59 protein-coding genes and 2 pseudogenes (1 of these 61 only partly in view) are annotated in these 55,291 nt (G+C 56.4%); 24 read left to right on the top strand and 37 right to left on the bottom strand.

Features of this window, described 5'->3' with window-relative positions; all coding sequences use genetic code 11:
• Window positions 1-12 precede the first annotated feature (12 nt).
• The 3 genes and pseudogenes from ACR3FB_RS23880 to ACR3FB_RS23870 form a co-directional block, all read right to left on the bottom strand.
• Window positions 13-306, bottom strand: a complete 294-nt coding sequence (locus tag ACR3FB_RS23880; RefSeq protein WP_480566960.1) for a c-type cytochrome — start codon at window positions 304-306, stop codon at window positions 13-15.
• Between the two features lie 234 nt (window positions 307-540).
• Entirely contained in the window at window positions 541-1,008 is a 468-nt protein-coding gene (locus ACR3FB_RS23875) for a DUF411 domain-containing protein (protein WP_170417767.1), read from the bottom strand.
• A gap of 74 nt (window positions 1,009-1,082) precedes the next feature.
• A pseudogene (locus ACR3FB_RS23870) lies at window positions 1,083-1,710 on the bottom strand (cation efflux transmembrane domain-containing protein).
• A 141-nt stretch (window positions 1,711-1,851) separates the two neighbouring features.
• Here ACR3FB_RS23870 and ACR3FB_RS23865 point away from each other — a divergent pair.
• Window positions 1,852-2,121 (top strand): MerR family DNA-binding protein, encoded by a 270-nt coding sequence (locus ACR3FB_RS23865; RefSeq protein ID WP_480566958.1) that lies wholly within the window; start codon window positions 1,852-1,854, stop codon window positions 2,119-2,121.
• Window positions 2,122-2,406: 285 nt separating this feature from the next.
• Here the strand turns inward: ACR3FB_RS23865 and ACR3FB_RS23860 are convergent, their stop codons facing one another.
• From ACR3FB_RS23860 to ACR3FB_RS23810, 11 genes are all read right to left on the bottom strand, one after another.
• Window positions 2,407-2,712, bottom strand: a complete 306-nt coding sequence (locus ACR3FB_RS23860) for a hypothetical protein (RefSeq protein WP_480566956.1) — start codon at window positions 2,710-2,712, stop codon at window positions 2,407-2,409.
• Window positions 2,705-3,442 carry a hypothetical protein gene (locus ACR3FB_RS23855; protein ID WP_480566954.1) on the bottom strand — a complete coding sequence of 246 codons (738 nt, stop codon included), beginning with the start codon at window positions 3,440-3,442 and terminating at the stop codon, window positions 2,705-2,707. Before ACR3FB_RS23855 ends, ACR3FB_RS23860 begins: the two co-directional genes overlap by 8 nt.
• 65 nt (window positions 3,443-3,507) lie before the next feature.
• Complete coding sequence (locus ACR3FB_RS23850) at window positions 3,508-5,364, bottom strand: relaxase/mobilization nuclease domain-containing protein (protein WP_480566952.1); 1,857 nt, start codon at window positions 5,362-5,364, stop codon at window positions 3,508-3,510.
• Window positions 5,361-5,780 (bottom strand): hypothetical protein, encoded by a 420-nt coding sequence (locus tag ACR3FB_RS23845; protein WP_170417782.1) that lies wholly within the window; start codon window positions 5,778-5,780, stop codon window positions 5,361-5,363. Before ACR3FB_RS23845 ends, ACR3FB_RS23850 begins: the two co-directional genes overlap by 4 nt.
• Before the next feature lie 471 nt (window positions 5,781-6,251).
• Window positions 6,252-6,452 (bottom strand): hypothetical protein, encoded by a 201-nt coding sequence (locus ACR3FB_RS23840; protein ID WP_170417785.1) that lies wholly within the window; start codon window positions 6,450-6,452, stop codon window positions 6,252-6,254.
• 683 nt (window positions 6,453-7,135) lie between these two features.
• Window positions 7,136-7,678: a hypothetical protein gene (locus ACR3FB_RS23835; protein WP_170417788.1), complete on the bottom strand. Its 543-nt coding sequence runs from the start codon at window positions 7,676-7,678 to the stop codon at window positions 7,136-7,138.
• A 22-nt stretch (window positions 7,679-7,700) separates the two neighbouring features.
• Complete coding sequence (locus tag ACR3FB_RS23830; protein ID WP_152460667.1) at window positions 7,701-7,991, bottom strand: addiction module antidote protein; 291 nt, start codon at window positions 7,989-7,991, stop codon at window positions 7,701-7,703.
• An 88-nt stretch (window positions 7,992-8,079) separates the two neighbouring features.
• Window positions 8,080-8,289 carry a type II toxin-antitoxin system RelE/ParE family toxin gene (locus tag ACR3FB_RS23825; RefSeq protein ID WP_480566950.1) on the bottom strand — a complete coding sequence of 70 codons (210 nt, stop codon included), beginning with the start codon at window positions 8,287-8,289 and terminating at the stop codon, window positions 8,080-8,082.
• Window positions 8,290-8,404: 115 nt separating this feature from the next.
• On the bottom strand, window positions 8,405-10,270 hold the full coding sequence (locus tag ACR3FB_RS23820; RefSeq protein WP_170417794.1) for a ParB/RepB/Spo0J family partition protein: 1,866 nt from the start codon (window positions 10,268-10,270) through the stop codon (window positions 8,405-8,407).
• A 218-nt stretch (window positions 10,271-10,488) separates the two neighbouring features.
• The gene (locus ACR3FB_RS23815; RefSeq protein ID WP_152460664.1) at window positions 10,489-10,893 is read right to left on the bottom strand and encodes a DUF3768 domain-containing protein; all 405 of its coding nucleotides are present in this window, start codon (window positions 10,891-10,893) and stop codon (window positions 10,489-10,491) included.
• Between the two features lie 527 nt (window positions 10,894-11,420).
• The gene (locus tag ACR3FB_RS23810; protein WP_237215935.1) at window positions 11,421-11,708 is read right to left on the bottom strand and encodes a WGR domain-containing protein; all 288 of its coding nucleotides are present in this window, start codon (window positions 11,706-11,708) and stop codon (window positions 11,421-11,423) included.
• 215 nt (window positions 11,709-11,923) lie between these two features.
• On the opposite strand from ACR3FB_RS23810, the gene ACR3FB_RS23805 reads away from it, so the two are divergent.
• The 4 genes and pseudogenes from ACR3FB_RS23805 to ACR3FB_RS23790 all read left to right on the top strand — a co-directional run bounded on the left by ACR3FB_RS23805 (window position 11,924) and on the right by ACR3FB_RS23790 (window position 14,539).
• Window positions 11,924-12,316 (top strand): GFA family protein, encoded by a 393-nt coding sequence (locus ACR3FB_RS23805; protein WP_152460663.1) that lies wholly within the window; start codon window positions 11,924-11,926, stop codon window positions 12,314-12,316.
• A gap of 102 nt (window positions 12,317-12,418) precedes the next feature.
• A complete protein-coding gene (locus ACR3FB_RS23800) occupies window positions 12,419-12,721 on the top strand; it encodes an SH3 domain-containing protein (protein ID WP_152460662.1) in 303 nt (100 codons plus the stop codon).
• Window positions 12,722-12,876: 155 nt separating this feature from the next.
• A pseudogene (locus ACR3FB_RS23795) lies at window positions 12,877-13,017 on the top strand (DUF6429 family protein); the annotation flags it as partial.
• A gap of 115 nt (window positions 13,018-13,132) precedes the next feature.
• Window positions 13,133-14,539, top strand: a complete 1,407-nt coding sequence (locus ACR3FB_RS23790) for a DUF7986 domain-containing protein (protein ID WP_174819503.1) — start codon at window positions 13,133-13,135, stop codon at window positions 14,537-14,539.
• Between the two features lie 482 nt (window positions 14,540-15,021).
• Here the strand turns inward: ACR3FB_RS23790 and ACR3FB_RS23785 are convergent, their stop codons facing one another.
• A complete protein-coding gene (locus ACR3FB_RS23785) occupies window positions 15,022-15,321 on the bottom strand; it encodes an MBL fold metallo-hydrolase (RefSeq protein ID WP_170417797.1) in 300 nt (99 codons plus the stop codon).
• A gap of 84 nt (window positions 15,322-15,405) precedes the next feature.
• Here ACR3FB_RS23785 and ACR3FB_RS23780 point away from each other — a divergent pair, with 84 nt between their 5' ends.
• Entirely contained in the window at window positions 15,406-16,317 is a 912-nt protein-coding gene (locus ACR3FB_RS23780; protein ID WP_170417800.1) for a homocysteine S-methyltransferase family protein, read from the top strand.
• A gap of 464 nt (window positions 16,318-16,781) precedes the next feature.
• Here ACR3FB_RS23780 and ACR3FB_RS23775 read toward each other — a convergent pair whose 3' ends face one another.
• The 8 genes from ACR3FB_RS23775 to ACR3FB_RS23740 are packed head-to-tail and all read right to left on the bottom strand — an operon-like array spanning window position 16,782 to window position 24,162.
• Window positions 16,782-17,609, bottom strand: coding sequence for a citryl-CoA lyase (locus ACR3FB_RS23775; RefSeq protein ID WP_170417803.1), 828 nt, complete (start codon window positions 17,607-17,609; stop codon window positions 16,782-16,784).
• The gene (locus ACR3FB_RS23770; RefSeq protein ID WP_170417806.1) at window positions 17,606-18,802 is read right to left on the bottom strand and encodes a CaiB/BaiF CoA transferase family protein; all 1,197 of its coding nucleotides are present in this window, start codon (window positions 18,800-18,802) and stop codon (window positions 17,606-17,608) included. Before ACR3FB_RS23770 ends, ACR3FB_RS23775 begins: the two co-directional genes overlap by 4 nt.
• On the bottom strand, window positions 18,802-20,247 hold the full coding sequence (locus ACR3FB_RS23765) for an aldehyde dehydrogenase family protein (protein ID WP_170417809.1): 1,446 nt from the start codon (window positions 20,245-20,247) through the stop codon (window positions 18,802-18,804). Before ACR3FB_RS23765 ends, ACR3FB_RS23770 begins: the two co-directional genes overlap by 1 nt.
• Window positions 20,244-20,939: a hypothetical protein gene (locus ACR3FB_RS23760; protein ID WP_170417812.1), complete on the bottom strand. Its 696-nt coding sequence runs from the start codon at window positions 20,937-20,939 to the stop codon at window positions 20,244-20,246. Before ACR3FB_RS23760 ends, ACR3FB_RS23765 begins: the two co-directional genes overlap by 4 nt.
• On the bottom strand, window positions 20,936-21,946 hold the full coding sequence (locus ACR3FB_RS23755) for an agmatinase family protein (RefSeq protein WP_170417815.1): 1,011 nt from the start codon (window positions 21,944-21,946) through the stop codon (window positions 20,936-20,938). Before ACR3FB_RS23755 ends, ACR3FB_RS23760 begins: the two co-directional genes overlap by 4 nt.
• Complete coding sequence (locus tag ACR3FB_RS23750; protein ID WP_170417818.1) at window positions 21,943-22,818, bottom strand: arginase family protein; 876 nt, start codon at window positions 22,816-22,818, stop codon at window positions 21,943-21,945. The genes ACR3FB_RS23755 and ACR3FB_RS23750 overlap by 4 nt, the downstream gene beginning before the upstream one ends.
• The gene (locus ACR3FB_RS23745) at window positions 22,818-23,492 is read right to left on the bottom strand and encodes a hypothetical protein (protein WP_170417821.1); all 675 of its coding nucleotides are present in this window, start codon (window positions 23,490-23,492) and stop codon (window positions 22,818-22,820) included. The genes ACR3FB_RS23750 and ACR3FB_RS23745 overlap by 1 nt, the downstream gene beginning before the upstream one ends.
• Entirely contained in the window at window positions 23,485-24,162 is a 678-nt protein-coding gene (locus ACR3FB_RS23740) for an arginase family protein (protein WP_170474326.1), read from the bottom strand. The genes ACR3FB_RS23745 and ACR3FB_RS23740 overlap by 8 nt, the downstream gene beginning before the upstream one ends.
• A gap of 178 nt (window positions 24,163-24,340) precedes the next feature.
• Here ACR3FB_RS23740 and ACR3FB_RS23735 point away from each other — a divergent pair, with 178 nt between their 5' ends.
• Window positions 24,341-25,048 (top strand): IclR family transcriptional regulator, encoded by a 708-nt coding sequence (locus tag ACR3FB_RS23735; protein WP_170417827.1) that lies wholly within the window; start codon window positions 24,341-24,343, stop codon window positions 25,046-25,048.
• An 8-nt stretch (window positions 25,049-25,056) separates the two neighbouring features.
• On the opposite strand, the gene ACR3FB_RS23730 is transcribed toward ACR3FB_RS23735, so the two are convergent.
• From ACR3FB_RS23730 to ACR3FB_RS23715, 4 genes are read right to left on the bottom strand one after another with little or no spacing between them, the layout of a single operon-like run.
• On the bottom strand, window positions 25,057-25,860 hold the full coding sequence (locus ACR3FB_RS23730; protein ID WP_170417829.1) for an ABC transporter permease: 804 nt from the start codon (window positions 25,858-25,860) through the stop codon (window positions 25,057-25,059).
• 10 nt (window positions 25,861-25,870) lie between these two features.
• Entirely contained in the window at window positions 25,871-26,773 is a 903-nt protein-coding gene (locus ACR3FB_RS23725) for an ABC transporter permease (RefSeq protein WP_170417832.1), read from the bottom strand.
• The gene (locus tag ACR3FB_RS23720) at window positions 26,770-27,858 is read right to left on the bottom strand and encodes an ABC transporter ATP-binding protein (RefSeq protein WP_170417835.1); all 1,089 of its coding nucleotides are present in this window, start codon (window positions 27,856-27,858) and stop codon (window positions 26,770-26,772) included. The genes ACR3FB_RS23725 and ACR3FB_RS23720 overlap by 4 nt, the downstream gene beginning before the upstream one ends.
• A gap of 60 nt (window positions 27,859-27,918) precedes the next feature.
• The gene (locus ACR3FB_RS23715) at window positions 27,919-28,977 is read right to left on the bottom strand and encodes an ABC transporter substrate-binding protein (RefSeq protein WP_170417838.1); all 1,059 of its coding nucleotides are present in this window, start codon (window positions 28,975-28,977) and stop codon (window positions 27,919-27,921) included.
• A gap of 520 nt (window positions 28,978-29,497) precedes the next feature.
• Between ACR3FB_RS23715 and ACR3FB_RS23710 the strand changes: the two genes are divergently transcribed.
• The gene (locus ACR3FB_RS23710) at window positions 29,498-30,130 is read left to right on the top strand and encodes a tyrosine-type recombinase/integrase (RefSeq protein WP_093037018.1); all 633 of its coding nucleotides are present in this window, start codon (window positions 29,498-29,500) and stop codon (window positions 30,128-30,130) included.
• A gap of 122 nt (window positions 30,131-30,252) precedes the next feature.
• Here ACR3FB_RS23710 and ACR3FB_RS23705 read toward each other — a convergent pair whose 3' ends face one another.
• From ACR3FB_RS23705 to repA, 5 genes are all read right to left on the bottom strand, one after another.
• Window positions 30,253-31,914 carry a caspase family protein gene (locus ACR3FB_RS23705; protein WP_170417841.1) on the bottom strand — a complete coding sequence of 554 codons (1,662 nt, stop codon included), beginning with the start codon at window positions 31,912-31,914 and terminating at the stop codon, window positions 30,253-30,255.
• 329 nt (window positions 31,915-32,243) lie between these two features.
• The gene (locus tag ACR3FB_RS23700) at window positions 32,244-33,353 is read right to left on the bottom strand and encodes a Fic family protein (protein ID WP_170417844.1); all 1,110 of its coding nucleotides are present in this window, start codon (window positions 33,351-33,353) and stop codon (window positions 32,244-32,246) included.
• A gap of 154 nt (window positions 33,354-33,507) precedes the next feature.
• Window positions 33,508-34,563: a helix-turn-helix domain-containing protein gene (locus tag ACR3FB_RS23695; RefSeq protein WP_170417847.1), complete on the bottom strand. Its 1,056-nt coding sequence runs from the start codon at window positions 34,561-34,563 to the stop codon at window positions 33,508-33,510.
• A 177-nt stretch (window positions 34,564-34,740) separates the two neighbouring features.
• Entirely contained in the window at window positions 34,741-35,709 is a 969-nt protein-coding gene (repB, locus tag ACR3FB_RS23690) for a plasmid partitioning protein RepB (protein WP_170417850.1), read from the bottom strand.
• A complete protein-coding gene (gene repA, locus ACR3FB_RS23685) occupies window positions 35,709-36,893 on the bottom strand; it encodes a plasmid partitioning protein RepA (RefSeq protein ID WP_170417853.1) in 1,185 nt (394 codons plus the stop codon). Before repA ends, repB begins: the two co-directional genes overlap by 1 nt.
• An 836-nt stretch (window positions 36,894-37,729) precedes the next feature.
• On the opposite strand from repA, the gene ACR3FB_RS23680 reads away from it, so the two are divergent.
• Both ACR3FB_RS23680 and ACR3FB_RS23675 read left to right on the top strand, forming a co-directional pair.
• The gene (locus ACR3FB_RS23680) at window positions 37,730-37,987 is read left to right on the top strand and encodes a type II toxin-antitoxin system ParD family antitoxin (protein ID WP_170417856.1); all 258 of its coding nucleotides are present in this window, start codon (window positions 37,730-37,732) and stop codon (window positions 37,985-37,987) included.
• Complete coding sequence (locus ACR3FB_RS23675) at window positions 37,984-38,328, top strand: type II toxin-antitoxin system RelE/ParE family toxin (RefSeq protein WP_170417859.1); 345 nt, start codon at window positions 37,984-37,986, stop codon at window positions 38,326-38,328. Before ACR3FB_RS23680 ends, ACR3FB_RS23675 begins: the two co-directional genes overlap by 4 nt.
• Window positions 38,329-38,382: 54 nt before the next feature.
• Here ACR3FB_RS23675 and ACR3FB_RS23670 read toward each other — a convergent pair whose 3' ends face one another.
• On the bottom strand, window positions 38,383-39,438 hold the full coding sequence (locus ACR3FB_RS23670; protein WP_170417862.1) for a tyrosine-type recombinase/integrase: 1,056 nt from the start codon (window positions 39,436-39,438) through the stop codon (window positions 38,383-38,385).
• A 230-nt stretch (window positions 39,439-39,668) separates the two neighbouring features.
• Between ACR3FB_RS23670 and ACR3FB_RS23665 the strand changes: the two genes are divergently transcribed.
• Window positions 39,669-40,334 (top strand): hypothetical protein, encoded by a 666-nt coding sequence (locus tag ACR3FB_RS23665; protein WP_050605729.1) that lies wholly within the window; start codon window positions 39,669-39,671, stop codon window positions 40,332-40,334.
• Window positions 40,335-40,338: 4 nt separating this feature from the next.
• On the opposite strand, the gene ACR3FB_RS23660 is transcribed toward ACR3FB_RS23665, so the two are convergent.
• Entirely contained in the window at window positions 40,339-41,358 is a 1,020-nt protein-coding gene (locus tag ACR3FB_RS23660) for a transporter (protein WP_170775027.1), read from the bottom strand.
• 326 nt (window positions 41,359-41,684) lie between these two features.
• On the opposite strand from ACR3FB_RS23660, the gene ACR3FB_RS23655 reads away from it, so the two are divergent.
• From ACR3FB_RS23655 to ACR3FB_RS23635, 5 genes are all read left to right on the top strand, one after another.
• Window positions 41,685-43,679, top strand: a complete 1,995-nt coding sequence (locus ACR3FB_RS23655) for a heme lyase CcmF/NrfE family subunit (protein WP_170417870.1) — start codon at window positions 41,685-41,687, stop codon at window positions 43,677-43,679.
• Between the two features lie 4 nt (window positions 43,680-43,683).
• Window positions 43,684-44,253, top strand: a complete 570-nt coding sequence (locus ACR3FB_RS23650) for a DsbE family thiol:disulfide interchange protein (protein WP_170417873.1) — start codon at window positions 43,684-43,686, stop codon at window positions 44,251-44,253.
• A complete protein-coding gene (locus ACR3FB_RS23645; RefSeq protein ID WP_170417876.1) occupies window positions 44,250-44,738 on the top strand; it encodes a cytochrome c-type biogenesis protein in 489 nt (162 codons plus the stop codon). The genes ACR3FB_RS23650 and ACR3FB_RS23645 overlap by 4 nt, the downstream gene beginning before the upstream one ends.
• A complete protein-coding gene (ccmI, locus tag ACR3FB_RS23640) occupies window positions 44,735-45,883 on the top strand; it encodes a c-type cytochrome biogenesis protein CcmI (protein ID WP_170417878.1) in 1,149 nt (382 codons plus the stop codon). Before ACR3FB_RS23645 ends, ccmI begins: the two co-directional genes overlap by 4 nt.
• 114 nt (window positions 45,884-45,997) lie before the next feature.
• Window positions 45,998-46,456, top strand: coding sequence for an ATPase (locus tag ACR3FB_RS23635; RefSeq protein WP_170417881.1), 459 nt, complete (start codon window positions 45,998-46,000; stop codon window positions 46,454-46,456).
• A gap of 9 nt (window positions 46,457-46,465) precedes the next feature.
• On the opposite strand, the gene ACR3FB_RS23630 is transcribed toward ACR3FB_RS23635, so the two are convergent.
• The 3 genes from ACR3FB_RS23630 to ACR3FB_RS23620 all read right to left on the bottom strand — a co-directional run bounded on the left by ACR3FB_RS23630 (window position 46,466) and on the right by ACR3FB_RS23620 (window position 49,204).
• A complete protein-coding gene (locus ACR3FB_RS23630) occupies window positions 46,466-48,562 on the bottom strand; it encodes a protein-disulfide reductase DsbD family protein (protein WP_170418009.1) in 2,097 nt (698 codons plus the stop codon).
• Window positions 48,563-48,679: 117 nt separating this feature from the next.
• Window positions 48,680-48,853, bottom strand: coding sequence for a hypothetical protein (locus ACR3FB_RS23625; protein WP_170417885.1), 174 nt, complete (start codon window positions 48,851-48,853; stop codon window positions 48,680-48,682).
• A gap of 39 nt (window positions 48,854-48,892) precedes the next feature.
• On the bottom strand, window positions 48,893-49,204 hold the full coding sequence (locus tag ACR3FB_RS23620) for a DUF2933 domain-containing protein (RefSeq protein WP_255612174.1): 312 nt from the start codon (window positions 49,202-49,204) through the stop codon (window positions 48,893-48,895).
• A gap of 374 nt (window positions 49,205-49,578) precedes the next feature.
• On the opposite strand from ACR3FB_RS23620, the gene ACR3FB_RS23615 reads away from it, so the two are divergent.
• From ACR3FB_RS23615 to ACR3FB_RS23580, 8 genes are all read left to right on the top strand, one after another.
• Entirely contained in the window at window positions 49,579-50,232 is a 654-nt protein-coding gene (locus ACR3FB_RS23615; RefSeq protein WP_050605720.1) for a L,D-transpeptidase, read from the top strand.
• Between the two features lie 634 nt (window positions 50,233-50,866).
• A complete protein-coding gene (locus ACR3FB_RS23610) occupies window positions 50,867-51,457 on the top strand; it encodes a L,D-transpeptidase (RefSeq protein ID WP_170417888.1) in 591 nt (196 codons plus the stop codon).
• A 67-nt stretch (window positions 51,458-51,524) separates the two neighbouring features.
• Window positions 51,525-51,974: a c-type cytochrome gene (locus tag ACR3FB_RS23605; protein WP_170417891.1), complete on the top strand. Its 450-nt coding sequence runs from the start codon at window positions 51,525-51,527 to the stop codon at window positions 51,972-51,974.
• A 183-nt stretch (window positions 51,975-52,157) separates the two neighbouring features.
• Window positions 52,158-52,310: a hypothetical protein gene (locus tag ACR3FB_RS23600; protein ID WP_170746572.1), complete on the top strand. Its 153-nt coding sequence runs from the start codon at window positions 52,158-52,160 to the stop codon at window positions 52,308-52,310.
• Between the two features lie 60 nt (window positions 52,311-52,370).
• On the top strand, window positions 52,371-52,940 hold the full coding sequence (locus tag ACR3FB_RS23595; protein ID WP_170417895.1) for a c-type cytochrome: 570 nt from the start codon (window positions 52,371-52,373) through the stop codon (window positions 52,938-52,940).
• Between the two features lie 9 nt (window positions 52,941-52,949).
• A complete protein-coding gene (locus tag ACR3FB_RS23590; RefSeq protein ID WP_170417899.1) occupies window positions 52,950-53,849 on the top strand; it encodes a c-type cytochrome in 900 nt (299 codons plus the stop codon).
• A gap of 39 nt (window positions 53,850-53,888) precedes the next feature.
• Window positions 53,889-55,259, top strand: coding sequence for a multicopper oxidase family protein (locus ACR3FB_RS23585; protein ID WP_170417903.1), 1,371 nt, complete (start codon window positions 53,889-53,891; stop codon window positions 55,257-55,259).
• Window positions 55,259-55,291 carry the 5' portion of a c-type cytochrome gene (locus ACR3FB_RS23580; protein WP_170418019.1) on the top strand. The gene runs 441 nt beyond the window's last position, so the window shows 33 of its 474 coding nt (coding positions 1-33); it begins with the start codon at window positions 55,259-55,261; its stop codon lies off the right edge, out of view. Before ACR3FB_RS23585 ends, ACR3FB_RS23580 begins: the two co-directional genes overlap by 1 nt.

Below are 55,291 nucleotides of genomic sequence, written 5' to 3'. Positions count from 1 at the left end.
GGTCTTCTTCGCTCAGCGCTTCCTTGAAGGCTGGCATGTCTGTTCGAAGCGTTCGCCGCCCTCGGAAATTGCCCAAAGAAGGTACTCGTCCCCCGACATCGGCATCTGAACGAACCATCGTAGGAGAGCGGGAGAGGGCGCGAGCGAACGTCCGGCTTCACCATCGCCCAAACCCTCAGCTCCATGACAGCTTGCGCAGTTTTCCGTATATAGCGTCTTGCCCTCCGAAACATTCTCGGGCGTTGCACGAATGGTGCTCCGAGCCCCGCGGTAGCTGCGGGCACGTCCTCGTTCATATACGTCCAATGTCGTTGCATGCGCTGCTGCTGGCCAGGCCCCATATTGCCGTGCCCCCAACCACGCATGTGCTCAGACCTCATGTGGTTAGATCCCATTGGCCCGTGACCCCACCAATCTCCTCGTTGTTGTTGTGCGCAACCCACTGTAGCAATGGTGATAGACAGAACGCTTAAGGTAAGAGTGCGTAATCCAAGCTTCGTCATCTTCTCCTCCTTACTGTTTCGCTCGATGAACGTCGCCTCAGGCCGCTTCGTAACTCTTGAACACCTCGGTGCTACCGTCCTTGAGGATCAAAAACACGTCGTAGGCCTCACGACGATCTTCCGGCCCCATCCCAGGGGAACCGTAGGGCATGCCAGGAACAGCAAGTCCAACAGCACTGGGTTGCTCCTCCAGCAGACGACGAATGTCTGCAACCGGCACATGCCCCTCGATCATATAGCCATCGATCTCGCCTGTGTGGCAGGACATCATTTCTTCGGGAATGCCGTTGTCCAATTTGTGGCGGACAAGCTGTGTTCCAAAGCTGCGCTCCTCGGTAATGCGAAAGCCTTCCTGCCGCAGGATGTCGATCCAAACCTGGCAACAGCCGCAGTTCGGATCCTTGAGAACACGGACGGAAGGCGTGTCTTGCGCAAACGCGGCAAATGGTACTGTGCTGGCAAAGCCAGCGGCGTAAGTCAGTACTTGGCGGCGTTTCAGGTTCATGGCGAGAGTCCCTTGTATTTCCAACTAAATTGAGCCGATTTCGTATCATTCGAGATCAAAGGTCATAATCCACGTCAAACATGCTCATGTTCGCCAACTTCCCGACGCTCGGCGAGCGCTTGGCGCACGATCTGGAAAGCAGAGGAAAGAAACAACGTTGCCATGACCGCCGCAACAATCAGGTCAGGCCAACCGCTAGCTGTGCCCCAGACGCCTAAAGCTGCAAACATAACGGCCACATTGCCAATGGCGTCATTACGCGAACATAGCCAGACAGAGCGCACATTTGCATCGCCGTCCTTGTAACGGACGAGCAAGAGAACACTTGCGAGATTGGTCATAAGAGCGAAAAAGCCAACGATGCCCATGATCTCATTCCGGCACCTGGACATAGAACACCCGGTACACGGTCGATCCAAACACCCAAAGACCCATCAGCAGCAAGCTCACCCCTTTCGCCAGAGCGGCATTGGTGCGTGCACGGATTGAAGCCCCGATCACTGCCAGCGAGATACCGTAGGTCAAAGCATCCCCAAGGAAGTCTAGAGCGTCGGCCTGAAGTGCCTGAGACTTTGCATAGTGACCGGCAGTCATCTCGACGACGAACATCACCGCGTTCAGAGCAATGACAATCCACAGCCTCCTTTTGTAGTCGTCTGATACGCCGTCGAATTTGGCGTTGTGTCCGCAACATGCTGACATTGGGAAGCCCTTTTGTATCTGTCGTGACCATAGTGTAGTGTCTCTAGTTACTAGAGGTTCAAGAGGTATTTTCATGTTTTCTATCGGGGAGCTTTCCAGCGCACGAAGGTCAAAGTTCCGACTATCCGCTACTATGAGGAAATGGGCCTGCTTGCCGCACCAGAACGCACCGAAGGCAACCAACGGCGCTACGATGTGGCAGGGCTAGAGCGTCTCAGTTTCATCAAGCATGCACGCGATCTTGGTTTCTCAATTGAAGCGATCTCCGAATTGATTGTGCTTCAAGGCCACCCGGATCGTTCATGCCAAGCCGCAACGGACATCGCCGTCTCACAACTTTCCGAAGTAAGAGCAAAGATCAAACGACTACGGGCTCTTGAAAAGAGCTGGTTCGGATTTCGAGGGCTGTGATGACGAAGGAGTGTCAGAGAACTGCTATGTGCTCGCGTCTCTTGCCGATCATAAACTCTGTCACCACGATCACTAAACTATGAGCGGACATTGCTTTAGTCCCAGCGAAAGACTGTTTTGTCCGCTTCTTGCCTATTCAAACGTGGTGCAGCGAATGCCCGGAATGTCCAAGGACAAGAGTCCGTCCCAATCGGAACAGACCCCACATTACTCCAACCCGGTGGTCTCGCTGTTCCCGGCAACACATTCACCGGCGCGAACAATCATCTATCATGTCCTCCGTGGTTAAAGACTGTGTCCATCATACTCATGGACGTGGGTAGCCTGTTCGCGGGTATGGGCAATCTCTTGCACCACGGCGGCAATCTTGCTGGATGAAACTTGGTGCAGCTCACCAACAACGGCCTCCGCGCGCTCGTAGCTGTCCGGAACGCCTTGGCTGTTGAAATGGGCGGCAGCGGTGGAAATGTCCGCGTCTTTCCAAGTCGCCGTTGTGCCGATTGAAACGCTGTCATGATCGTTGTAGCGGGCCAGGAACTTGCTTCCGTCGAGACCGAAGCTGTGCGCGGTCGCCACAATGTCATCACGCACAGCCAGCCATTTTTCGGCTTCCGGGGTCCAGGTTGTCCAACTCGGCCGCATTCATGGATGTGGTGTAGCTGTCATCAGCCAAAGTGTATGCCTGCAGGTCGGTGTCATATGGGCGCAGTTCGGCAACATCGCCTTTCAACTCCCCGATCTGAACGTCCATTGCGGCACGCAAGTGTGGATCTTCGACCTCTCGTGCAAGAGCCTCCATGTTCTCGATGGAGTTCACGATGTCCTTGGTCTGCTGCTCGTAGTTCTCAAAGATGGCCTCCCCCAAAGCGGATTGCATATACTGAACATAGCGATCACCGGGCGACTGGTAGTCGTCGGACTCCTGAAAATCCTTGTCACCACTCAGATCCGCAAGGGACGAATAGTAAGGGTGATACAGATCGTATTCCTGAGCATCACTCATGTGCTGAGAAACCAAAGCCTGCATATCGTTCAGATCAACCGGCTCCCCTGACCGCTCCGCAGCTTCAAATTCGATTTTGAATTCTTCGACCAGATCTTGTTGCGCAGTATGTTCGTCAACACGGCGGTTGGCCTGGTCCTCGATGTCGAAGCTGTTTGAGGCGATGGCTGCACGATCAAAGCCCATCGCCTGCTGTTCTTTCCTGATGATGTCGATCTGCTCTGAAACGCGATCTTCACGCGGGGCGGATTGATCAAATCTGGAATAGGGTGCGAAGTGTTCGACTTCGTTCAAAAGATAGTCTGTACGCGAAACCATAGTTTTTCCTTTGCGAGTTGATGGAAAACTCTGTGATGGGTCTGCCTGGGGCGTTGGCGCGCGCATCAGGCAGACCGGTTAAAGTCCTTACAAGCTGTGCCCGTCATCGTCACCGCGCCCCTGCAAGAGCGGGTGCGTTGCGTGGGCGTGAACGTCTGAAAGTTCTTCTGAGATTGCGATGATCCTGGAAGACGCAAGCTGGTGCAGCTCGTCAACAACGGCCTCAGCGCGGTCGTGGCTGTCGGTAATCCTTGCGCCTGGAAGTGGGCCGCGGCGGTCGAAATGTCGTCGCTGCGCCATCCCATTGTTGTACCCAGGGTGACGTTCTGATGATCGCCAAAGCGGGCAACGAACGCCTCGCCATCGAGGCCGTAGCTGCTGGCCGTGTCGGTGACTTCTTTGCGGATCGCTGCCCACTTGCCGGCCTCTGAATAATCCAAGACATCCATTTCGGCAGTGCCCATTCCCATCATCGTTGAATAGCGGCGGTCCTCGATGATGAAGGCTTGAAGGTCCGGATCGTTGGTGCGCAGGTCCGCAACGTCGCCCTTCAACTCGCCAATTTGAATATCCATAGCGACACGCAGATGAGGGTCGTCAACCTCACGGGCCAGCCCTTCCATCTTGTCGATGGATTGCAGCAATTCTTTGGTCTGAGTCTGGAAGTCCTCATAGGCCCCCTTGCCCAAGGTGTCCTGTATATAGACCTCGTACCGGCGTGCTGCCGGGGCATAATCAGCGGACGACTGGAACGCCTTGTCATCGACAATATCAGCAAGGGCAGACAGATACGGATGGCTCTGTTCGTTGTCCCGAACGTCGCTGATATGGGCAACAACCTGAGCCTTCAGCTCGGGTGCGATTGTTTCCTCAGAACCGCCTAATTCGATGTGTCGCCGCAAGTTGCTCATGACTTCGGGCGACACATAAGACGGGTCTCCTGGCTCGCCGTAATCATCAAAATGATGGGCTTGATCCAGCAGATGTTCCATTCTCGATACCATAGGTTCCTCACTTTCAACGAGTTGGATGGCAAACTCTTCGATCCGGTCTTTGACAGCGTTGGCGCGCTCATCAAACAGATCCGACATTCTTGCGATGGAGAGTGTCATCACATCACCGGCCATGTCGCGGGCCGTAACTTCAACCTCCGGAGTGCTTTCAACAACAGACAGTCCGGCCTGAACCTTCCACGTGTCGGTCTCAACTTCCTGCCGCAAACCGCGCTCAAGGCGGGTCGTTGCGGTCAGCTCAATTCCGTATCCTTCGGCAACCTCAACCTGGATAGAGCGCTGAACGTCGATGTTCATGTCGCTGCTCATACCCATAGCCAACCACTGCCCATGTTCCACGCCTCGGTTATTCACAACGATGTGGACATGGGGGTTGTCAGTGTCGTTGTGGAACACGGTCAGATAGTCCCAGGTATCGCCAAAATCACCGCTCCCAAACAGGCGATCCGCGAAGTCCAAACCGGCCTCATGCGCGGCATCCGGATAGGTGCCTTCGGGAAAAGAAACGATCATGTGACGGGTATAACCATAGTTGGTTTTCCCGTTGAAATCCTCGGCCCAGGTCTCGATCAGATCACTCACCTGATCGGCATCGAGCGGGGTCACACCATTGTCGCGGATGTCCAACACGCCCTCTGCCCTGACGGTCAGGTAATTGATCTGGCGGCGCAGCTCATGCGCTTTTTTCACCCCACCTTTGCGGACGTGTTTCACAACCGCCTCGGGCTTTCCAACCACAGCACCAAGCCGCGCCTTGATGGATGAGGCCCGCGAGATCATGAACTTCATGCGCTTGGCGGTTTGCAGCTGCTGGCTGATCTGCTTGGACCGATCGATACCCTTCTGCGCTTCCCGGAAGGCTAGCTCCAGAAAGTCCCCTGCCGTCAAATTGTGAGCCGCGACGTTCATGCTTCAGATGTCCTCTCATCGTCGCGCAAGATTCGGCGAATGGCGGAGTCTGGCTCTCGGTTTCGGCGGGCCGCGGTGATCAGCGCCTTCAGGTCTTGCCGGTGCTGGATGATCGCACGATGGAGGTTTTCGACATCGCGCCGGTCGTCATCGGTCCAGATCACCGAACCGCGTTTGGCCGATTTTGCGAGCTGATTGAGGTTGGTGTATCCACCCTGAACCTGCCGCAAGTGCGTCTGCCAGAGATCGACAACGGCCGGGTCAGGATCGAGATACCCGATCAGACGATAGATCAGTCGTTGGATGATCTGGTTGCGGCTCTTGGCCCCAAGCGACTGCACGGCCTCCTCCAAACGCACCAACGCATCTGACGGCAATCGAACGGAAAAGACAGTGGTGTCGCCGGGCTTGCTCAATGTATACCTCTGGTTGTTTTTATGACTTGTAACACAACTACCTTATCCTGTCATACTCTCCAAGAGGAAACCGGGGTGATTTTAGAAATCCGTATTTTCTCAAATTGCCCCCGGAACAGTTTTGCTCTTGGAGGCAATCTCCACGCCGGGAAAAGGGTCCTGCCCCTTTTCCAGCCAGCAGGCGTGGGTGCCGGTGGACCGGCGCAGGGCAATCACGCAAAGCGGGAGCTGCCCGAACAGCGCCCGTCACATACCGGCACGTTCAAGGTCAGTATGGCATTTTCCGCGCGCCTCAGCGCGCTCAATGTCCCGCCGCTTTCGCGGCGGGTGTGGCAGGGTTGTCTGCTGCCGCATTGGGGCAGGTCGGCACCCCTGCCCGGTCTTAGGACCGCGCGCCACCTGTGGCGCATATGTGGTCCGGCCTGCGGCCGGAGCAGAAGAAAGGGCGGCTTGCGCCGCCCTGCCCTCCCGTCATTCGGTGACGGGATCGTCATCGGTGCGCTTCGGGAAGGCCACCATCTCAACGCCAGGGAACATGCTGTGCTTGACCTGGATCGAGGTGATGGTGCCGGTCTCATCGGTATTGACGAAGAGCACCCCGCATCGATCCCAGAATGTCTTGCCTTCTTTTTCACCGGTCTTGACGCTCAGTTTCAGAGTTTGAGTTGCCATTGTTTGATCCTCGCTATGGCGTGTTTCGATGAACAAGGGAAAAGCGGGCATCAAGGGGATGTCAGCAGGGAATTTGATCCGCGCGGAATGCGCCGCAGGCGCAGGGGACATTCCTTGTTGAAGCGCGGCGCCCGGCCCGGGCGCCGCGCGTCTTCCCCGACTGCCCGCTTATGTTCATCCCTTCAGAAACACCGCAGCCGAGGATCTTCTCCGGCAACGTACTTGAAACTGTCAGACCTGGTGAAAGGCAAGGCTTTCTGGGATCGCTGCGCGCGGAACATCTGAACAAAACGATGTCTTTGATGGCGGCAACATCACCTCGATCCGACACAGGCGCGGCGCTCAGTTCTAAGTTGGGGGTTGCCCTTCTGGGTCGGTATGACCGTCGTCGCAAAGGATGAAGAATGACGGACGGTGCAAACCGCCCTATCCAACTGGCGGAGGCCAAAGACCGGACGGTCCGGCCCTGGTCCGTGCTTGTGCGGATCAGGTAAACAGCCGGACTCAATTTGGATTGGCGGGTTCGGTAGGACGCCCCGGTAATCCGCAAGAACTCTCTCAAGCGCTGTCGCGGGGCGAGACCGGCGCACGGGCAGATACAGTGATGAGTACGCCAAGAAAAAGGCCCACCGAAGCGGGCCACGAGTTTAACCAAAGGAAAATCTGGAGGTATTCTTTACAGGCTAACGCTTGCGCGCGCGATCGACAACACCGTCAGCTGTGATCGTGGCAATGCGATCCTCTGTGCGGCGGGTCATTTCCACCCCGTCACCCGTCATATGCGCCTCGGCAAATTCCGTGAACTTGAAGATGCTGCCATCTGCTTCAACATGGGTTTCGTCCTCTGCCGAGCGCCGCTTCACCGATCCGTCATGGCGGATTTCGATGATCGTGTTGTCGGCCATTCGGACCGTCACGGTATGCTCATCTACAGCGACACCCTGCCACCAGGCATCTGCATCGCGGCGCACAACAATGCGGTTTGGGTGCAGCTTGATCTGCACGTCCTGTACCTCGTCCGGATCAGCGGCTTTGACGACCACGATGGCCTCCTGCGCGCTGGGATCACCATGGATCGACGCGCTCCCGTTTTTTGGCGGCCAGAGCTTCGGCTGTGTGCGCGGCTTGCCCTTCTGGTCTGTATGAAACCCGACGAACATCTGCGCGGATTTCCAGACGCGGCGGGCGGCTTTTTCAACCGTAGACGGAGCTGCATCGGTGGACATGGTGGATAGCCTTTAAAGTGGGTTAATTCACGTGCATTTTCGGGGTGAGCGTCACACCCACAGCGCTCAGCACTTTCAGCACCGTGCCAAACTCGGGATTGCCATTTTCGCTAAGTGCGCGGTAGAGGCTTTCCCGAGACAGACCAGATTTGTCGGCCACACTCGACATACCTTTGGCCTTGGCAACATCGCCAAGTGCCGACGCGATCAGCGCCGTGTCGCTGGTTTCAAAAGCCGCTTCAAGATAGGCTTGAATGGCTTCCGGGCTGTCCAGATAGTCAGCCGCTTCAAACTTCGTTGTTTTGACACCCATGTTTTTCACTCCAACTCTCTTGCCATCGCCTTGGCGGTTTTGATGTCGGCTTGCTGGGATGACTTGTCTCCCCCGCACAGCAAAACGATCAAAACGTCACCGCGCGACACATAGTAAACGCGATACCCCTTCCTTCGGAGATACGCAGTTCACTCACACCTTCACCAACCGGTTTCACATCACCGGGATTGCCCAGGCTCAACCGCGTGATGCGAACCAAGATCCTGGCTCTCGCCCTTTGGTCCTTCAGGCCCTTGAGCCACTTGTCGAACAGGTCCGTCTTACGAATTTCTATCATACCTATATGTAGCCTACAGGCTACAAACTTTCAAGTCAAAACAACCTATACCATTGAACTAAAATCAAAAATCATTGCTGAAAAGCAGGGCGCGTTGCGCCCTGCCCTGCCAGTTTCAGAAGCAATCCGGCACCCATGCATCGATCCGGGCTTTCTGTGCCTCGGTCACGCCCAGTGCCTTTTGATGCTCTGGATCATTGAAGAGCTTGTGCAGCGCCTCGTTCTTGGCACCCTTTTTGGATTTCGCGAAGGCTTTGAACATGTCGGCGTCGATGTGCAGGTCCAGCAGGTCTTTGTAGAGATCATCCAGCTGCCAGCCTTTCAGACGCTTGAAGCAGTTTTCAGCCGAAGGGGTCCAGATCGCGCGCATGTCAGCCTCGATCTCAGCCTCGATCTCCGCCATGAACTCCGGGCGTTGGGTCAGAAACCGCCGGGCCAGAAAACCCGTGATCTCACCATTGCGGGTCTTCTTGCCCAGATCGCGAAACGCTTTGAACGCTTCCACGCTGCCTTGTGCGGCAATCTCGTGGAACTGGTCATAGGCTGCCTGTGCCGCTTCATCCCGTTCTCCGCCAAGACGCGGGTCGAGGATGAACTGGTCATCGATCTCGGGTGTGTTCCGCTCGGCACCACCATAGCCAAACCCAAACAGATTGCTGCTCAGACCGGAGGCCGGGGTGGCAAAGAAAGCAAACAGGCTCAACACATAATCAGGCTTGTCCAGCAGGGCCGTTTGAACCGCTGCCAGCCGGATCGCCACCATGTCGTCGATGAACTTCTGCGAATAAACTGGTTTTGGTTCTTCCTTGATCTCCGGTTCTTTGACCGGGGCCAGAACACCAGCCTCAATGGCAGCCTGAACATGTTCCGCCGCGACATAGGCCGGGGATGTTTTGATCTCGCCATTGTTGGTGACATAGACAAACACGCCGGACAGCTTGCGCTGCGCGTCAGAATAGAACGGCGCCGTATAGTCCTCAAGCGCGGCCAGCTCCTTTTCACCATCCGCGTCCAGAGCCTCACCCTCATAGAGTTCGGCAAGTTCGTCATACCGTTCGGCCTGTCCTTCGGTGAAGTCCCGGCTCACCATGTCCAAACGGTGCATGTCTTTCGTACCCGAGAACCCATAGGGAATGTAGCTTTCCTCATGGGTGTCCACCCAGTCCCAGCCTTCCGCGTCGCGCAGTTTTTCCGCTTCTACCGCCAGTTTCTCGGCAAACAGACGATCCAGTAACGCGCCTTCATTGAATAGGGTTTCATCGGCAAACAGATCAGCGGTGACGGTGCCGCCCGCCTCAACATAAGCCTTCTGCCCGACAAATACGGCCTTGCGGCTAGTGCTGCTAACAGCCTCCGACGTCAGTGCCTGTTTGACATCATGCTCACTGAACCACCGACATTCTTTGGCCCGTTCCAGAACCTCCAGAATTTTCTCTTCTTCGGTGCTGACGGTCATGGCCTTGGCCAGCCCCATGCTGATCTCACCGGCTTTGAGCGCATCCAGAACGGCGGCGGGCAGACTGGCAAGCGCGAGGCGGCGGCGCACATGGGATTCGGTCACGCCAAACGCATTGCTGATCTTGGCAATAGACAGAGATTTCTCGGCCATTTTGCCATAAGCACGGACCTCGTCCACAGGGTCCAGTTCTTCACGGGCGGTGTTCTCCGCATTGGCCCATTGCTCAGCCACGAAGGGATTGTCCGTGACCTTAACGGGAACCTGTGCCAGATCAGCGCGCTCAGTCACGGCGATGTTCAGAGCCCGTAGGCGGCGACCACCGGCAACGATTGCGACTTTGCCATCGGTATCGCGCAACCCGCTGAGGTTCTGGATCAAGCCACACATAACCAAACTGTCGGCCAGAAGTGCAATACCTTCCTCACCAACCTCCTGTCGTGGGTTGATGTCAGACAGGTAGAGATCGGACAGGGATACGGTTTCGATGGTTTCCGGTGCGGTGAATGTTTCGACTTTGCTCATGGGGCAAATCCTTGTTTGAGTGTTTGAGATCGTGTTAAGGGTGCCCTACCCCTTCCGGGGTAGAGCGGAGCCGTTTAGATGGCTGCGTGTTGGATCAGGAAGCGGCGCGCGATGTGGAAATTGTCGCCCTTCCTGATTAGCGCCCACGCTTCTGCGATACGTTGCTGCAAGATTTCATTGCTCATGGTGTTCACCTCCTTTCCGGTTTGGGATTGAGATCAGTATTCGCTGGGGCACATGATGGTCAGAACGCGGCGCGTCACTGACGTGTCAAACGGCCGGTCGGACCCATACGTGTAGTCCGTGTCGTAAAGATCGATCTTCCAGAACAGCTTCTGGTCACGGACTGTCACCGCCCCAAAGGTGTGATCGCCATAGGGGTCATTGCCCTCGTCAAACTGGTCATCCGACGCCACCGCTGCCAAAGCTGCAGTCTGGAACTCCATCCCTTCACCTGACACGCCGGGCGTGACAAATACCTGACCCTGAATTCCCTTAGAATGCATCTCGATTGCCGCAGTCGGATCGATCAGCGCTTTCCGAAATAGGTCATTCTGGGTCGCAATCTCTGCCGCCTGCAGGCTGGTGTCAGTGTCGATGTCTTTTGTCTTTTCAATGTCCAAAACCGTCTCTCCTTTTGTGGTGCGACCTCTGGGGTTGATCCCCTTTGGTGCTGGTTTTGAGCCGAGCCCTGAAAGGGCGTCGTCTCTAAAACCTGCCCCGTGGCGAACGCGGAGAGGGGCGAGACAGGACCAATCGACAAGAGTGGTGCGGCCCGCAGCGCAGGCGCGCGAGGACACGGTATTGTCTATTTGTCTTGTCCGAGGGGGGAGGCCGCGCCTTCCCCCTTACGGAAGGTAGCGTTTGGCTTGTCCAAATCCCGCCTGACCCACAAGGAAAGGACAAAGGATCTCTGATCCTGCGTGAGCGCAAAAGGGACCGTCACCCGAATGGGCAGATCACCACGGCATGGACCGACCATGACCCAAAGCCCCTGCCCCGGCTCGCAAGAGACGGGTCAGGGGCTACTGGGACAGGGAGATCATTCTGGGGTGTTCTGGGTGGAAGCCGATACGTCGGCTGAAACCTAGAGCCTGCTCACGAGCCGAAAGGCTCGGGATTTGCCACAGAAACAGACTGCAGCCCGAAGTCACTCACCGACCGGAACATACCCTCGACGGAGCTTTTGCTTTTCGAGATTGTGGAGCGCTTCACTAGCCAGGGCTTCGTCATCATACGTCACCATCATGGCTTGCCCGTTCGTGCCAATACGCCCCCAGGTACGAAGCACTGAAACCTCCCCAAACAACGTCGGCTGCAACTCGATGCCATAGAACCGCGCCATGTTGATCTCAGGGTCCACATGGATCAGGTGCACAGGTGTGGTGTCTGTCAGCTCCATGACGCGATTGTCGATCAATAAAGCTCGTCTGTCCAATGACTTTGCTGGAACAGTCAATTGGCAAGGATTCAGAACCGTGATGAAAACATTCGACAACTCAATCTGTCTGATGCTTGCCTCGTACCCATCCAGGTACAGGAGCTCATATTGGCACCATTCCACATTCCGCTGCTGGAACCGTTGTGACCACTGGCCAGAGTAGGTACGGTTTTCTCATATCTTGCAAAACGAAATAGAAGGATGAAGGCAACGTGGCTGAAATCTTGGAAGGCGGATGTTTTTGCGGTGAGGTTCGATACCAGGTCACTGGCAGCGCAGTAATGCAACTCATGTGTTTTTGCAGTGATTGCCTATCGATGACCGGAACGGACGGTTATGCCGGGTACATGATAAAGTCGGAAGACCTGCAGCTGCTGAAAGGCAAACCACGGACCTTTGAGAAGACCTCAAAGGAAGGTCGACCTGTCATCAAGCATTTTTGTGGCACCTGCGGATCAGGCCTGTGGGGCGTGACAGCCTTCGGATTGACGAGCATTGCGGCTGGGACATTGGATGAGCCAAACAACTTCAAGCCAACGAGCAAGGTTTTTGTGAAAGATGCCCCCAACTGGGCCAGGGTTCCCCACCATTTGGAAGAAATGTAGCGTTTGAAGCTTTGGTATCACCTACATTTCTGTCTTGGAGTTGTTCCTCTTGGTGACCCGAGTTGCTACGATTGTCGTTGAGGCAATAAGCAGGACATCGCGATGCGCAATGCAATCTTTTTACCCCTAATGGCTTTGTTCCTGGGGGTCGTCATGGACGTTAAACCGGCGGCGGCCGCGTCACTCGGAACATATGAGGTTTTTGGCGTCGAAGACGGTGACATGCTAAAAATGCGCAGTGGGCCTGGAACAGGGTTCAATGTGATCGTTGGTCTTCCAAATGGAACCGCACTACGAGTTCACGGCTGTGAGCAGACCGGTGGCACCCGTTGGTGCCGCGTCTCTTTGGAGCGCGCGCGCAAGCTTAAGGGATACGTCTCTTGGGCATATTTGCGGAAAATCTAATACGACAGCGATCAGCACCACCATCTTTTAGCAATCATAGAATACCGGCGGAAACGCCCTGACGAATCCACTAGTTGGGCTCACACCCGTCGTCGAAGCGGCTCGCAACATCCCCGAATTCGCTGGGTTCAGGACGGCCCTAAGGCTTTGACTGGGGAGCGCTTGATCGCCTGCACCGTAACGGATTGATCCTGGACCCGGTTGGAAAGGCAAAATCGGTGGTACTGACCGATGAAGGCCTGCGCCGCTCCGAAAAGCTTTTCACAGAGCTTTTTGGGCGGGAGCCAAAGACATAGCATTCGCCATGACAAGTCCCTCCATGTAACGCAGGTCTGCATACGCGTGTGGGCTGGCTGGCGGTTGCAATCTGCGCTAAATCGCCCCTGTCCGGCAAACAGGGAGAAGCTGAAGATGACAACGGGGAACGATCTTGGTGGGCTCATCGGGTTTATCACCCGTGACGAGATTTGGCATGAGCGGCTCGCTGATGTGTTGGACGAGCATTTTCTGCCAGCGCTCGAGGCCTTCGATCTTGAGTTCGAGGATCTGGGCGACTTGCTGGGCGAGGATTGGCCGATGGTCCTGTGGGGTGGTGGCCTGGAAGATTTGCTGGGCAGGACATTCGGAGCGGACGCCGAAAACGCTGCGGATGCTTATCTGAAAGGGAGCGGTTCCAAGGAGAGTGCGCAGACCCGCGCCTATATCAAAGGATTGCGGGACGCGTCGGTCAGCCTTTATGAGGTGAGCGAGGTAGACCCCGGCAGATCCATGGTCTTGCGCAACATGCTTTCGGACGCAGAGCCGGTTACCGTCCGGGAACACAGCGCGACGCAGATGCTGCAGCGATGGGATCGCATCGCAGCTCGGGTTGTCGCACAGGGGGATTATAACGTGATCTCGGGGGCGCTGCTCCCATTCGACCCCGACACCGTCGCGTTTTTTGAAGACGGGCTCCGCTCCGTGTTGAAATTGAACCCCGACGTTGAACTGAGGCTGACACAGGATCAGCTACACCGTTCCGCACCCCTCTTCACCAATGCCTGGCTCTTCGCACATCTGCCGAACCTACTGGATCCGGAACCACCACAAATCAGCAACAGCGATGGCGACAACCTGCTCTTTCACGACATGCGCTTCCCCCTCGCCAGCAAAGTGACGCAAAGCCAGGTATCTGAAAAGCTAACACAGTCCGCAGAACTCGTGATCTCAGGCCAGAAGGATTGGACCTGGCTTGACCTCGACACCCCGTCCGGCACCAAGCACGGCACCGGCCTCGTGTTGGACAAATCAATGTCAGGGGCCTCCGTGCTTGGGTCCCTAGATCTGAAAGGTCGGACACTCACACTTTCTGTGAGCTCTACAGCGCGCGCTGAACGCGGCGAAGCCCTGGTCCGGGACCTCCTGGGCGACCTGGTGAAATCTCCGCTGACATCAATCCAGACCGCCGAACAGATGATGGCGGATGACAGCACGAGTAACGGAGTGGCAGAAGAAGAGGACATCCCCCGTGCCCTTGCCCGTCAGATGGCCCACGAATATCTCGAACAGCATTACCGCGATACGCTTGACCAGCCGATTCCTGCCCTGGATGGCAAGACCCCGCGCCAGGCCGTTCGCAGCACGGCGGGCAGGAAGAAAGTCATAGACTGGCTGAAGACAATCGAAAACCGCAGCGCGCGCCAGACCGGCTCTCCGGTGGCTGAGTATGATTTCGGCTGGATGTGGGACGAGCTTGGTCTGTCAGACTACCGAAATTGGACCAGCGATGGTTCTTGCAAAAACCGTTCCAAAGCTTCGCCTCCTGAACCCATCGACTAACCCATGTTTTCCCGGCTGCGTCTTGCAGAGATGTGGCAAGGGTTATGCTGTCGCTGCGCGTCCAGATGGTTTGCCTCGTGACAGCTGGGGCACAACAAAATTTCAGTCTCCGTGGACACACCGGTTTCATAATCGAAACAGTACTCTTGTCCACATATTTCCAGCACCTCTCCACTCTTGGCCAGTTCCGAACTTGTCACCTCGCAGTGATCACAAATTCCGTCCAAGAGAGCTGATTGGAGTTCAGAAAGAACCACTGTTTTCTGAAAATTGCACACTCTGTCACTCATAACTGCTTCAGGCTTTCACAAAATGGTGAAGAGAGAAAGCTTGTGAAACAAGAATTCAAGGGAATGTGACATAGCCCAATGGGTTCGAGATTTAGTTTCGCCGATCATTGCCTGTAAGCTGCGCGGCGCGTCGAACTTTCACGTCAGCCGCCATCCCACAACAGACCCGCGCACATCAAAATACAACCTGGGCTAGTCCTCCCAGCGAAACGCGTCGTTGTCCGCCTTCACCCGACCAATAGACGGCAAAGCGAAGTGGTTTCCCAGCACAATACATCCCGTTTCCGAGGCGCTTTCCAACAGTTTCCGACGGGATGTCACGGCCATCTCAGCATCGGAATCAAACATAAAATGCCACTCGGGATGCCAGCACTGGGCGGTTGTATGGATTGCATCACCTGTAATCAGAGCGCGCCGGTCGCCACTGGTGATTTCGACCGAGACATGACCTGGTGTTTGGCCTGGCGTGGGGATCAGAGTGACGGAATACACCCTGTCGCAGTCCTAAGGTTCACAGGAGGCCCGAGACAAAGTAGGTTTCTTGTGCAGAGGTAACGGCAATAGGCGTGGATCAGAATGGCGCGACAGCTCCCACTCGAAGGTAACAAGCCCTTTCTGGTTTACGCCGGCACTGGCACCGACCTGATTTTCAATCATGGAATTGAGCTTCCCGGTTTCGCGTCGTTTCCATTGCTGGAAGAACCTGGCACCAGGGTGATACTGGCCGGTCAAATGCAGGCTCTTGTCGATCTGGCCCGTGAAATGAATGTCGGATGCATCCTTGATGCGCCCACATGGATGGCGAACGCCGACCGGGCAGCGCCCTTGGGGTACGATGCAGAGCGGCTCGCCGAAGTAAACAAAGATGCGGTCAGTCTAATGGAAGACGTGCGCCAAGCTGCCGCTCGCGATGATGTACTGGTGTCGGCCTGCATCGGCCCGCGCCATGATCCTTACGCCGACATCCCGCCGGTACCCGTCGAAGATGCACGTCAATACCACGCCGCTCAAATGCACAGCCTGAAAGACACAAGCCTCGATCTGGTCACCGCTTATACATTCAACCGCCCAAGCGAGGCAGCGGGATGCATCCTCGCCGCCCGGGACGCTGAACTGCCGATCATCATGTCTCTGGTTGTTGAGACAGACGGGTGCCTGGCAGACGGGACCAAACTTGTGGACGGAATTGACCAGATCGACGCAGCAACCGACTCGGCGGCGCTGTTTTTTATGGTCAACTGCGCTCACCCTACCCATTTCGCCGGAGCGCTTGGCAACCACCCCCGGCTGAGAGGCCTTGTGGCGAACGCTTCGAGTTGCTCGCATGCGGAACTTGACGAAGCAGATGAGCTGGACGAAGGCGATCCAGCTGAACTTGGTAAACAGATTGCCGCGATTGCGAGGCAGAATCCGTCGATCCAAGTATTTGGAGGATGCTGCGGTACCGACATGCGCCATCTGAAATCGATGATCAGCGAACTAGCATAGCCAACTTGGTTCAATCTGAGCGATAACGCTGAGATCTAAGGTGATCCCGTAATTTCTTTCCACAACTTGTTAGGAGATCGGCCCTTTGCTGCCGTTGACCGAGGGCGCGCATCGCTGCGGTGCGGCCCACCAGACCGGACTTTAGCTGCGACTGCGAAATCCAGCGATCGACAAACTCACGCATCGCGGACCAAGTGTGAATTCGCCGCGCTTGTCGCGATGGCAGCTCGGTGCGCTTCGCTGACGTCAGAACAAGCGTGAAAATGTATCGATTCTCGCCTGGATTGAAATACCTTCAAAGACAACACCAAAGAAGTGAATCTTTGTTCAGACTAACATGTTGGGTCTGCTTCTAGGGGGGGATGCCCAATGACCGAGACCGGCAAAACAGTCCACACGCCAGTGGCGCTTCAATGCCAAGTTCGGTGTGAATTTAGGCGTTCGCACCATCAATGGTCATCGGGTTAGCGCTCCGATTTGACACCAATATATTCCGGCAGATAACGCGGCGGCATTGGCCCCTTGTTCCGCCCGCCCTGTTGAATCTGTTCCCAGCCATGAGACAAGACGCCAACCGAGCGGGAAAGACAGAACAATCCCCGGGAAAGCGGTGCCGGGAACCCCAATTCGCAAAAGATAACAGCCGTGGCCCCATCGATATTCATCGCGATATCGGCACCGCGCTTACGTCCGATTTCCGTCTGTATAGCTTCACCGATATCGGCAAATCGCCCTTCTACAGTGCCTGACATCGCGGCCTCGCGTACCAACGCCATCAATCGCGGTGCGCGGGGATCGACGGGCTTGTGGAAACGGTGGCCAAAACCCGAGACGATCTTGCCATTTTCCTCACACCAGGCGGCGATACCGTCGCGGACGGCAACTTCCTGTTCAGCGCCGTCATCCATCCGTTTGGCGACGTCGAAATAAAGCTCGGCGCATTGTTCACCGGCGCCGCCATGCACGTCACCCAACATGTTGACCCCGGTGGCCATGACGTTGTTGAGCCCCAGCCCACAGGTCGCGGCCATACGCGCTGCGGCTATCGATGGCGCCTGCGGACCATGATCCACGCCCGCCACCAGCGCGCATTCAAAAAGCGCCGCCTGTTCTGGCGTGGGCAAATTGCCGCGCACCATGAGCCAGATCATCTGAGCAAAGCTGACGTTTCCGATCAGGTCCTGGATCGGGTGGCCGCGAAAGGCGATCCGCCCCGGAGCCATGTCGATAATTTCGGTGCGCCACCAGTGGCAAATGGCATCGGCGTCATTGCGTCCTGCGGGGTCCGTCATATCGCGCCATCCTTTGCCAGTTTTTCAATGTCTTCCGGTGAAAGACCTAACTCGCTCCAGATTTGAGAGTTGTGCTGCCCCAATGTGGGCGGTGGTGCATCGACGGTGGGCGCGCTGCCGTCCAATTTGATCCCGGTCGTGGCAACCTGAATGTCGCGTCCGACGCCGGGGACGTTTTCAAACTGGTCGAGGAAACCGCGGTCTGCAACCTGCGGCATTTCCAATACTTCCGGCACTGTCAAAACCGCTCCTGATGGCACACCAATGCTATTGAGTTCCTTGGCCCAGTCGCGCGGTGACCGGGTCTTCAACACGGTCTCCAGCTCAGTTTTCAGAGCCAGCCTATTGCGTTTGCGATCCTCGCGCGTGGCATATTCAGGCCGCTCGCGCAGCGCGGCCAATCCCAGGTGGTCCGTCAGTAGCTCCCATTGCTGGTCTTTGTTTGCGGCAATGTTGATCAACCCGCCCTTCGCTTCAAACGCACCGGAAGGCGCCGAAGTGGGGTTTTCATTGCCATTGGCAGTCGGATTGACGCCGGCGATCAGATAGTTCGACACCACCCAGCCCATTGTCGCCAGCACCGATTCCAGCATCGACACATCAATAAAGGTGCCGCGCGGATTGGCGTTCAGAGCAGATGAAATCGCAAAGGCTGCGGTGATGCCCCCCACAGTGTCTGCCACCGGATATCCAACGCGCAGCGGCGCGCTGTCGCTATCCCCGGTGATCGACATCACACCCGAGGTTCCCTGTATGATCTGGTCATAAGCCGGGCGGCGTATCCACGGGCCCTCTTGGCCAAAGCCGGAGATAGCACAATAGATGAGGGTCGGATTGGCCTCTTTCAGGGTCTGGTAGCCCACGCCGAGGCGCGTCATGACGCCGGGCCGGAAGTTTTCAACCACGACATCTGCAGTTTCGACCAGTTTCAGAAAAATCTCTCGACCCCGTGGGTTCTTGAGGTTGACCGTGACCGATTTCTTGCCCGCGTTCTGGGCGAGAAAGGACACGCCCATGTTGACTTTGTTCAGCTCTGGGTCGGCCCCCAGTTGGCGGGCGAGATCGCCCCGACCGACGGCTTCGACCTTGATAACCTCGCCGCCCAGATGCGCCAGATGATGACAACAGAACGGACCGGCAAGGACATTGGTCAGATCAAGAACACGAATGCCCTTCAAAGGTGTCTGCGACATTATCCGCGCCCCGCGTGTACAACCTTGGCCGCCGTGAAAAACTCGCGGCAATAGCTGCCTTTTTCCGGTGCACCATAAGAGGATCCCTTTCGGCCCGTAAAGGGTGCGTGGAAATCCATGCCGGCGGTGGGCAGATTGACTTGTATCATGCCTGCTTCGGCGTTCTGCGAGAAGTGATCGATTTTGGCGGGATCCCGCGTGACAATTCCTGCGGACAATCCAAATTCGCAGTCGTTGGACGTGGCCAGGGCGGCGTCGTAATCCGGCACGCGTAACACGGCGGCGATGGGCCCAAAGATTTCGTCTCGTGCCACGGCTGCGTCGGGTGACACATCCGTAAACAACGCAGGCGCAAAGTAATGGCCGGTTGTTTTGGATTTGACCTCGCCACCACCTGCGGCAAGCGTTGCACCGTCATCCACAGCCTGAGACACGTATCGTTTGTCGATGGCGAGCTGCGCTTCACTGGCGACCGGACCAATCTGGGTTTCCGGAGCGCGCGCATCACCGATCCGAAGGTCTTTCATTGCCGCGCAAAGACGGTCAACAAATGCGTCGTGAATGCCCTCGGTCACAATCAGGCGGGAAGACGCTGTGCAGCGTTGTCCGGTTGAGAAAAAGCTGCCCTGAACGGCGCAGTGCACCGCCAGATCCAGATCGGCGTCATCCAGCACGATCAAGGGGTTCTTCCCCCCCATCTCCAGCTGCATTTTCGCTCCTCGCGCAAACAGCGCCGCCCCCATATGGCGACCGACGGGTGTGGAACCGGTGAATGTGACCCCGGACACCTTGGGGTGCGTAACGATTGCCTCCCCAACCTCACGGCCTTTTCCCATCACAAGGTTGAACACCCCCTCAGGCACGCCCGCACGGGCAATAATATCGGACAACATCCATGCCGATCCGGGCACCAGTTCGGCAGGTTTGAACACAACCGTATTGCCATAGGCCAGAGCGGGTGCGATTTTCCATGCGGGGATCGCCAGTGGGAAATTCCAGGGCGTGATTACGCCCACAACGCCGATTGGCTCGCGTACAACATTTAGCGACACACCTTCGCGCAGAGATTGGTAGGTGTCGCCGGTCGCACGATACGCCTCAGCCGCGAAATATTTGAACAAATGCCCGGCGCGATGCGCTTCGGCCTTGGCTTCGGGCAAGGTTTTGCCCTCTTCGCGGGCCAGCATATCGCCCAGCTCGTCTACACGGGCGAGGATTTCCGACCCGATCCGGTCGAGCGCTTCGAACCGGACCAGAGGCGATGTCTTGCGCCAATTCGGCAGGGCCGCGGCCGCGGCCTCGATTGCGTCAACCGTTTGATCGGCGCTTGCCCGGGCATACTCGCCGATCGTGTCGTTCAGGTCGGACGGGTTGACATTGGGGGCCGCGTCGCTGCTAGCAACCCATGATCCGGCGATAAAGTTGGCAAAGGGGTTTGCAGTCATAGCGCTTCCTCAAGAACTGGTCGCCACCCGATATCTTCATGCCGGTGGTCCACAGTATTCACGTAAAAATAGGTCGGGCCATGATAGCCCCTGCACACCCGCCCATCGGCCCGTCTGGCAACCGGTTCGGCGGTCCAGCTGACCGCGCCGAACCAGTTCCACAAACGGTTATGAGGCGAGGTCAGATGATCCGGGCAAAGCGGTGCTGTACTATTGGCCGGGTCCGGTTGCGGAGCGTTCAACGCCCCGCTGCCCCCCACCAGCGCATCCCATTCATTGGGGCGCGTCGCCCCCTGAAAAGGGTCACTACAGGGCGTATCCCCCCCCGTAAGCAACCGGCAGCGAAACAGGCGTCCATCAATCGACAGCTCTGTGCCATGGACATACCCCGCATCATCCAGATCCTGCCAGCTGACGCGGCTCATAAGCATCCGGTCGGCGACCATCAATCTTCTTCCACCGTCCTCAAATAGATGCCAGTTCAGGCGCAGGTTCGGGTCTTTGGGACTGTCGGTGAGCGCCCAGTTGTCCCAATTCGGGTCGCGTTCAAATTCCGGTAGGTTCCCGGGTTGCAGGCCCTCGTAAGGGCAAAGCGCTGACAGGTCTGTGATCCAGGGCCGTGTCGCGGGCGCAAGTGTTTTTCCTGCATGGGAAAACCCACCCAGCTGCTCTGTTCCTTTGTAGTCCATCATTGCTCTGTCACCGCCCCGGTCACAGGTTGTGTGCGGAAGCGACGCAGGATCCGGAACAACATTTCTGCAGCCAGAAATTCGGTACGCTCCGACGGATCAAGAGGAGGGGACACCTCAACAATATCCAGTCCACCCAACGGGGCCTCGGCCAGCCCATCCAGCAGATCGTAATACTGACGCGGTGTAATACCGCTATGAACGATTGAGCCGGTGCCGGGGAGGTAGCCAGCGTCCATCGCATCGATGTCGATTGACAGATACAGTTCGTCACATCCCTTCATGGCATGCTCCAACGCCTGACGAATTGCCTCTGCCGTCCCCAATTTATGTACGTCGCCAGCCGAAAACACCCGACCGCCCTGCTCTTCGATCAAGGCGAGTTCACCGCTGTCGACCCAACCGGTGATCCCGACCCAAACCATATTGGACACGTCGACATTGGGCAGTTCGGAAATCCGACGGGCATTGGTTGCGTGGTTATGGCTGCCCCACGCGCCAAGCCGGTCAGAGAAATCCAGATGACCGTCGATCTGGATATACCCAAAACGTGCATTTGGTGCGCGTTTGGCCAACCCACGGGAATAGCCAAGGCAGGCCGGGAAGCTATTATAGTGATCACCGCCCAGTGCCAGAGGGATCGCCCCTCCAACGCTCAGCGCCTCGGTCATTGCGGCAATGGCCTCGGTGGTTGCGTCTACATCCTCAGGGGTGATCACTGCATCCCCGCAATCCACGAGCCAGTCGCTGGCCGTTGCGCTTCTTTGGCCCGTATCTGGATCAAAACTGACCCCCTGCGGTCGCATGGATTGCAATACCGTCGTTGCCTTACGCAGCGCCTCGGGACCAAACCTGGTTCCGAGCCGGCTTGAATGTGTCCAATCGCTGGGCATACCCACCACACCGATTTGGCCCGGACGGACGTCGGCGGCATCGAGCAGAGGCCCATCAAACAGCCGATACCCCGGTTGTGCCAGAGGCGGGAGAAATGTCGTTATCGCTGCAGTCATGTCAGTACTTTTTCCTTGGAAGTTTGGCGGCGCGGAAAATCAATCCCAAAGCCGAGGCGCGCATAGATAAACGCCAGAAGAGCCGTGACCATCAGGCGTTGGCCAACCTTCACGACACCCATTCCGGGACGGTTCGGATTCAGACCGGTCAACATAATGGCGCTGACCTCGTGCCGTCCCAAAAGCTCAAGCCATTGCACCACCGTCGCAAGATCGCAGCCCCCCAAACGGGGCCGATCACAAAGCGCACTGAGCGATGTTTCAAACACCGAGAGATCAAACCGAACAAACAACGGCTTTGATGGATCCCGCCACTCTGAAAACGCGGCACGCTGCGCGGCAGTATCTCTATTTACCGGCGTGGTCGTTCCGTTCGGCAAGGGCGCAATATGAAAATCGCGCGCATCGGCTGGTGTACCGCCAAGCTGCACTGTCTGACAATGAGGGAGCGCGCTCCGCGCCGTCTCGGACATGCGATCTGATCCGCCCAAAAAGATTGCACAGGCGCCATTGTCGCTGATCTGACGCATGGCCGCCTTCAAGGCCGCGTGGATCGCATCTTCGGACCCCGGTGCAATATCTCCGAGATCACAAAGCCGCTCGTGCAGGCCATCGGTACTGATATCCTGACGCGCATCGATATCTACGGGGTGACTGAATTGTGGATTTGCGTGCCAACCGAAATAGACCGAGGTTTCGCGTAATGCACGCGGCGCCAGAGATTGCCCTGCATGAGGTGCGTTTGTATCTTCAAACGGGATGCCCAGTACGGCCAGATCTCCAGACCGGACGTCGCCGATTGCTTTGGTCTGAGAGCGCATGAACGACAGATGCCCTGCCATGCGCGGCAACGGGGCCGAACGTAGAGGCATCAGCCTGCTCCTTTCTCAAGACGAGCTGTGACCGCTTGCAGGATCGCCAGTGCAGCGCGGGTTTCAGCCTTGCCACGGTTGTCCAGTTCCGGGGCAAGCCCAAAAACCGCAGCCGCGATGGTATCGCCCGGGGTGGCGTCAATTTGCGCGATCATTTGTGCTGGTGACATTCCCGTCAGGCGATGCGGGTGCGATACCCATTTGCCCGCAAGCTCTTGTAAATCCACAGACAGGATGACCGGTTGGGTGCGGGGCAAATGGCTCACTGCGCCGCCATTGACCCCAATGATGGGAACATCCGCACCTGTGACCTGTCTTGCGGCGACGTCAAGCGCTTCCAAACCGCTGGAATCGCCGCCTACCAACACCATGCGGGCACCGGTTTCAAGAACCGATTCACATTGCGAGGCAACTGCGAGAAAATGCTTGTCAGGTTCTAGCGGAAAGACGTTCACGTCCCCAAGGTCAATTGCATTCGCGGGTGTTACTGTGGGGCAGGACGCATACCGAAGCTGGCGCGCGAGATAGCGTTGCCCTGCCGATGGCCGGGCGAGATTGTCACAAAAATAGCCTGCAATCGCGACCTGACCGGGCACGAGATCTTCCAGATCGCCAATGGATGCGCCCAGAAAACTGGGGATCGCGTCAAACTGTATTTGCGCCGCTTCACTCATTGTGCAACGCCGCGTTCAGGGTTTCGATCGCCGCCAGTTCCGACATTCCCCTGGTGTCGCGCGCAGGCGCAAGGCCGGTGATCACAATCGCCTGCCATTTACAGGACATGGCACCAATGACGGAAACCAGCGTTTCAGGTTTCATCCCGCCGGGATTTAGGCCGACGCTGCCAGCTGCATGCCCCAGATCAATGACCGATATGTCGATCCACAAGACAGCGCGCTCGGGCGTGTCAGAATAGTCGCCGTGCCCTTCATCCAACTGCCGCGCGGTGCGCCAATCCATCTTGCGCTGGCTGATCAGATCCCAGACACCAGCAGGTTGATCGCCGTTCAATCCCACCCAGATCGTGTTGGCTGTTCGCGTCGCGATATCACGCCGGGCCAACGGCATGGCCGCGACAACTGGCAGATCAGGCAAGGCCCCCAGCACACCCGAGGCGACATCAGACGCGCCACCCAAGACAACGGGTACAACACCGTGATCCACCATTTGCGTCACAAGTTGTTCCAACGCGGCAGGCCAATCCCCTGACAGGTCCAGATTGCCAAGATCCCGACCATCTACAGGCAGTCCGATCCCAAGTTGGGCAGTCATTTTGCGCAGCGCATCGGGTGCCAGAGAGGTGCCGGATCGGGGCCCGGTGTTAACTTCGCTCGGAACGCCCATAACCCCAACACAATCAGCCTTACATTGCGAATGAATGCCAAAAGGAAGGTCCGCATAACCAGCTGTTATCATTTGTTTCCGCGCGCTATTCATTGCCAGACGCCTTCGTTATTTGCGATTTCCAATTGCGCTCAAACCGGCTATAAAAAGCGACGGATTTGCGTCGAAAGGTCTGCCTATGCCCGACAAGCCCCGATCCCCTGACGCCAATGGTGGTGTCGAAGCGGTAGAGCGCGCATTGCGTGTGCTGGACATCTTTGAGCCGGGCGATGCAGGCCTCTCTTTGAAGGAGGTTGCGGACCGCAGCGGGGTCAACAAGGCGACAATTCTGCGTCTGAGCGTGTCGCTTGAAAAGTTTGGTCATATTACGCGAGACGCCGAGGGTCTGTTTCACCTCGGGCCGTCTTTGTGGCGTCTTGGATCCGTGTTTCGCCAAAACCTGCGGATGGGGCCAATTGTGCGACCGGTGCTTGCGAATTTGGTGAATGCGACCGGCGAAAGTGCGTCGTTTTATGTGCAACGCGGCAACTCTGGCGTGTGCCTCTACCGGGTCAATTCGCCAAGGCTTGCGCGGGATCACGTTCAGGAGGGCGAGATCATTCCGCTGAGCATGGGCTCTTCGGGTCAGGTGCTGGATGCTTATTCCATCCGGCAGGGAAAACAGGCGGCCAGCATCCGAAAGGCCGGGTATTATCTCAGCCTTGGTGAACGCGATCCTGACGTCGCCGGACTGTCGGTTCCTGTTCTTGGGTTCGAAGATGAATTGCTGGGCGCGATCAGCTTGTCCGGCCTGCGCGTCCGCTTCAATGACACAGCCGTCGAAAAGTATCGCGCGGCGGTCCTTGATGCCGCCCGCCAGATTCGGGTGGAGTTTGGCGAAAAATAAGACCCGCATCATTGTGCCTTGTCTTTCCGACGCCCGATCATCTGCACACCGATAAGCGCCGTGATGGACACGACAATCAGACAGGTCGAGATCGCCGCGATTGTCGGATCAAGCTGATCACGCAGTGAATTGAACATGCGCCGGGTGATTGTGGCGTTTTCCCCGCCCGAGACCAGCATCGAGATCACAACCTCGTCCAGCGACGTGATAAATGCCAGAAAAGCCCCTGTCTGGATCGAGAATTTCACCTGCGGTACGGTGATTGTCCACAATGCGTATGCACGGGACGCCCCTAAGCTGCGCGCTGCAAGCTCCTGATCGAAATCATAATTCTGCAATCCCGACATCACCGTCACGATCACGAATGGCAGCGCCAGCGCAGTATGGGCGATCACGATCCCGGTCAGTGTGTAATTGAGCCCCAGCTTGGCATAGAGGCTGAACACTCCAACAGCGATCAGGATCACTGGCACGACAATCGGCATGATCACAAGGATTTGAGCCGCGCTCCTGATACGAGGCGCAGAGCAATGCAGACCATAGGCACAAAGTGAGCCCAGGGGCGTCGCGATTGCCGTGGTCAGCGCCGCCGCGATCAGCGAGGTCTTTGTTGCGCTCATCCATTCCGGCGACGTGACATAGGCCACGTACCAGCGAAACGAGAGCGATGTCGGCGGGAATTCCAGATAGGATGCCCCCGAAAACGACATCGGGATAACGATCAGCGTGGGCAGGATGAGAAAGAACAGCACAGCAATGCCGACCACTGTCAGCCACAGGCCGTCGATTTTACGTTGTCCGACTTGTTCCATTTTCAGATCCTCAGCGCATAAACAGTTTGTCGAGCCCGAAGACACGGTTCATCAGCCAGATCATCGCCAGCGCCAGCAACAGCAGGACCACGCCCAGGGCTGATGCGGCCCCCCAGTTCGAATAGACTGTGATGGTGCTTTCGATACGCTGCGCCAGCATCTGAACCCGGCCACCGCCCAGCAAAGCCGGTGTGACAAAGAACCCAAGCGACAGGATGAAAACCAGCACGATGCCGGCAAAAAGGCCCGGCAGGGACATTGGGAAAAATACCCGCCAAAAGGCCCCGCGCGGGCTGGAACCAAGGCCCACGGCGGCTCGGACCAGGTCGCCGTCAATATTGCGCATAGTGGCGTAGAGCGGCAGAACCAAAAAAGGCAGCATGATATGCACCATGCCAATGATGGAGCCGGTCAGATTGTGCGCCAGTTGCAGCGGTTCTTCGATAATGCCAAGTGACATCAGCGACGAATTGATGATCCCATTGCGCTGCAAAAGCACCAGCCACGCATAGGTCCGCACCAGAACCGAGGTCCAGAAGGGGACCAGCACAAACACCATCAGAATGGCCGCTGTTTTGTTCGGCATCTTTGTCAGCCAGTAGCACAGCGGGTAGCCGAGAAGGACGCAAATCACCGTCACGGCAATGCTGATCTGAAACGTGACGACAAAGGTTCGCCGATAGAGAGCACTACTAAAGATGCGCGTGTAATTTTCCGTGCTCAGTTCGCCTGCCGCATTGAAAAACGACAGCGAAGACAGCCAGAAAATCGGCAGGAAGACGACGATCAAGATCGTCAAAACCGCAGGCATCGAAAGCCCAAGAAACGTCAGTTTTTCGCGGCGTTCTTCGGATTTGAGCGTGCTGGCATTCTGAAGAGTCCCAGCACCTTCATACGTCTCGGCGATACTCATGCCACATGTTCCGGTACGATGATCGTATCTTCGGGATGCAGGGCAAGGCCGATTTGCTCTCCCTTCGACGGCAACCCGGTTTGGCCCGCGCGATTGGCAGGCACACGCACATTGATCTGACCAGCGCTGTCGTGCTGAACGATCACTAGAACGCTGTCGCCCTGATAAATGATGTCATGCACTTGGCCGGACAGGTCATTGGCGGCGTCTGGCACCGCGCCTGCTGTGACTTCCAGCAACTCGGGCCGGATGATCAGACGATGGCCTCCGCTGCCCAGCGCAATAGGCGTATTGGATTTCAGAACGCGCTCGCCAAGCTGCGCCGTGTCATTCGCTACACTAACCGGCAGGGAAATGGATTCCCCGATAAAATCCGCCACAAAGAAACTATGCGGCTGGCGATAGAGCCGCTCAGGCGTCGCGATCTGTTCGATCCGCCCATGATTGACCACTGCAATCCGGTCCGACATCGTCAGGGCTTCGCGCTGGTCATGGGTCACGTAAACGACAGTTGCATCCAGCTTTTCATGCAGCGCCTTCAATTCGATTTGCATATGTTCGCGCAACTTCTTGTCGAGCGCTGACAACGGCTCATCCATCAGAATGATCTGCGGCTCAAAAACCATGGCGCGGGCAAGGGCCACGCGCTGTCTTTGTCCCCCGGATAATTGCGTGATGCGCCGGTCGCCATAACCGCCCAGCTGCACGGTCTCCAGCGCGCGCTCGGCGCGGGCCTTCTGATCGCTTTTGGACACCCCGCGAATTTTCAACGGATAAGCCACGTTTTCTGCGACCGTCATGAACGGAAACAACGCATAGCTTTGGAACACCATGCCAAGGCCGCGCTTGTGGGGCGGCGTTGCAATCATTTCCTGTTCGCCAAACCGGATCGACCCGCCATCAGGACGCACAAATCCGGCCAGCGCCATCAAAAGCGTCGTCTTGCCGGAGCCTGATGGCCCCAGCAATGTCAGGAACTCGCCCGCGGCGATGTTCAAAGACACGTCATTCAGCGCTTTGACCGATCCGTAGGCCTTGCACAGGTTGGATATATCGATGGGAAGGGAGTGGGCTGCAGGTGACATGGGGGCTCCTAACCTGACAAAAATGGGCGCAGCACAAGATGTGCCGCGCCCAGATATTTTTTACTGTTGGATCAGCGTGTCAAACTCTTCGGTCAACTCGCCCAGCTGGCCGATGTAAAAGTTCGGATCGACCAGAAGCTGCTTGCCATAGTTGTCGGGATGTGTGTTGACCTTCACTGCCATCTCATCCGAGATTATCCCGGTGCCGAAGGCACCCGAATTCACCGGACCCAACGGCATGGTCACCGCCAGCCTCGCCTGTGCTTCGGCGCTCAGCAATTCGTTGATAAGGCGCATCGCGTTGTCTTTATTCGGAGCCCCCTTGGGAACCAACAAGCAGTCCACGTCCATCGTGCCGCCATCAAAGGCATAGGCCACATCAATGCCCGACGCGATCACGCTTTCTACGCGGTTATGGCCCATATGGATCACGTCCACTTCGCCGTCACGCAGCAACTGCGCCGATTGCGACCCGCCGCGATACCAAACGGTAACTTCGGGGGCAATCTCACCCAGCTTGTCCCATGCGCGCGCCTTGCCCTCATTCGTGGCCAACGTGTCATAGATCTCGGCCATCGGCACACCATCCGCCATGAGCGCGGCTTCGAGGTTATAGTTCACCTTGCCGTGCATACCGCGCTTGCCGGGGAAGTTTTCCAGATCCCAGAACTCTGCCCAATTGGACGGGCCATTGTCGCCAAATGCATCCTTGCGATAGGCAATCACCTTGGTGAAGTTGATGAAGCCGATGTAATTGTCATGGATCAGCTCTTTCGGAATGCCTGTGGTGTCAACAATCGAATAGTCGATCGGCTCAAGGCTGCCTTCCCGGCTCAGGGTTTCACACGAAGGCAAATCCTGTTCTGTAACGTCCCATGCAACGGCACCCGCCGTGATCTGCGCGCGCACGTCCTGAATGCCGTTTGTCGTATCTTCCTTGACAGTGATATTCAGCGCACCAGCGGCAGGTTCCAGCATGGCTGAGCGCAAGGCATCCTGAAACGAGCCTCCCCAGGACGCAAACACGACCTCTCCCTCGGCAAAGGCAGGCGAAGCAATGGCCAGGCCACCTGCCACTAGCGCCGTGGTGAGCTTCAGTTTTTGGTTATCTTTCATCATGTCAGGCTCCTCCCGAACTGTTGGTTGGTTTGTGGCTTCGCGACATGCGCGGCTCCACATAATCATTCGCAATCGTTTCATCTAGCAAAACGTCATTTCAGTTTTACTAGAGCTGATGTTGGAATTGGTCAAGGATTCTTTTGCCCCGTAGGATTCACACTCCCGTTTCCTGAGCATCAGAGCCTGGAAAATCTCGCAATTCGCGCATTGGTGCAGCATTCATCTGGGTTCGATCTTGCACATATGGCGTCTGAAGCGATCTTCGTCTGACCCGAAGTTAACTGCCACCGATTGAAGCATTTGGTGGAACGTGCGGACCGCAAACTCTCACTCGCTTTGCGTTGATCCGCGAATTTGAGTGGCAGCTTCTTGACAGTATGCGCCAATTGATCCTGACGACAGAATTGGTCAATTTGGGCTCAGCCCCGACCTCGGATGCGACGCAGCATCCCGTGATATGGAGGCATCGTCAACGTCAGGTTGTCGTTGTGGGAGGGCATGGCGGATCGGAGGATCAGTCATGGAAACACCAAACTTACCGGCCATTCGTGCGCTTCGCCCGGCTTGGAACAAAGGGCGCATCGTTGGGCAAAAACGGCCACTGAAACCAAAACACGTCTGGGCAATCCGTGTTCGACTTGAACTCGCCGAGAACCATCGGGACCTGGCGCTGTTCAATATGGCAATCGACAGCAAACTGCGTGGCTGCGATCTCGTGAAGATGAAAGTCGTCGACGTGATGGCGTCCGGCCAGATCAAGGAACGAGCTTCGGTGTTGCAAAGCAAAACGCAGAAGCCGGTTCGTTTTGAAATCTCCGAAGGCACACGCGCCTCGGTTGAAAAGTGGATGGAAGATGAGCTCATGGTCGGCTCGGAGTACCTATGGCCGGGTCGTTTCCATGAACGCTTGCACATCTCGACACGCCAGTACGCCCGGATCGTCCGGGATTGGGTCACGTCGATCGGTCTGGAGGCCAGTGCATACGGAACGCATTCGATGCGGAGGACAAAAGTCACACAGATCTACAAGAAGACCGGCAACCTGCGGGCGGTCCAGCTGCTACTTGGGCACACCAAGATGGACAGCACCGTCCGGTATCTCGGTGTTGAGCTGGAAGATGCGCTTGCGATCGCAGAGGCCATTGAAATCTAACAACTTGGGCCGTCTTCGCGGACGGCCCAAACAAGACCTTGGCGAAATCTGCGGCGAACAGCGACGAGGAGCCCAGAGCGACGGTCTTCTTGCGGAGCAGGCAAGGACATCGCTTTAAAGTTTCAACTGACACGGCGTATTAGAAAATTCAGAAAAAACTGCCCGTCAATCCTGCGCGGCTCGTAGACAAGCCTTCTTCCTGGCGAAAGTCCTTCGGGCAGTTTGACGCTTATATTGACCTTATAGGGTGTCGCCTGCCCGAAATGCGAACTCAATGTGAAGCGCAATTTCAACTGACCGGAGTCATCGAATTTGCCAGTGAAGTCCCTAAACCAAGGCCCTTCGGCCGCAAAGCCTTGGGCAGATAGCAAGGTCAGCTTGTCTCCATTGCGATTGATGCGCAAGGCTGCAAGTGGCTCGATTTTTCCGGGGAAATAGGCCTTGTCGGGCCGACTGGTTGTTTGCCAATAATCATCGTCCCATCTGCGTCTGATTAAGACAATGTAGTCACCATCAAAAGTCGCGAAAGACGGCGCGACCAACTGATTACAGACTCTTCCTTGCTCTCCTCGAAGTGCGGCAAGAGTTTCACTGGTCTCGAGGCTCTCAGGCGTCAGTCCAAGATTCTCTCTAGCGCTGATATACCGAGAGAAAGCAGATCTCGTGCGTGGGCCCGCAACACCGTCCGCTGTGCCAGCGCTGCAGCCAACGCGATTTAGCTCAGTTTGTATATCACGGATCAGGCTGCGCGTCTCTGTATCATCCTTCGCGCTTTGAGGCGATGTCGGCACAAGAGCTGCTACTTTGTCTCGCGCAGTACTACTGTTGCCCGGCACTTCGTCCTTCTGGTGCTCAGCAAGCAAGTCGTCCCGCAACGAAAGGGCGAGCGCGACTGCAAAATGATCCCTTTCGCCTTCGTATCGCTCCAGAAACATCTCGATCGCATCAAGCCTTCCGAGCGAACGCGCAAGTTCAAAGTCCGCATAAATCTGGTCTTCGACACGCTCAATTTCTTCCTCTGGCGTCGAGCCTGCAGCCGCATCTGGAACAAGAAAAATGTCTCTGGCGGGAAGCGAGCCATAAGTAAATGGCTCCTGATAGCCTTCTGTCAGAGTGTAAACCCTGTCGCGGACTCGCCGAAACAACTTGCCAATCTCAAGTCCGGGTTCCTCGATGTGGTTGAGCAGAGCCTGAGCATAGGGGCTGTTGCGGCCATCGCCGTCAAGCGCCAGCGTTCCGCTCCTTGCAGCATATCCAACCAACACACCTCCCGGATCGATACGTGCAAGTCCGCGTCCAATTGAGCGGGTGCTGTTTGTGCGCTCCATAGTCGCGAGGAATGGATTGTTGCGGCAGGCGTCAACCAACACGATCTTCAAGCCGGGTGCGCCCGCGATGGAGCTAATCAATGTGTTGAGGCGGATTGCCTCGAGTTCGATGTCACGGTCGCTCCGCAGTTCCGCACTGACAGGGATCAGGAAGTTCGTGTTGTCCAACTCGATGCCGTGGCCGGCGAAGTATACGATGACCGACTCGGCGTTTTTTGCCTTTTCTCCAAAGTCACGTATGGCAAGGCGCATGTCGCGGTAATCCAGATCAAGACCTGTTGTGACCTCAAACCCGATCCTGCGCAATGCCTCTGCAATGTCGATCGCATCATTCGACGGGTTTTTGAGATTGCTGACATGTTGGTAGTTCGCATTGCCAATTACCAAGGCAACTTTGTCCGCCAGCACCATCGCAGGCAGAAAACAAAACACAACTGAGAACAGGATACGCTTCATGTGAAATATCGCCGTTAACGCGTCTACCATATGAACGTTTCCACACTTTCGGAATTCAATCAATATGACCGGCGTGGACAAGCTCTAGCTCGGCTTAGGCCGCATAGCGGAGTTCGGGATTGACACGACGAAGGTTCGTTTCCCGCCCATTGCGCCAGTTTCGGCATGGACCATTCATATGAAGTACGAACTCGGAGCCGCCTTGCGGCGGGACAGAAAGATGCTCGCTTGGGAAGCTATCTAAACGTCAGCTTCCGCATTTCCTGCGAGCATGCGTAGCGACTGCAGCGAACTTCCACTTCCCGCGCTTCGTGCCGTACTTCAGCCCCCTACCCGTCCCGATCTAGCTTTAACCAATATCGCGTGTACCGGAGTTCACCCGTTCGGATCAAAGCGCCCTTCTCTACCAGGTTCTGGAGATCCCGCGTTGCTGTGGCGCGCGATGTTCCCGTGATCGAGATATAGTTCTCAGCGCTCAATCCCCCTGTGAACCCATCCGGCCCAGCCTTGAACAAACGGGCGATTACCTTGCTTTGGCGAGTGTTGAACTGATCACGGTACCGATCATAGAAGTGCGTCTTGGAAATAAAGAAACCAACCCGCTCAAGCGTCACCTGCTGTGCTGTAAGGACAGTTTCGGCAAACCAGACGAGCCACGGTGTGACTTCCAGCGTCTTTTGATGGCGTTCGAGTTGGTCGTAGTAAGCCTTCCGCTCTCGCTCGATCGTGAAAGCAAGGGCAATCAGACTTGGCTGACCGATATTCTGGGCCAAGGACTTTTCAGCCAGCGCCCTACCCAACCGGCCATTGCCGTCCTCAAAGGGATGAATGCTCTCGAAATACAGATGGCTCAAACCGGCCCGGATCAGTGCGCGCAATGGTTCGGGACCATCCGGTGCGGTCCGGTTGAACCAGGCTACGAACTGGTCCATTTCAGCCGGAACCTGATGTGAAGGTGGAGCTTCGAAATGCACCGTTGGGCGGTCGAGCCTGCCTGAGACGATTTGCATCGCATCCTCATGGCTCCGGTATGATCCAATCGTTTCCAGATGCCTGTCATGGGACAGAAGCATGTCATGCCACCGAAACAGGGTGTCGTGTGACAGTGGTTCCGAATAGTTGGAATAAACATCCACCATCATTTCAGAAACGCCCTGCTCGCGCGGTTTGGATGGATAGCTGTCGGGAGCCAGTCCAAGATGTCGGCGCAAGGAAGATTGCACGCTGAGACGATCCAGCATCTCACCTTCGATCGCGCTGGTCTTCATTGCTTCTTCGCTTAGCAGGTCGATACGCAATTGATCTCGATCCGATGTGTTCACATGATGAACCGCTCCAAGAACTTCCCCTGAGGACAACAGGAACTGTTGCTCGTATGGTTCGAGTCTTGCGGCGTCGTAACGAAAGGTAGGCCAGTCAGGGTTCTGCCAGTTCCACATCGTGAGGTATAAGCTTCCTTTCTATAACTCACTATTTATGGTTGCGTGATTTATAGAGGTCAATCCTATAGCTCACCTTTTTCAGACCCTTCGATCCAGTCATCACTTGGAGGTGTAATCTGAAAACGGTAAATTTCATCCTGTTTCCCCAAATTTACGTAGCATTGGATGTCCGCGAGAGCATTGCCTTTGGAGACAATTCGCCCTTTTCGATCTTGGCCAGCAACGAAATCAGGTAAGCCCCTGGAGATTGTATGTTCTCAGCACGTTGAAAGATGTATCCGAGAACAATGAAGCGAATAGCTGGGCCAAAAGTTGATTTCATTGCATACCAGGTTTGGCCAAGCCGTAGATACTCGGCGATATCATCCATAAGCCGATCACAGTGGTGCTGATCTTTTGCAAAGCGTAGTTCTGAGCATAGCCGTGGAAAACTGCGCTCCATTTGGTCTGGAGAAACCTGAATCTGAGAAAGCTTTTCTTTCTTAACTTCCGGATTCAAAGAGTCCTCTTTGTGCCCCTCAATTTCACTGTCACTGGCCCTCAAATTTTCTGTATCAGTCTGTGTTATCTCGGAGATTTCCACAGAGATTTCTGCCAACAGCTCGCTGAGTACATTCGCATCTGGTTTGCGACGCAGAGCATTGCGTACGGTGGTCACCAAATCAGAGATCGCGGTGTCATTTGCTACGAGTTCCTTAAGGCGCGCCAGAGCGGCGGAAACTTTGTCACGGAGTACAGTGAACTCGAGAACGCGATCAGCATGCCTCTGGGCTTCCTGAATGAACTCAGCGTGCCGTTCAGACAAAGGCATCAAGGAGAGCCCAGTTGCGGTGACCACCCTGCCCTGGCGATCCCGGCGCGCCCATCGCTTACCGTTTGCGCTCATGACGCGGCGGATAAGTCCAAGGTCCACCAGCGTCGAGATATGACGCTCAACTGTCTGCACGCTGACATGAGTTCGTTTGGCTATCGCCGCGTTGGACGCGAAACAGATGTGATGATCATCCTGGTCCGCAGCAATCTGATCACCGCCCATAAAGGAAACCATCGCTCTCAGGACATTGAGAGTTGTGGATTTTAACCCAAGAGGTTCTCTGGCCTCTTCAACGGCGCGAAGAAGTATCCATTTTTTGGGCGTACTGTTCCCCTGCCCTGCCGTTCCCGACAAGGTCGCTCCAATTGGAGCCAATGCTGTTAGTGTTTTCATGATTATCTATCGGCAGACAAAAATTACCCGTTCGCTCAAGAGCGTTTTTTCTTGTGTGGCGATTCGGGTGCTGCTAGATTCTAGGTGTCTAATCTAAGAATTGCGCTTTGCGCAGCAGCCCTCGAAGCTCCGGTTTCGGGGGTTTTGTTTGTTTGCCTTCCTCCTTTCTGCTCGTCCTCAGTTCTTTTTCTTGGCGTTTACAGCTGTAAACTCAGCGTGTGAGCGCTTAATGATTTCAGCCATGTTTTCGTCCAACCAGCTAGCGAAGCCAGCGTTAGCTCCGGTCCTTTTGACCGAAACAGTTAGTGATCCGTTGGTAGATTTGATTGTAACGCCTTCGATTGGGTTGAGTTCGGCTGCACCTTCTCTTTGTCTTGCACCGCGTTTGGCAGCTGCTTTTAGGAGCATTTCCAGCCGATCATCTGACGACATCGATGGCTCAATGGTTGCAAGAAGATTTGCAGCTTCATCTTCCGCTAGCTTGCCTGCAACGAAGTGCTCTGCAAGCACGGTCCATTTTGGGCGGCCTGATTTTGGGGCTGCGCCGATCATGTCACCAATCTTTGCAGGAACATGTTGCGTAATTTTTGTCAGGTGAGACAGCCCTGATTTCGAAACGTTCAATACTTGCCGCACCGTTGCCGTGTCATGCCCGGAAGTCAGGATCGCCTCGGCGAAACGTGCTTTCTCGTAGAAGGAAAGATTGCGCCTCGCAGCATTCTCAAGCCCTTTGGCGAGAAGCGCTGAAGCATCGTCGATATCCTGAACATTGGCGCGGACTTTAATACCAAGTTCACGACAGGCTTTGAGCCTCCTCCGTCCATAAATTGCCTCGTATCGACCGTCGGATTTCGATCTTCTGACAAGAATGGGAACTTGTTGGCCACCGTCTTGTATACTCGACATCAAGCTTTCAAAACTATCGTCTTCTTCGTCAATGTTTACAGCTGTAAACTCACCGAGCCTATCGGCAGGCCCCCAGTCGTCGATCAGAGCAGGGTCAATTTCCCTGATTGCGGCAAGAGAGCCCTGAAGCGCACCAAGAGCAGGGGCATTGGGTTTTGGAGTTTTATCGATGGCCTTGGGGCCAGAGCGCGCGATGGTGTTTGCGATCCCCGACATCTCCTGAAGCGACTTTCTAGCCATTAGCTGCGTCCCCATGCTTGATGGATCATTTGCTCTACCTCAGAGCCGATCGCATCCATTGAGTTCTTTGCCCGATCATAAGTTGCGCGTGTCATTTCTGACCGCACGACTTCGTAAATTGATTGTTTGAGCATTGTGGCGTCACTGACCGCGGTGCTTTTGAGGGCTGTGGCTGACATAACGCGATCCTGAAACAGTGCCCGCATGAACGAAGCCAGTTGTTGAGACGGTACGTCTGTTGGCTCGTCACGCGTTATCAGGAATTTGAAGTTGTCGTATTCGAGCGTAGCGCCGGCATCTTCAATGACTGCCATGTAAGCACCAGCGAGTTCGAGAAATTGAGCCGTCGAAGACACGTCCAGCATCGAAGGTGTAAGTGGCACAAGCAATGAACTGGCGGCCGCCATCCCAGCAATTGTCAAGAATCCTAGCTGAGGTGGGCTATCAATCAGAACAAGGTCAAAATCTCCTTCCACCTGGGCCAGGGCATTCCGTATTCTTGTAAAGAACGGATGGTCTGGGTTGGAGTGAACGGCAGATTCTGTCTCAAATTCGGAAAGAACAAGCCGTGACGGAGCCACAGAGAGACCGGGGAAGTACGTCGGAAGCACGACGTCCGCCATATCTACCGGATCTTCATATCGAATAGCATCGTAAATCGTCAGCCCGTCAAACTCTATTTCGGGGCTTATGCCGCACATGGATGTAAGAGAGCCTTGAGGATCCAGATCAACAGCCAGCACACGGTAACCGCGAAGCGCAAAATAGTGAGCCAAGTGAATTGTTGTGGTGCTCTTACTGCTGCCGCCTTTGAAGTTCATCAACTGCCAGACTTGGAGCTTTTCTCCTTCAGTCCGGCGAGGGACATAGCGCCCTTTTTTGCGTGAGGTTTTCTCAAGCGTTTCGCGAGCCTCCCAAAGTTCTTGGGCAGTATAGTAACGCCTACCGCTGCGTACGTCATTCGGTTCAGGAATCGTTCCCTCTGCGTGGACTTTGCGCATGAATTGACCTGAGACTCCTAAGAGTTCAGCAGCTTCTGGCGCTGCAAAATTTCGCAGTGATTTGGTGTTGTCGGGGGCAAATGCAGCAAGTAGATGTTCCCGGATAGCCGAGTTTAATCTCTCAGATATTTCCGTGGCGAGTGCCGATGGTCTTTCTGCCGCAAGTGGTGTCACGGGAATCATGTAGTTGCCTCAAATTAAAGAATGTGGTCATTTTTGCGCCACTTGAGATAAACAGCCGTGATTCATAGCACTAAGTCAAGGATTTTCGCCTATATTGTAGGTTTTCCAACGCGGAGGACTACATACGCTTTGCATCAGAGCAGGGTGGTTTACAGTTGTAAACTCGGTTGAGCGGGATCATGGGTTCTTTCAGTCGATGAAGTTCTAACGTAGGCATGCGAAGGCATTCCTGTAAAACTCCTCCCTATGCTCCGCTTTGAGTAGAACGCCTCTAGCATGGAGTTGGAGTGAAGGCCGAACGGCTTTTGGCGCAAATTGCGCAATTGGGAAGGGCAGGGAGCTAGTTGAGCTGATTGGTCAAATTCTCTCACCAACAATTTCGTTATCGAGTTTTCTGCGATACCAACTTCGTAACAATACTTCTGCGCCAGTACGGGAGTACGATGCGGTGAGAATGGCATGGCGATCTGGGTCAGATACACCGAGCTCAGCCCGTGCGCAGAGGAAAACACGCGAACATTCCGGCTAGAGTCAGCCGCTCGCCAATTGCCCAAGAAATGGCATACCGTGAGGGCGGGGTTTCGGGAATTGTGCGCCTGTAAGTTGCGACGGAACACGGAACTGTCCTCGATCCAGTGCAGCTGTGCTTGCGCGGCGCGGCTTTTGACGCAAGTCTCTACCGTCATTGGATTCATATGGGATCACAGACATGATCCGTGTGTTCACGTCCCATTAGCGTCCATAAAACCAGCTTGCTCGAATTAGTGATTTTGGGCTCCTCAATCGTTGAACAGACGGTCTCGTTGGCATATATTGCCAAAAAGGAGGCTTACGCCATGGTAACCCGCAATGTTGTACTTACAGAATCGCAGGATCAACTGGTGCAGAATCTGGTTGCGTCCGGTCGATATCAGAACGCCAGTGAAGCGTTGCGCGCCGGCCTTCGGCTTTTGGAGCGGGAAGAAGCGGGGCTGGAGTCTCTCAAACAAGGCTTGCAGGAGGGTGTAGCGCAGGCTCAGGCCGGAGATTTGGCAGAAGGCAGGGGTTCGGATGCGATCCGTCGTGCCTTTGCAAGGGCACGAGCCAAGGCGTGACCAGACCCTTTCGACTGACACGCCGCGCTGAATCCAGCCTGGTGGAAATTGCCCGATGGACCATCGACAAGTTTGGATCGCATCAAGCCGATCTTTATGAACAAGAACTAATAGCGCGCTGTCAGGCCATCACAGAGGGCAGGGTGGCCAGCCGAAGTTGTTCTATATTGGTCGAAGAGGCGGCGGATCTCAGATATGTGCGCGCAGGAGAGCATTTCCTGGTTTATCTGGATCAGCCGGACGCGGTGATCATTGTTGATATCCTGCATTCCCGTTGCGATCTGCCGCGACATGTTTCCGCGCTGGCCACGTTAACAGATGCGACAGGAAACAAGACATAGGCACAGCAGCCGGAGTTTCCCTCAAGCGGGGATTATTAAATAGTCAGTAACTACTCACCCCAGTAGATCAGTCGCCGGGTTATCCGCGATGTCCACATCGTCGTAGTATTTCTGCGCCTGGGCCATGGAGCGATGCAGGGAGAGGCGCATCGCGGCCTGGATCGGGGCGCCGTCCAGCGCGGCCTGGGTCAGGAAGCCCGAGCGCAGCCCATGGGGGGAAGCGAACCCGTCCGGCAGGCCCGCCAGTTTCGCCCGACGCTTGACGATCTGCGCGATGGCATCCGGGCTGAGGCGGCGGGTTAACACCCGATCGGCTTTTGAAACAGGCCGGAACAAGGGGCCGTCCTGAATCTCACCCACCTCGATCCAATGGGCCAGCGCTTGGGCTGCGCGGCCTTTCAACACCAGCCGCGGCGTTTCACCTTTGGTTGTCGTCTTGGTCTCCAGCAGTGAAATCCAAACCAGGCTTTTCTCGTCGAACTCCTTCAGCGAGACGTCTTCAAACATCAACCCGGTGATCTCCGAGCGCCGTCTACCACCCGAAGCCCAACCCAGCATCAAGATGGCGCGGTCGCGGCAATCCCGCCGGGACCCCCGACAAGTGGACAGCAACTGCTCGAGCACATCGCGGGTAATCGGTTGCTGCGATTTTGGGGCAGGGGGCCGGGCGGCGGCGCGGCGCGCCTTGGCACGGGCCTGCTTCACCTGCGGCGCATCAAAAGGGCTGGTCAGGTTCTTCATTCGATGAAAGGCCAGCCAGGAGGCGATGCGCCGGTCCAGCGTAGAAGGGGCCGGGCAGGCGAGGGACTTGCGTAGCCCTTGCGCGATCAACATCTCGGCACTCTGACGCGCGACATCCTCGGGCGCGGCATCTCCCAGATCGCGGGCGTGATCGAGAATGAAGGCCAGCGCTGTGGCCTCGCTCTCGGGCCAGTCCAACGGCACTCCGAACCGTGCTGCCTTCCAGGCCGTTACATAGAGCAAATCGCGCTCATAGGCCCTGAGCGTGTTGGCGGGTGTGCCGCGGACATAGAGATCGGTCAGGGCGTCCTGGTCAGACTGCGACAGGGCAGGGGAGGGGGCGGGGAGATAGGGCTCAGGGGTGCTCATACGGCCCACTCTGCGCCCATTTTCCCGCAAAATCAATTATACTTGATAAGGGATACTTATCGAGTGTAACTTGAAACTGATAGCGCAACAAAAGTAACGAGCAAAAGTAACAGATTTTGCGCGTAAAGTAGGTAGAGGGCTTGCGGAATAATAAAATCGGAGGTTCTGTCGCAGGTCTGTAAACCAATTGGCATCGACATTGCGCTGGAACCGTTGGCAAACTAAATGAAATGAACAGATATTTTGCCACTGAATTGCCTTTCTGGAAGTTTGCCAGAAACACGCTGATCGTCAGTTGCCTTGCGTTGTTTCCGCTGTTGGCCATCTTCGTTTTGCGCACGCCGGGCTTTGCGACGCACCTCCTGAACAGTGGTCCCGCGTTTGTTCGGTTTTTGCGTCAGGTGGTGACGAATGGGTTGCCGGTCGTTTTCCTTTTAAATTATCTCAGCTTTTTTCTTTTCGCCGTTGGGGTAAGGGCGCGGGGCAGGGGGGCCATCCCGGCCCGGTATCTGCTAATTGACCTGCTGCTACGGGCCGTCCTGTTCATCGCGCTGCACGCGCTGATCTACGCGCTTTCGGCAGACTGGTTCGGGTCTTTCGGCGGTGATCCCGTAGTGGCGTTGCGGGTAGTCGGTCCGACGCTGGTACGCTCCGCCTACTTCGAGAACATCTCAGGCGTTTACCTGTACGCCACGCTGGTCGGAGCGCTGCCGCTATACCTATCCGTCGTTCAGAGCCAGATCGCCCACGGTACTGGATTTGCAGCCCAACTGGCACGTCGCGTACCTGGGCGCGGCGGACCTGTGACATTGGCCCTGCTACTGATGGCGGTGTCAGTGGTCGTTCTGACCACCGCGGCGGCGCTGATTGTCCGTTTACAGTCGGTTTGGGGCTGAAGGGTCAGAACGCCCTGCGTATCGCGAAGGAGACTGCGTAATCGCGTTCAAGCTGGGGCCCATCCAGATCTTGATACACAGGGATCACGCCCTCGATACCCAGGCGCGTGCCCGCCAAAACGCCCGACCCCGGCACAAGGTAATTCACTCCGATTCCGATACTCAGAAACTGGCCGCCGCGCAGGGTCGGATCAGCGGTGGGCACCATGCCTGGGTTCAGGCGCGCATCCGACCCGTCAATGTTTTCCACGATGTCGCCGACCACCCGCAACGAGGAGCTGAACTGGTCATTCCAGCGCCGTGCACCCCAAACTGTTGCTGAATAGACGTCACCCAAGGTGTAACCGGCATCATTCTCACCCATCCGGATCACGGCGGCCAGCTGGGCGCCCCAAGACCAATCCGCGTTCTGGCCCGTATAGGTGACGCCCGGCAGCAGGTCGTAGGTGCCTGAACCCAGTTGCATGGGGTAGGGCAGCAGCTGGTCCGGCCCAGCTGGCGTGGTGTCGGTCTCGTCTATCGAGCCAGTCGGCAGACTGAGGCCAAGAGATAGTTCCAGCACCTGCCCGTCGGATTTGTAGATATCATATCCGCCGATGATCTTCAGATCGCCAAACCCCTGTGCCCTGGTCTTAAAGGTCTGGCCCATGCGGGTCTGGTGCTTCATCGTCTTGCGGGTATAGGGCAGCATCGCCATCACCGAGATCTCGTCGGTCACACCGTACATCAGGCCGACCATCGCCATGTTCATGCTCATGCTGAGCGGCGCGATCGGATACTGCGACAGAACGTTCGAGGTAGACAGCGACTGCGTTCCGGTACGATTTCCGTCCATCTCCATGTTCATGTAAGAGAACACAGGCATCAAAACACCCTCGGGTGGATGCATACCGCCAACGACACCCGTTGGCGGCACCGCGTCGGGGCGCATCATCCTGGACATGCTTCCCATACCTGACATGTTGCTGGAGGCTTGCGGGTTCATCGCCACGTTGTCAGCCGGACGGGTTTCCGGTTGGGCCATGGCAGTTGACCCAAGGCTCAGCCCCCCAGCCAGTATTACAGCCTGGAGGCGTTGCCAGACGCACGTAATCTTGCTGTTGCTCCGTGTCATGATGCCCTCGTGTTCGTTTGTTTCCTGAGTCCCTGCCCTGAAAACAAAGTGTTCGGTACGTCCATCGGTGAAGTCGAAATGGTGGGGGTCTCCAGCGCTGGAAGGTCAAGGCCGCCGGCCAGATTTGCGCTCGTCAAGCATGCATCAGCCGAAGGGGGTGCGGCAATAATGCGCTTGACCCTCCAGCGCTGGATTGTCGGACAAGGCCGCAAAACCGGAAATCCGGAGGGATTGGAATGATACCGGAAATCGGGCAGTTCGCCCTGGCGCTTGCCCTGGCCGTGTCCTTGGTGCAAAGCGTATTTCCCTTGATTGGAGCAGCACGGAACAATGTCATGTGGATGCGATCGGCATCTGCGACCTCGGTCCTACTGACAGCGCTGGTTGCTATCGCCTTCGCCGCTCTGATGTGGTCCTTCGTGGTCAGCGATTTCACTGTGCTAAATGTGGCCAGCAATTCTCATTCGCTGAAACCGATGCTTTTCAAGGTGGCTGCGACCTGGGGTAGCCACGAAGGGTCGCTGCTGTTGTGGATTCTGATATTGGTGATTTTCGGGCTGGGTGTGTCTCTGTTGGCTCGGAACATCCCACTGAAACTCAAGGCGCGCACTCTGGCAGTGCAGGCCTGGATCAGCGCGGGGTTCCTGTCATTCATGCTGTTCACCTCGAACCCGTTTGACCGGGTGTTTCCGGCACCGCTGGATGGTCAGGATTTAAATCCGCTGTTGCAGGATGTCGGCCTGGCTATGCACCCGCCGTTCCTATACCTGGGTTACGTCGGCTTCTCTATCGTATTTTCTTTCGCCGTGGCTGCCCTGATTGAGGGGCGGGTCGATCCGGCATGGGCGCGGTGGGTCCGACCCTGGACATTGGCGGCCTGGGTGTTTCTGACACTTGGTATCGTTCTGGGCAGCTGGTGGGCCTATTACGAACTGGGTTGGGGCGGCTGGTGGTTCTGGGATCCGGTCGAGAATGTCTCGTTTATGCCCTGGCTTGCTGGCACAGCGCTGTTCCATTCGGCCATTGTGACCGAAAAGCGCGGCAGCTTCAAAAGTTGGACGATCCTACTGGCCGTTTTGACCTTCTCGTTGTCCTTGTTGGGGACATTCATTGTCCGCTCAGGCTTGCTTACATCGGTCCATGCGTTTTCGGTCGATCCCGAACGCGGCATTTACATCTTGGCGCTGTTGGCTGTCGCGATCGGTGGTTCATTGACGCTGTTTGCCATACGCGCACCGGAGATGGAGGGCGGCGGTCTTTTTGCCCCGATCAGCCGCGAGGCCGGTTTGCTTATTAACAACCTGCTGCTGGCCACCGCAACGGCGACGGTTCTATTCGGTACGCTTTATCCGCTTTTGCTTGAGGCTGTGACAGGTGAAAAGATTTCGGTTGGACCACCTTATTACAACGCCAGTTTCGTGCCGATCATGCTGGTTCTAGTCGTTGTAATGGGGATTGGGCCGCTGTTGTCATGGAAGCGGGCGGATTTGCGCGGTGTTCTGTCCCGGCTCAAATGGGTGGCCGGGGTTAGCCTGCTCGTAGCGTTGCTTGTGTGGTATCTGGATACCGGCGGCCCAGCCTTGGCGGTAGTGTCGATCGGCCTTGCGGTTTGGTTGCTGGGCGCTGTGCTGACAGAGTGGGCCAGCCGAATTAAGCTGGGTGAGGCACCGTTGGCCGAGTCCCTGCGTCGGGCCCGCAGCCTACCGCGTTCTCATTACGGCATGGTCGTGGCCCATGCGGGGTTGGCTGTCTGTATGATCGGCTTTATCGGGTCCAGCGCTTGGAAATCCGAGGTCGTGACTTTTGCCGAGCCCGGAACACAGATTGAGATAGCAGGGTTCGACGTGCGTTTTGACGGTGTGGAACAGCTTCGCGGTCCGAACTATCTGTCTCGCGCGGCCACACTGACGGTATTTCGCGATGGCGCTTATGTCACCACGCTTCAACCCGAGCGCAGGGCCTATCTCGTGGCGGGTACCAGTACGACCGAGTCAGCAATTCGAACGACGTTGGCAGGGGACCTTTACGCCTCAATATCGGAACCGGCGGCGGAATCAGAACAGAGCAAATGGACCCTGCGTATCTTGTATGAGCCATTGGTGGTCTGGATCTGGATAGGTTCAGGATTGTTAGCATTTGGTGGTGTCTTGTCACTCTCCGATCGGCGTCTACGCGTCGGTGCACCACGAAAACGGACTGGGCAGAGCTCCGTTGCGGTGGCGGCGGAGTAGGGCAATGAAACGTCTATTTGCACTGTTCCCAATTACGATTGCCGGCATCCTGGGTGCCTTCCTGCTATGGGGACTGAATCCCGATCGCGATCCAAACGAAATCCCGTCTGTTTTGATCTCGCAGCCGGTGCCTGAGTTCGACTTGCCGCCGGTCGAAGGGCTGGATACCCACGGGCTGTCCAGTACCGATCTGGTGGAAAATGACGGGTCAGCTCCGATCGTGGTCAACGTGTTTGCGTCCTGGTGCGTGCCCTGCCGGGCCGAACATGCGGTGCTGACGCGTATGGTACGCGATGAGGGCATTCGCCTGATGGGCATTAACTACAAAGACAAGCCGCAGGACGCGCGGAAATGGCTCGACGATCTGGGCAACCCTTATGAGCGCATCGGTTCCGACCTGGACGGCCGAGCCGGGATCGAATGGGGGATTTCCGGCGTGCCGGAGACCTTTGTGATTGATGGCGCGGGCAAGGTCGTATTCCGTTTTGTCGGCCCGGTGCTGGGCGACGAGGCAATTTCAAAGATGCGCACCGCGCTGGATCAGGCGCGGGCGGCCGGAGGAGAGGCGTCATGATACGTCGCATTGTAATTACCGCGGTCACTCTGGCGATGCTGGTGTCGCAGCCGGCATTCGCGGTTGAGCCCGACGAGATACTTGCAGATCCGGTATTGGAAGAGCGGGCCCGGGCGATTTCGAAACAGGTGCGATGCGTGGTGTGCCAGAACCAAGACATCGACAGTTCTAACGCTGGCGTGGCGCGCGACCTTCGTCTGCTTGTGCGCGAACGGCTGGTGGCAGGCGACACGGACCAGCAGGTTATGGACTTTCTGGTTGCGCGTTATGGCGACTATGTTCTGTTCAACCCGCCATGGAAGCCATCAACTTACATTCTGTGGGTTGCGCCTATCGTCATCCTGGGGCTGGGTGGTATCGCGACTGCAGCGGTATTGACCCAAAATGCGCGCCGATATCGGAAGTCGCGAAAACAAGAGACGGAACGCGGCGCGAGCGAAGAACGGAATCCCGAAAACCATTCACTCACGGAGCCGCACGCATGATCTGGATTATCTTTTCATTCATGGCCGTGGCGGTGTTTCTGACGCTCGCCCTCTCCGGCCTGGGGCGCAAGACCTCGGACTTGTCGAGACGCGAAAGCGCCTCTGCCATCTTTTCCGACCAGATCGGCGAAGTGGAGAAGGACCTGGAACGAGGAATTATCTCAGCCGAAGAGGCCAAGGCCGCCAGAGCCGAGATAGAACGTCGCCTGAAGGCGATTGACCGGCAATCGGACGACAAAGCGATAATGGGCCATTCCGGGCGTGCGCTGATTTTACTTGCCGCGCTGGTAGTTCCAGCGCTCGGAGCCGGTCTTTATTGGCAACTGGGTAGTCCCTACATCCCCAGCCAGCCATTTGCCCAACGCGAGGGGGAGCAGGCCGAAGCCCGTGAAATCGCCGACCTTGCCGTGCGCCTGAAGTCGCGGCTTGAGGCGGATGAAACCGGCGGGCCAACCGAGGGATGGGTGTTGTTGGCTCAGACCTATATGCGTATGGGACGCTTTGGAGATGCCGCAGACGCGTTCGAGGGGTTGCTGGACCGACCCAATGCGAATTCAGCGCTGGTGTCGCAATATGGCGAGGCGTTGGTCTATGCCGATGACGGTGTCGTTACGCCCAAGGCCGATCGGGCGTTTGAACGAGCCTTGGAACTGGACCCATCGAACCCAGCAGCGACATTCTACAAAGCCATTGGTCTGGAGCAGGCTGGATCGCCTGATAAGGCCTATGACCTACTGAAGACGCGGATGGACGCCGAAGAGGAGTTCCGGCCATGGATGGAGAGTTTTGTGGCCCAGCTTAACCGCATCGCCCCGTCGATCGGACGGGCTCCGGTGAATCTGGCGGCTTTTGCCCCTTCCATGCCCGGCCCAACTGCCGATCAGGTGGCGGCGGCCGAGGAGATGTCAGACGAAGACCGGCAGGCCTTCATCCGCTCGATGGTCGAACGGCTTGCGAGCCGGATGCAGGAAAACCCAGGCGATCTGGACGGCTGGATGCGGCTGGGCAACGCCTATTCGGTGCTGGGCGAGACCGACGGCGCCCGGAACGCCTATGGCAGGGCAAGGGATCTGGCGGATGACCTGCCGCAGGGGGATCCGCGCAAGGTGGCAATCGACCGGGCATTGCTGGAACTGGGGGGTTGATTCCCGCAGCCCGGCGTGGATCGGGCCGGCGCCGACTTCGCGCTGATGCCCAGTGAGCCATCTGGAAAATTCCGGTTTAGGCTATCGCATGCCGATCTTTAGGAGGTTGAGACCATGAAAGTTGAAACGTTTTCTGATCTAATTGTCTGGACGCGGGAAATGCATCATTGGCTCGCCGAATGTTTGGCCCACTGTTCGACACAGTCAGAGCAGGAGCTGGCCAGGATGTTGCTTACCTACCTCGCCGATCATGAGGCTGCTCTGGAGAAAATCGTCGATGGTTTCGTGAAACGAGCCGATCCCAAAGCGCTCAACACCTGGGTATATGACTATTTGGGCAATGAGCCGATCGACCCACATCGCGCCTGCGACAGGCCGTTCGCACAGATGAGCGTCGATGAGATCTGCGAAGCGGTCTTCGATCTTCACAATCAGGTGATCGACTTATATCGGTATTTGCACGGGCGTGCCGAGATACCCGAGGCACGCGAACTCTTTCAGGCGATACTGGATATGGAAGAGCACGAGACCATGCGTTTAGCGCAGCAGAGCAACCGCGTCCGGGATATGTGAACTCCGGGGTCAGGATCCGCTTTCCACGGCTCCGCCCGCAATCGGCGCGGCCTGTTCCATCGCGTCGAGAATGGCGTTCGTGGTCAAGATCTCTGGCAGGGCGATGCCTTCGGGGGCCGACGGGCCGTAGACGATGTTGAAGGGGATCCCGAACCGTCCATTGTCCTCAAGGAAACGGGCGATCACATCGTCGGGGCGGGTCCAGTCGGCCTGCATCGGAATTGCTTTGTCCGATTGCAGTGTTGCCAGAACCTCGCCGCGTTCCAGCACCAGCGCTTTGTTGGCCTTGCAGGTCAGACACCAGTCGGCTGTGACATCGACGAAAACCACCTCGCCGCGCGACACAAGGCGGGCGATTTCGGGGCGGCTGAAGGTAATCCAAGGGATCTCTCCGGCTGGTTCAAGCAGCCTGGACCGGTCTTTGCCGGCAATCGCAACCGGTGCGGCAAACGCTGCGGTCAGCGTCAGCAACAGGGCTGTCCAGCGCAAAACGGGTGGCATCATCGTACTTTTCCAGATCAACAGGACCAGAACAGTTGCAGCCAGCACGGTAGCAGTTGCAGCAGTGTCTCCGGCCACCCCGACCATCACCCAGACCAACCAGCCGATCGTGGTCAGCAGTGCCGCCGACAGGGCCCATTTTAATCCCACCATCCAACGCCCCGGTTTAGGCAGAGCGGCGGTAAGTTTCGGGTGCACTGCAACCAGCAGGTAAGGAATGGCCAGCCCGACCCCCATTGCGGTGAAGATCGCCACGATATCCACCGGTCGGCCGGTCAGGGCAAAGGCCACCGCCGTGCCGAGGAAGGGGGCCGAGCAGGGCGTCGCCAGAACTGCTGAGAAGGCTCCGGTCAGGAAATCCCCGACCAGCGACACGCGGCCCTTTTCGACATGGGCAAGCCGGGTGTTCAGCGACTGCGGCAGCGTGATCTCGAACAAGCCCGCGAGGCTGGTTGCAAAAACCGCCAGCACCACGATCATCACCGCAAGGAAAAGCGGATTCTGGAACTGGATGCCCCAGCCGACGGAATAGCCCAGCGACCGCGCCGCAATGGTGATAGCCGCCAACAGCCACATGAATGTCAGGATTCCGGCTGCCGAAGCCAGGAACCCGGCGCGAATCTGAGCCGCAGAGCGGTCGCGAGCCTTTACCGCCGAGGAAAGCTTGATCGAAAGCACTGGCAGTACGCAGGGCATGACATTCAGAATCAACCCGCCGCCCACCGCCAGCAAAATGATCCAGACCAGCGCGCTGGCTGAAGTTTCGGCGGCCGCGATCTCATATGGTGGCGGGGTAGGGGGAGCGTCGGTACGGGGCGAAAACTCGGCCACGCGGTTGGTGTCGGTAACCGTGACGGACAAGGCGGGGGGGTCCTGTGCCAGAGCGAGGACCGGGAACTGCACCCATAGCTGACGCCTGTCGCCAGCGAGCCGGATGTCGGGTGCACCAAACGCGGTGTCACGTCCCATGTCGGGAAAGACATCAGGCGCATCAAAGGGCAGGTCGCTGGTGAAATTCAGCGTCAGCATCTCGGACTCGGTATCCAGGGTCGCGGCGTCGGACTTCATTCCGCTTGTGTTTCCCGTGGTTGGCACCCGCGACAGAAAGGCATTTATAAGCCGGGCCGAGTCCTGATCCCGACCCGTTCCCTGAGTCAGCGACAAGTCCAGCGAAAACTCGACCGGCACACAGATATCGGAACAGATCAGCGTTGTCACAGCGGCCTTCAAGTCAACTGGCGCTCCGGGGTTCTCGAGTGTGACGGTCAGCGGAAAGACCACTTCGTCCTTGTACCCGAAATTCTCGATCCCGAAGGCGCGAAAACGGATCGGCGCGGGCCAGTGAAACTGTACGTCGCTGACGTTTTGCGAGCCGTTCCAAGTGATCTTGGGCGGAATTCCCACCTCACCAGGCGACTTCCAGTAGGTTTTCCAATCTTCGCCCAGTTTCAGATGCAGTCCTGCAGTGATCGTCTTGACGTCAGGCGCGATCCCGTCCTGCGCGGTAATTATGTGTGCGACCAGGGGCTCTGATTCATACGCTTGGGATGTAGCTGCAAGGCTTGTCCCGGCGGAAGTCTGGCCAAAGATTAACCCCAAGATCATAATACATAAATTTAGGAGTGTTCTTGCCATTGCGCGTTGCCATCGGTTGTTTTGCACCCGTCTCTGCCAGATTCCAGCGCTGGAGGGTCAACGAGCCGGAATGTCACATCCCCACGATCAGCTCACGAAACCTTCGCGCCCGTCTTCGCAGATGAAATAGGCCCCGCCATCCGCGCCCTCCCATTGAACCCGGCAACCTTGGGGCAGGGCGTATTCAGGCTGCGGCGGTTGCAGCGGGCATAGTTTAGGGCGTGGTGCGCAAGCCGCCAGCGAAAGAGCGGCCAGCGACATGGCGGCCAACCTTGAGCACCAAAGCTTCATGATTGAAGATTATTGCCGGTGTACTGGGTTCGGTCCGACCGCGGCGTCTGTTGCCTTTGGTCTTTCCGATTCAGATTTGTTCGAATGACAGGATTTTTCCATCGCCTTGTGCATAAAGAAATGGGCTCCGAGGCACAGGATCAACGGTGCGAAAAGACCCAAGGAGTCAGAAAGCCCACCAACCGTCCCGCCGGCGATCAAGTAGAGAGCGATCGGCGTTATCATGGCAATGCAACATACCATCATGCCCCATTTCATTATCTTGCCGCCGCTAACCGGTACTGACGCCTGCGGCGCGTTTGCAGTCTGTTTTTCTTTCACATTCAACTCCAAAATTTGGATTGGAGACCTCTGCTAACGCCTTCCCACGATGGAAGGTCAAGCTGTTTTGGCGCGAAGCGAATTTGACGCTGTCAAACCAGTCCAGCATTTGCTTGGGCCTTACTTGGTGCATAGACACGGCCGGAACAGGGAAGTTTTTAGGGGTATGAACAGCAGGCATTGTCGTCCCGACGCCTGGTGAAGTTTCAGGTTAAACACGAAGCTGCCTAGGTCACTTTAAGCCTTGAAAACTCGCGGGTGGGTCGAAGCGATATCGAACGAATAATTGAATGGACAAATCTTCCCCCGTCGCGGATTGTCTAATCCCCTGGGTACTAACTCCAGACACCAACCAGCCAATAGGAGCGCTATCAATGCTGACCAGACGACATTTTGTTGCAGCCTCGCTCGCCATTTTCTCTCAGCCGGTTTTTGGAGTGACGTCGGCGGCGGCCTCGCAATGGTCGGAGTGGGATGCGCAAGTAACTCCAGCCAATTTTGATCCCGCAACATCCAATCCCTGGGGTTTACACCCACGTTTCCTGCCTCAGCGTGTGCAAACCAATCGACCACTTACTCCGGGTGACATTCATGTCGACGCGGTGGCACGATATCTGTATTTCATCGAAGACGGTGGCACAGCAATGCGTTACGGCGTAGCCATTGCCCGAGGCAATCTTTACGAGCCCGGAGTCTACACGATCAAGCGAAAGGCCAAATGGCCGCGTTGGACTCCTACAGCCGAAATGATTGAGCGCGACCCTGATGAATATGCGCAATTCGCAGATGGTGTGCCCGGTGGGCCGACAAACCCATTGGGATCAAGGGCGTTTTATCTGTTCGAAGGTGGTCGCGACACATACCTGCGAATTCACGGAACGCCTTATCCAAGATCTATCGGAGGTCGCGCAAGTTCTGGCTGCGTAAGGATGGCGATGCCACATATCATCGGGCTTTATGATCGTGTCAGGCCAGGGTCCACGGCTCATCTCTACCCTCCCGAGCGGCTTCTGACCGCGACCAGCTGACAGGCGCTTGTCAGGCGCGCGTACAGATTGGGCGCCCTTCAATAGTCCTAAGTGGTAGGTAGGTTGTTTCAACTGGCCCAACATAGCGATACCAATAGCAACCGTCCTCAGGCATGATTTTCACTGCGTTCAGGTCCTGGCCCGGAGCAGCAATCTGGGCTACGGCGTCAGGAACTTGGGAAAGCGTTCCGGGCTCGCTATCTGCAGATATTGACGTTGTTTCGGTACAAGCGCCGATGAACAAAAGTGCGGCCAGTGCTTGGAAAGCTTTCCTGAAGGACATGGTGTTTAGTCCACTGTGATTGTCATTTGTAGTGCCTGCTACCCTCGCATCGACGGGTGATCACATCAATTCACCAAGAACTAAGCAATTGTTAGCGTTGCTTTTTTGTGTTCGGTTGATTCAAGAAAGTCAGGTTTTGCTTAAAGCAGCCTGGAGTTACGTCCAAGAAAAATTGCTTTTCCACAATGACTTGATGATTTGGGTCCGCCTTCTAAGGAAATATCCCTGCGCCAACGGCAACGACAATTCAGACGAGACATCCCATATGAAATGTCATTTGCGTGTTGACCTTCCAGCGCAGGAACCGGGCATACGAGTTATTTGAGTCGGAAAAAAAGAATAAACTTTGGGATGGCAGGCATGAAACGGAGCAAAGAAGGAAAGGTTGTTACGCGACGTGGAGTGATTGCCGCGTTTGCTGCGACGACGCTTTTTCCAGCACCGGCCGTTTGGGCCCAATCAACGGCAACTGAGGGGACGCGCCGCAATGTTTCCTCATTCCGCGTTGCTAAATGGCAGGACCACTTTGATACGCTTAAGAATGGTGTGATCCTGTCCGATACACAGTCCAAGGTCCTGCAATATTGGTCGGAAGACGAAAGCGTCTACCGAATGTATCCAACCAGCGTACCGCTGACGGAAGACCTTACAAGGCTGGGCTACACCACAGTTACTCGCAAGGTCGAAGGGCCGTCTTGGCGACCGACACCAGCAATGAAAAAGCGCAACCCCGCTTGGCCCGATTATGTGGGCCCGGGTCCGGAGAATCCTCTGGGGACACATGCACTTTATTTGAGCTGGCAATACTACCGGATCCACGGCACCAACGACACGCGCAAGATCGGGAGAAGATCCTCCAACGGCTGCATTGGCTTGTACAACGAGCAGATTGCGGAATTGTTCGAACTGGCCACTGTGGGCACTCAGGTAAAACTGATCTGACCTTGGTCAGGCCGATTTTTTTTGCGCGCGTTGAACCTAAGAACTGACAATCATGTGAAGAACAGAGATGGATAAACTTACACTCTTGATCGGCGGAGTAGTGATCGCAGGCGCCGCCGCGTTCGTCTACAACTTAAATCAGCAACCAACAGGTCACTCGATGACGCCGCCCGATACGTCAGCACTGGAGCAAGGAGACCCAATCGAAAACGTCACTCTGCCGGACCAGCTAAGCGAATTTGCGGCCGTCGGCAAAGTGGCATTCGACGCCAAATGCTCGGCGTGCCATGGCGCGAATGCAACAGGTCTGGAAGGCCTTGCACCACCTTTGGTGCATAAAATCTATGAACCAAGCCACCATTCGGACGAGTCATTTTATGTGGCAGTCCAGAATGGAGTTCGGGCACACCATTGGAAGTTCGGCAATATGCCGCCGGTCGATGGCTTGACCCGTGCGGATGTGAAGGGCATCGTGGCGTATATCAGAGAGCTGCAGCAGGAAAACGGGATTTTCTGAAGGTGACGAGCCGAATGGGCAGTGCAATTCGTTACATCATACTGTCAATGGTGCTGACCATTGGCGGGCTGCTTGTGACGGCCGATTCTGCTCATGCACATGGCAGTGGTTCTCAGCACGTGATTGACCAAACGGACTCCGCGGACGTTGAGCATGTCAAGCAGGGTCATCCCGGACATTGTCATGGCGGAACGATTTGCAACGCTGTTGGTCTATTTTCGATGGGTCCACCACCGCCTGGCCCCCAAGATACTGAACAAAGATACTCGATCCCTCGAGCCCAATACCGGGTTCTCGGTATCGCGGCGTTTGACCCACCACCGCCGCGTGTCCTGATCTGACCAGTCGAATTGCGCTCAACCTGGGCGCGTCGAAGCAGACGACAAGGACAAAACAATGAACATTCTGAAAATGACCACAGGCGTTGCCCTGGTTTCTCTGTTTGCAGCCGCCGCCCTGGCGCATGGTGGCGCAACCGGCATCGTCAAAGAACGCATGGATGGTATGTCCGCGATGAAGGACAGCATGAAGATCCTTACGCCGATGATGCAGGGGAAAACGCCCTACAATGCGCAAACGGTACGAAGCGAGGCCAAGAAAATCGGGCGTCACGCTGGCGAGAGCATGACAAAGCTGTTTCCAGAGGGATCTGATGGCAAACCCTCGGAGGCCAAATCGGAGATCTGGCAGGATTGGGGTTCATTTGCAGAGTTAGCCAGGCAGTTGGAATCCTACTCTGAAGGCCTTGTGCTTGCGGCGGACAACGGGTTGATGATGTCCGGGTCGGGCCATGGTTCGGGCATGATGGGCGGCGCATCCATGATGGGTGGCGGTTCTATGATGGGTGCCGGAATGATGGGCGGCAGTCCAAACCAGGCACAACTTTCTGAAATGCCGGCAGATGGTGTGTTCATGATGCTGAGCCAGACATGCTCGGCGTGTCACACGCAATTTCGGTCGGAATAGGAATGCGTCATGAGACCGATATTCCGATTGGGCCTTGCTGCCGCCGTAGCGGCGTCAGCGGGACTTGTTGCTGTGATGGCTTGGCCGATTGGCCAGCCCTTACAAGCTCTCGACATTCAGGGTGACGTTAACCGCGGGGCGTATCTGGCAAGGGCAAGTGGTTGTATCGCTTGCCACACAGATTTTGCCAAAGGGGGCGCGGCCTTGGCCGGTGGGGTGGAGTTGGATACCCCGTTCGGCACGCTCTTTTCGCCGAACCTGACCACAGATCCCGATCACGGGATCGGTGATTGGACAATCGAGGAGTTCGCCCGCGCGGTGCGTCAAGGCGTATCACCCGGCGGACAACCCTATTACCCGGCCTTTCCTTATCCATTCTATGCCAATTTCACGGATCAGGACATCGCCGATCTCTGGGCCGCATGGCAAACAGTTCCACCGGTAGCGGAACCGTCAAAAGAACAGGAAATGGCGTTCCCCTTCAATCAGAGATGGGGCCTGAAGCTGTGGCGCGCGGCTTTTCTGGAACCACCCCGCACTGATCCCGTGCCGGGCAATGACGAAGTGTGGAACCGGGGCCGGCTACTGGTCGAAGGTGCCACACATTGTGCGGCCTGCCACACCGGGAGGAACCTGGCTGGCGCAAGAAATTCGGACACGGAACACTTCAAGGGAAGTGACTCTCTGCCGGGCGGTGACAAGGCACCGGCCATCGACTTTGAGACCCTGCAAAAGCGTGGTTGGACGGTAGATGATTTGGCCTACGCGTTGCGCACCGGCGTCATGCCTGATGGCGATGTCTTCGGCGGCGCCATGGGAGAGGTCGTAAACTATGGCACCAGCTTTCTGACAGACGAAGACCGGAAGGCAATGGCGACCTATCTGCTGGATGTGCACGACGGGGGGTAATCGAGTGAGAGATCAAATTTTCTTTGGAGGGAAGTCCTCATGAAGCTCAATCGCAGGCAATTCGTTGCAGGCACGTCGGCACTAATCGCAGTGCCGACTATCGGGAGGGCGGCTACCGCCCCCCGAATAATCGAGGCGCGTTCAGGATTGGCACGTGTTGCCCCCGACAGCTATCCTGAAACCGAGATATGGGGATATGATGGCGGTGTTCCGGGCCCCGAAATTCGTGCCCGGCAGGGCGAAACGGTTCGCCGGACACTCCTGAACTCACTGCCTCAGCCTACGGCAATCCATTGGCATGGACTGCGGGTTCCAAACAACATGGATGGGGTGCCGGGTCTTACACAGGAGGCTGTACCAACAAGCGGCGAGTTTCAGTATGACTTGCCTCTGAAGGATGCAGGAACCTTCTGGTACCACTCTCATAACCAGTCAACGGAACAAGTGGCCAGGGGCCTTTACGGCGCGTTCATCGTCGACGAAATGGACCCGCCGGACACGGATCATGACATTACGATCCTGCTGGATGACTGGAGGTTGGGTCAGGACGCCCAAATCGTCGATGATTTCGGCGCGATGCATGACTGGACGCATGCAGGCCGAATGGGAAACTACGTTCACGCACACATATCGCCCATGACAGAAGTTCTGACAAACCAGCGTTTGCGACTTCGAATGGTCAACGTGGCAACTGATCGGATCATGTATGTCTCAGTAGGTGGCGCAAACGGGAAACTGGTCGCTTATGATGGCATGCCTGTAAGGCAGCCAGAGGATTTTGAAACCCTTGTTTTTGGGCCTGCACAGCGAGCAGACTTAATTGTTGATGTCACAGCGGAATCGAACGAAGCCGTTCAAATAACTCTTCACGAACGCGATGAATCGTTTGTCATTGCTGAAATCCCGGTTTCGGGAAGCGGTGCATCCGCAAACCGCGGTGCAATAGAAGCCCTGCCACCCAACCCTGTTTCCTTTCTCGAAGATGTTTCTGACGCTTTGACAATCCCATTAGTGATGGAAGGCGGGGCGATGGGCGGACTGCGTCAAGGCACTTTTAACGGCCAGGTCATGAGCACCAATGAATTGGTTCAGGAAGGGCAGATCTGGACATTCAACGGTGTCGCCGGGTTACCTGAAAACCCCCTTGCTGCCGTTTCGCGTGGCGACATAGTCCGGATTCAGATGCAGAACGACACCGTCTTTCCGCACGCTATGCACTTGCACGGGACGCACTTTCAGGAAGTTCTGCCAAACGGCAACCTAGGGCCGCTGCGGGACACAATCCTGGTTGACCGGATAGAAAAGCGGGAGATTGCGTTCGTTGCGGATAACCCGGGGGATTGGCTGTTTCATTGCCATATGCTGTCGCATCAGGCCGCTGGTATGAAGACCTGGCTGAGCGTGGCATGATGAACAAGAGTTCGGCGAAATGGGTGTCACTG

The sequence above is a fragment of the Ruegeria sp. AO1 genome (genome assembly GCF_056535985.1).
This window is presented reverse-complemented; position numbering and strand designations above follow the sequence as displayed.

Bases quoted from the DNA above. Each gene is read 5' to 3' on its own strand.
- ACR3FB_RS23875 (WP_170417767.1), bottom strand. From the start codon at position 1,008: ATGAACCTGAAACGCCGCCAAGTACTGACTTACGCCGCTGGCTTTGCC.
- ACR3FB_RS23865 (WP_480566958.1), top strand. From the start codon at position 1,852: ATGGGCCTGCTTGCCGCACCAGAACGCACCGAAGGCAACCAACGGCGC.
- ACR3FB_RS23855 (WP_480566954.1), bottom strand. From the start codon at position 3,442: ATGGTTTCGCGTACAGACTATCTTTTGAACGAAGTCGAACACTTCGCA.
- ACR3FB_RS23850 (WP_480566952.1), bottom strand. From the start codon at position 5,364: ATGAACGTCGCGGCTCACAATTTGACGGCAGGGGACTTTCTGGAGCTA.
- ACR3FB_RS23840 (WP_170417785.1), bottom strand. From the start codon at position 6,452: ATGGCAACTCAAACTCTGAAACTGAGCGTCAAGACCGGTGAAAAAGAA.
- ACR3FB_RS23835 (WP_170417788.1), bottom strand. From the start codon at position 7,678: ATGTCCACCGATGCAGCTCCGTCTACGGTTGAAAAAGCCGCCCGCCGC.
- ACR3FB_RS23830 (WP_152460667.1), bottom strand. From the start codon at position 7,991: ATGGGTGTCAAAACAACGAAGTTTGAAGCGGCTGACTATCTGGACAGC.
- ACR3FB_RS23825 (WP_480566950.1), bottom strand. From the start codon at position 8,289: ATGATAGAAATTCGTAAGACGGACCTGTTCGACAAGTGGCTCAAGGGC.
- ACR3FB_RS23820 (WP_170417794.1), bottom strand. From the start codon at position 10,270: ATGAGCAAAGTCGAAACATTCACCGCACCGGAAACCATCGAAACCGTA.
- ACR3FB_RS23800 (WP_152460662.1), top strand. From the start codon at position 12,419: ATGCGCAATGCAATCTTTTTACCCCTAATGGCTTTGTTCCTGGGGGTC.
- ACR3FB_RS23790 (WP_174819503.1), top strand. From the start codon at position 13,133: ATGACAACGGGGAACGATCTTGGTGGGCTCATCGGGTTTATCACCCGT.
- ACR3FB_RS23780 (WP_170417800.1), top strand. From the start codon at position 15,406: ATGGCGCGACAGCTCCCACTCGAAGGTAACAAGCCCTTTCTGGTTTAC.
- ACR3FB_RS23775 (WP_170417803.1), bottom strand. From the start codon at position 17,609: ATGACGGACCCCGCAGGACGCAATGACGCCGATGCCATTTGCCACTGG.
- ACR3FB_RS23770 (WP_170417806.1), bottom strand. From the start codon at position 18,802: ATGTCGCAGACACCTTTGAAGGGCATTCGTGTTCTTGATCTGACCAAT.
- ACR3FB_RS23765 (WP_170417809.1), bottom strand. From the start codon at position 20,247: ATGACTGCAAACCCCTTTGCCAACTTTATCGCCGGATCATGGGTTGCT.
- ACR3FB_RS23760 (WP_170417812.1), bottom strand. From the start codon at position 20,939: ATGATGGACTACAAAGGAACAGAGCAGCTGGGTGGGTTTTCCCATGCA.
- ACR3FB_RS23755 (WP_170417815.1), bottom strand. From the start codon at position 21,946: ATGACTGCAGCGATAACGACATTTCTCCCGCCTCTGGCACAACCGGGG.
- ACR3FB_RS23750 (WP_170417818.1), bottom strand. From the start codon at position 22,818: ATGCCTCTACGTTCGGCCCCGTTGCCGCGCATGGCAGGGCATCTGTCG.
- ACR3FB_RS23745 (WP_170417821.1), bottom strand. From the start codon at position 23,492: ATGAGTGAAGCGGCGCAAATACAGTTTGACGCGATCCCCAGTTTTCTG.
- ACR3FB_RS23740 (WP_170474326.1), bottom strand. From the start codon at position 24,162: ATGGGCGTTCCGAGCGAAGTTAACACCGGGCCCCGATCCGGCACCTCT.
- ACR3FB_RS23735 (WP_170417827.1), top strand. From the start codon at position 24,341: ATGCCCGACAAGCCCCGATCCCCTGACGCCAATGGTGGTGTCGAAGCG.
- ACR3FB_RS23730 (WP_170417829.1), bottom strand. From the start codon at position 25,860: ATGGAACAAGTCGGACAACGTAAAATCGACGGCCTGTGGCTGACAGTG.
- ACR3FB_RS23725 (WP_170417832.1), bottom strand. From the start codon at position 26,773: ATGAGTATCGCCGAGACGTATGAAGGTGCTGGGACTCTTCAGAATGCC.
- ACR3FB_RS23720 (WP_170417835.1), bottom strand. From the start codon at position 27,858: ATGTCACCTGCAGCCCACTCCCTTCCCATCGATATATCCAACCTGTGC.
- ACR3FB_RS23715 (WP_170417838.1), bottom strand. From the start codon at position 28,977: ATGATGAAAGATAACCAAAAACTGAAGCTCACCACGGCGCTAGTGGCA.
- ACR3FB_RS23710 (WP_093037018.1), top strand. From the start codon at position 29,498: ATGGAAACACCAAACTTACCGGCCATTCGTGCGCTTCGCCCGGCTTGG.
- ACR3FB_RS23705 (WP_170417841.1), bottom strand. From the start codon at position 31,914: ATGAAGCGTATCCTGTTCTCAGTTGTGTTTTGTTTTCTGCCTGCGATG.
- ACR3FB_RS23700 (WP_170417844.1), bottom strand. From the start codon at position 33,353: ATGTGGAACTGGCAGAACCCTGACTGGCCTACCTTTCGTTACGACGCC.
- ACR3FB_RS23695 (WP_170417847.1), bottom strand. From the start codon at position 34,563: ATGAAAACACTAACAGCATTGGCTCCAATTGGAGCGACCTTGTCGGGA.
- repB (WP_170417850.1), bottom strand. From the start codon at position 35,709: ATGGCTAGAAAGTCGCTTCAGGAGATGTCGGGGATCGCAAACACCATC.
- repA (WP_170417853.1), bottom strand. From the start codon at position 36,893: ATGATTCCCGTGACACCACTTGCGGCAGAAAGACCATCGGCACTCGCC.
- ACR3FB_RS23680 (WP_170417856.1), top strand. From the start codon at position 37,730: ATGGTAACCCGCAATGTTGTACTTACAGAATCGCAGGATCAACTGGTG.
- ACR3FB_RS23670 (WP_170417862.1), bottom strand. From the start codon at position 39,438: ATGAGCACCCCTGAGCCCTATCTCCCCGCCCCCTCCCCTGCCCTGTCG.
- ACR3FB_RS23665 (WP_050605729.1), top strand. From the start codon at position 39,669: ATGAACAGATATTTTGCCACTGAATTGCCTTTCTGGAAGTTTGCCAGA.
- ACR3FB_RS23660 (WP_170775027.1), bottom strand. From the start codon at position 41,358: ATGGCCCAACCGGAAACCCGTCCGGCTGACAACGTGGCGATGAACCCG.
- ACR3FB_RS23655 (WP_170417870.1), top strand. From the start codon at position 41,685: ATGATACCGGAAATCGGGCAGTTCGCCCTGGCGCTTGCCCTGGCCGTG.
- ACR3FB_RS23650 (WP_170417873.1), top strand. From the start codon at position 43,684: ATGAAACGTCTATTTGCACTGTTCCCAATTACGATTGCCGGCATCCTG.
- ACR3FB_RS23645 (WP_170417876.1), top strand. From the start codon at position 44,250: ATGATACGTCGCATTGTAATTACCGCGGTCACTCTGGCGATGCTGGTG.
- ccmI (WP_170417878.1), top strand. From the start codon at position 44,735: ATGATCTGGATTATCTTTTCATTCATGGCCGTGGCGGTGTTTCTGACG.
- ACR3FB_RS23635 (WP_170417881.1), top strand. From the start codon at position 45,998: ATGAAAGTTGAAACGTTTTCTGATCTAATTGTCTGGACGCGGGAAATG.
- ACR3FB_RS23630 (WP_170418009.1), bottom strand. From the start codon at position 48,562: ATGATCTTGGGGTTAATCTTTGGCCAGACTTCCGCCGGGACAAGCCTT.
- ACR3FB_RS23625 (WP_170417885.1), bottom strand. From the start codon at position 48,853: ATGTCGCTGGCCGCTCTTTCGCTGGCGGCTTGCGCACCACGCCCTAAA.
- ACR3FB_RS23615 (WP_050605720.1), top strand. From the start codon at position 49,579: ATGCTGACCAGACGACATTTTGTTGCAGCCTCGCTCGCCATTTTCTCT.
- ACR3FB_RS23610 (WP_170417888.1), top strand. From the start codon at position 50,867: ATGGCAGGCATGAAACGGAGCAAAGAAGGAAAGGTTGTTACGCGACGT.
- ACR3FB_RS23605 (WP_170417891.1), top strand. From the start codon at position 51,525: ATGGATAAACTTACACTCTTGATCGGCGGAGTAGTGATCGCAGGCGCC.
- ACR3FB_RS23600 (WP_170746572.1), top strand. From the start codon at position 52,158: ATGGCGGAACGATTTGCAACGCTGTTGGTCTATTTTCGATGGGTCCAC.
- ACR3FB_RS23595 (WP_170417895.1), top strand. From the start codon at position 52,371: ATGAACATTCTGAAAATGACCACAGGCGTTGCCCTGGTTTCTCTGTTT.
- ACR3FB_RS23590 (WP_170417899.1), top strand. From the start codon at position 52,950: ATGAGACCGATATTCCGATTGGGCCTTGCTGCCGCCGTAGCGGCGTCA.
- ACR3FB_RS23585 (WP_170417903.1), top strand. From the start codon at position 53,889: ATGAAGCTCAATCGCAGGCAATTCGTTGCAGGCACGTCGGCACTAATC.